47 protein-coding genes and 1 tRNA gene are annotated in these 47,817 nt (G+C 55.4%); 24 read left to right on the forward strand and 24 right to left on the reverse strand.

What is annotated here, in order from left to right; genetic code table 11:
- On the reverse strand, window positions 1–180 hold a 180-nt coding region (locus ACR0LH_RS20540), incomplete at its 3' end, for a hypothetical protein (RefSeq protein WP_480722279.1).
- A 281-nt stretch (window positions 181–461) separates the two neighbouring features.
- The gene (locus ACR0LH_RS20545) at window positions 462–1,103 is read right to left on the reverse strand and encodes a TetR family transcriptional regulator C-terminal domain-containing protein (RefSeq protein WP_480722280.1); all 642 of its coding nucleotides are present in this window, start codon (window positions 1,101–1,103) and stop codon (window positions 462–464) included.
- Window positions 1,104–1,294: 191 nt separating this feature from the next.
- Here ACR0LH_RS20545 and ACR0LH_RS20550 point away from each other — a divergent pair, with 191 nt between their 5' ends.
- The 7 genes from ACR0LH_RS20550 (at window position 1,295) to ACR0LH_RS20580 (ending at window position 10,100) form a co-directional block, all read left to right on the forward strand.
- A complete protein-coding gene (locus ACR0LH_RS20550) occupies window positions 1,295–2,158 on the forward strand; it encodes an ABC transporter permease (RefSeq protein ID WP_170797812.1) in 864 nt (287 codons plus the stop codon).
- Window positions 2,155–2,949: an ABC transporter permease gene (locus ACR0LH_RS20555; protein WP_170568088.1), complete on the forward strand. Its 795-nt coding sequence runs from the start codon at window positions 2,155–2,157 to the stop codon at window positions 2,947–2,949. The genes ACR0LH_RS20550 and ACR0LH_RS20555 overlap by 4 nt, the downstream gene beginning before the upstream one ends.
- Before the next feature lie 20 nt (window positions 2,950–2,969).
- Window positions 2,970–4,085, forward strand: a complete 1,116-nt coding sequence (locus ACR0LH_RS20560) for an ABC transporter ATP-binding protein (protein WP_480722281.1) — start codon at window positions 2,970–2,972, stop codon at window positions 4,083–4,085.
- Complete coding sequence (locus ACR0LH_RS20565) at window positions 4,082–5,137, forward strand: extracellular solute-binding protein (RefSeq protein ID WP_170699540.1); 1,056 nt, start codon at window positions 4,082–4,084, stop codon at window positions 5,135–5,137. The genes ACR0LH_RS20560 and ACR0LH_RS20565 overlap by 4 nt, the downstream gene beginning before the upstream one ends.
- A 94-nt stretch (window positions 5,138–5,231) precedes the next feature.
- Window positions 5,232–7,298 (forward strand): oxidoreductase, encoded by a 2,067-nt coding sequence (locus ACR0LH_RS20570; RefSeq protein ID WP_480722282.1) that lies wholly within the window; start codon window positions 5,232–5,234, stop codon window positions 7,296–7,298.
- A gap of 8 nt (window positions 7,299–7,306) precedes the next feature.
- Complete coding sequence (locus tag ACR0LH_RS20575) at window positions 7,307–8,506, forward strand: aromatic ring-hydroxylating oxygenase subunit alpha (RefSeq protein WP_480722283.1); 1,200 nt, start codon at window positions 7,307–7,309, stop codon at window positions 8,504–8,506.
- Between the two features lie 25 nt (window positions 8,507–8,531).
- Complete coding sequence (locus tag ACR0LH_RS20580; protein WP_170805134.1) at window positions 8,532–10,100, forward strand: trimethylamine methyltransferase family protein; 1,569 nt, start codon at window positions 8,532–8,534, stop codon at window positions 10,098–10,100.
- 64 nt (window positions 10,101–10,164) lie between these two features.
- On the opposite strand, the gene ACR0LH_RS20585 is transcribed toward ACR0LH_RS20580, so the two are convergent.
- Window positions 10,165–11,559 (reverse strand): aminotransferase, encoded by a 1,395-nt coding sequence (locus tag ACR0LH_RS20585; RefSeq protein WP_480722284.1) that lies wholly within the window; start codon window positions 11,557–11,559, stop codon window positions 10,165–10,167.
- 171 nt (window positions 11,560–11,730) lie between these two features.
- Here ACR0LH_RS20585 and ACR0LH_RS20590 point away from each other — a divergent pair, with 171 nt between their 5' ends.
- Window positions 11,731–12,351, forward strand: a complete 621-nt coding sequence (locus ACR0LH_RS20590) for a TetR/AcrR family transcriptional regulator (RefSeq protein ID WP_480722285.1) — start codon at window positions 11,731–11,733, stop codon at window positions 12,349–12,351.
- Window positions 12,352–12,610: 259 nt separating this feature from the next.
- On the opposite strand, the gene ACR0LH_RS20595 is transcribed toward ACR0LH_RS20590, so the two are convergent.
- Both ACR0LH_RS20595 and ACR0LH_RS20600 read right to left on the reverse strand, forming a co-directional pair.
- Window positions 12,611–13,462 (reverse strand): SDR family NAD(P)-dependent oxidoreductase, encoded by an 852-nt coding sequence (locus ACR0LH_RS20595; RefSeq protein ID WP_480722287.1) that lies wholly within the window; start codon window positions 13,460–13,462, stop codon window positions 12,611–12,613.
- Window positions 13,463–14,043: 581 nt separating this feature from the next.
- Entirely contained in the window at window positions 14,044–15,396 is a 1,353-nt protein-coding gene (locus ACR0LH_RS20600; protein WP_480722289.1) for a metal-dependent hydrolase family protein, read from the reverse strand.
- Window positions 15,397–15,660: 264 nt separating this feature from the next.
- Between ACR0LH_RS20600 and ACR0LH_RS20605 the strand changes: the two genes are divergently transcribed.
- Window positions 15,661–16,197, forward strand: coding sequence for a phosphate-starvation-inducible PsiE family protein (locus ACR0LH_RS20605; RefSeq protein WP_480722290.1), 537 nt, complete (start codon window positions 15,661–15,663; stop codon window positions 16,195–16,197).
- Window positions 16,198–16,402: 205 nt separating this feature from the next.
- Here ACR0LH_RS20605 and ACR0LH_RS20610 read toward each other — a convergent pair whose 3' ends face one another.
- Together ACR0LH_RS20610 and ACR0LH_RS20615 are read right to left on the reverse strand one after the other, a co-directional pair.
- Window positions 16,403–17,167 carry a hypothetical protein gene (locus ACR0LH_RS20610; RefSeq protein ID WP_480722291.1) on the reverse strand — a complete coding sequence of 255 codons (765 nt, stop codon included), beginning with the start codon at window positions 17,165–17,167 and terminating at the stop codon, window positions 16,403–16,405.
- 281 nt (window positions 17,168–17,448) lie between these two features.
- Window positions 17,449–18,777: a hypothetical protein gene (locus tag ACR0LH_RS20615; protein ID WP_480722292.1), complete on the reverse strand. Its 1,329-nt coding sequence runs from the start codon at window positions 18,775–18,777 to the stop codon at window positions 17,449–17,451.
- 99 nt (window positions 18,778–18,876) lie between these two features.
- Between ACR0LH_RS20615 and ACR0LH_RS20620 the strand changes: the two genes are divergently transcribed.
- The 4 genes from ACR0LH_RS20620 (at window position 18,877) to ACR0LH_RS20635 (ending at window position 22,536) form a co-directional block, all read left to right on the forward strand.
- The gene (locus tag ACR0LH_RS20620) at window positions 18,877–19,110 is read left to right on the forward strand and encodes a hypothetical protein (protein WP_480722294.1); all 234 of its coding nucleotides are present in this window, start codon (window positions 18,877–18,879) and stop codon (window positions 19,108–19,110) included.
- A 10-nt stretch (window positions 19,111–19,120) separates the two neighbouring features.
- Window positions 19,121–20,593 carry a guanitoxin biosynthesis MBL fold metallo-hydrolase GntH gene (gene gntH, locus ACR0LH_RS20625; RefSeq protein ID WP_480722295.1) on the forward strand — a complete coding sequence of 491 codons (1,473 nt, stop codon included), beginning with the start codon at window positions 19,121–19,123 and terminating at the stop codon, window positions 20,591–20,593.
- A gap of 4 nt (window positions 20,594–20,597) precedes the next feature.
- Entirely contained in the window at window positions 20,598–21,578 is a 981-nt protein-coding gene (locus ACR0LH_RS20630; protein WP_480722296.1) for a CobW family GTP-binding protein, read from the forward strand.
- 67 nt (window positions 21,579–21,645) lie between these two features.
- Window positions 21,646–22,536, forward strand: coding sequence for a hypothetical protein (locus ACR0LH_RS20635; RefSeq protein WP_480722297.1), 891 nt, complete (start codon window positions 21,646–21,648; stop codon window positions 22,534–22,536).
- An 87-nt stretch (window positions 22,537–22,623) separates the two neighbouring features.
- On the opposite strand, the gene ACR0LH_RS20640 is transcribed toward ACR0LH_RS20635, so the two are convergent.
- Genes ACR0LH_RS20640 through ACR0LH_RS20650 form a run of 3 tightly spaced genes read right to left on the reverse strand, consistent with a single transcriptional unit; the run spans window position 22,624 to window position 24,632 of the window.
- Complete coding sequence (locus ACR0LH_RS20640) at window positions 22,624–23,682, reverse strand: adenylate/guanylate cyclase domain-containing protein (protein ID WP_480722298.1); 1,059 nt, start codon at window positions 23,680–23,682, stop codon at window positions 22,624–22,626.
- Complete coding sequence (locus ACR0LH_RS20645; RefSeq protein ID WP_170486426.1) at window positions 23,679–24,068, reverse strand: DUF1987 domain-containing protein; 390 nt, start codon at window positions 24,066–24,068, stop codon at window positions 23,679–23,681. The genes ACR0LH_RS20640 and ACR0LH_RS20645 overlap by 4 nt, the downstream gene beginning before the upstream one ends.
- A gap of 9 nt (window positions 24,069–24,077) precedes the next feature.
- Window positions 24,078–24,632 (reverse strand): SiaB family protein kinase, encoded by a 555-nt coding sequence (locus ACR0LH_RS20650; protein ID WP_480722299.1) that lies wholly within the window; start codon window positions 24,630–24,632, stop codon window positions 24,078–24,080.
- A 117-nt stretch (window positions 24,633–24,749) separates the two neighbouring features.
- Between ACR0LH_RS20650 and ACR0LH_RS20655 the strand changes: the two genes are divergently transcribed.
- From ACR0LH_RS20655 to ACR0LH_RS20665, 3 genes are all read left to right on the forward strand, one after another.
- The gene (locus ACR0LH_RS20655) at window positions 24,750–25,127 is read left to right on the forward strand and encodes a hypothetical protein (RefSeq protein WP_170486424.1); all 378 of its coding nucleotides are present in this window, start codon (window positions 24,750–24,752) and stop codon (window positions 25,125–25,127) included.
- Between the two features lie 88 nt (window positions 25,128–25,215).
- Complete coding sequence (locus ACR0LH_RS20660) at window positions 25,216–26,607, forward strand: SpoIIE family protein phosphatase (RefSeq protein ID WP_480722300.1); 1,392 nt, start codon at window positions 25,216–25,218, stop codon at window positions 26,605–26,607.
- A gap of 44 nt (window positions 26,608–26,651) precedes the next feature.
- On the forward strand, window positions 26,652–27,638 hold the full coding sequence (locus ACR0LH_RS20665) for a DMT family transporter (protein ID WP_480722301.1): 987 nt from the start codon (window positions 26,652–26,654) through the stop codon (window positions 27,636–27,638).
- A 133-nt stretch (window positions 27,639–27,771) separates the two neighbouring features.
- Here ACR0LH_RS20665 and ACR0LH_RS20670 read toward each other — a convergent pair whose 3' ends face one another.
- Window positions 27,772–28,281 (reverse strand): winged helix-turn-helix transcriptional regulator, encoded by a 510-nt coding sequence (locus tag ACR0LH_RS20670; protein ID WP_480722302.1) that lies wholly within the window; start codon window positions 28,279–28,281, stop codon window positions 27,772–27,774.
- 122 nt (window positions 28,282–28,403) lie between these two features.
- Between ACR0LH_RS20670 and ACR0LH_RS20675 the strand changes: the two genes are divergently transcribed.
- Window positions 28,404–29,042 carry a cysteine hydrolase family protein gene (locus ACR0LH_RS20675; protein WP_480722303.1) on the forward strand — a complete coding sequence of 213 codons (639 nt, stop codon included), beginning with the start codon at window positions 28,404–28,406 and terminating at the stop codon, window positions 29,040–29,042.
- A 44-nt stretch (window positions 29,043–29,086) separates the two neighbouring features.
- Here the strand turns inward: ACR0LH_RS20675 and ACR0LH_RS20680 are convergent, their stop codons facing one another.
- The 7 genes from ACR0LH_RS20680 to ACR0LH_RS20710 all read right to left on the reverse strand — a co-directional run bounded on the left by ACR0LH_RS20680 (window position 29,087) and on the right by ACR0LH_RS20710 (window position 37,201).
- Complete coding sequence (locus ACR0LH_RS20680) at window positions 29,087–30,928, reverse strand: amidohydrolase (RefSeq protein WP_480722304.1); 1,842 nt, start codon at window positions 30,926–30,928, stop codon at window positions 29,087–29,089.
- A 135-nt stretch (window positions 30,929–31,063) separates the two neighbouring features.
- Entirely contained in the window at window positions 31,064–31,495 is a 432-nt protein-coding gene (locus tag ACR0LH_RS20685; protein ID WP_170486418.1) for a hypothetical protein, read from the reverse strand.
- Window positions 31,496–31,673: 178 nt separating this feature from the next.
- Complete coding sequence (locus tag ACR0LH_RS20690) at window positions 31,674–33,086, reverse strand: alpha/beta fold hydrolase (RefSeq protein ID WP_170568065.1); 1,413 nt, start codon at window positions 33,084–33,086, stop codon at window positions 31,674–31,676.
- Window positions 33,087–33,278: 192 nt separating this feature from the next.
- Window positions 33,279–34,811: a phospholipase D family protein gene (locus tag ACR0LH_RS20695; protein ID WP_480722306.1), complete on the reverse strand. Its 1,533-nt coding sequence runs from the start codon at window positions 34,809–34,811 to the stop codon at window positions 33,279–33,281.
- Between the two features lie 186 nt (window positions 34,812–34,997).
- A complete protein-coding gene (locus ACR0LH_RS20700) occupies window positions 34,998–35,516 on the reverse strand; it encodes an N-acetyltransferase family protein (RefSeq protein ID WP_480722307.1) in 519 nt (172 codons plus the stop codon).
- On the reverse strand, window positions 35,513–36,067 hold the full coding sequence (locus ACR0LH_RS20705) for a helix-turn-helix transcriptional regulator (RefSeq protein WP_170555100.1): 555 nt from the start codon (window positions 36,065–36,067) through the stop codon (window positions 35,513–35,515). Before ACR0LH_RS20705 ends, ACR0LH_RS20700 begins: the two co-directional genes overlap by 4 nt.
- 117 nt (window positions 36,068–36,184) lie before the next feature.
- A complete protein-coding gene (locus ACR0LH_RS20710) occupies window positions 36,185–37,201 on the reverse strand; it encodes an extracellular solute-binding protein (RefSeq protein WP_480722309.1) in 1,017 nt (338 codons plus the stop codon).
- A 247-nt stretch (window positions 37,202–37,448) separates the two neighbouring features.
- On the opposite strand from ACR0LH_RS20710, the gene ACR0LH_RS20715 reads away from it, so the two are divergent.
- Window positions 37,449–37,772 carry a SemiSWEET transporter gene (locus tag ACR0LH_RS20715; protein ID WP_170390074.1) on the forward strand — a complete coding sequence of 108 codons (324 nt, stop codon included), beginning with the start codon at window positions 37,449–37,451 and terminating at the stop codon, window positions 37,770–37,772.
- A 60-nt stretch (window positions 37,773–37,832) separates the two neighbouring features.
- On the opposite strand, the gene ykgO is transcribed toward ACR0LH_RS20715, so the two are convergent.
- Together ykgO and ACR0LH_RS20725 are read right to left on the reverse strand one after the other, a co-directional pair.
- On the reverse strand, window positions 37,833–37,958 hold the full coding sequence (ykgO, locus tag ACR0LH_RS20720) for a type B 50S ribosomal protein L36 (RefSeq protein WP_008755722.1): 126 nt from the start codon (window positions 37,956–37,958) through the stop codon (window positions 37,833–37,835).
- 90 nt (window positions 37,959–38,048) lie between these two features.
- A tRNA-Val gene (locus ACR0LH_RS20725) sits at window positions 38,049–38,123 on the reverse strand.
- A gap of 147 nt (window positions 38,124–38,270) precedes the next feature.
- On the opposite strand from ACR0LH_RS20725, the gene ACR0LH_RS20730 reads away from it, so the two are divergent.
- A complete protein-coding gene (locus ACR0LH_RS20730) occupies window positions 38,271–39,131 on the forward strand; it encodes an N-formylglutamate amidohydrolase (protein WP_170486412.1) in 861 nt (286 codons plus the stop codon).
- A gap of 2 nt (window positions 39,132–39,133) precedes the next feature.
- Here the strand turns inward: ACR0LH_RS20730 and ACR0LH_RS20735 are convergent, their stop codons facing one another.
- A complete protein-coding gene (locus ACR0LH_RS20735; protein ID WP_170617610.1) occupies window positions 39,134–40,387 on the reverse strand; it encodes a DNA polymerase IV in 1,254 nt (417 codons plus the stop codon).
- A 359-nt stretch (window positions 40,388–40,746) separates the two neighbouring features.
- Complete coding sequence (gene pyrF, locus ACR0LH_RS20740) at window positions 40,747–41,451, reverse strand: orotidine-5'-phosphate decarboxylase (RefSeq protein ID WP_170418640.1); 705 nt, start codon at window positions 41,449–41,451, stop codon at window positions 40,747–40,749.
- A gap of 129 nt (window positions 41,452–41,580) precedes the next feature.
- Between pyrF and ACR0LH_RS20745 the strand changes: the two genes are divergently transcribed.
- Together ACR0LH_RS20745 and clpB are read left to right on the forward strand one after the other, a co-directional pair.
- Window positions 41,581–41,925: a hypothetical protein gene (locus ACR0LH_RS20745; RefSeq protein WP_480722310.1), complete on the forward strand. Its 345-nt coding sequence runs from the start codon at window positions 41,581–41,583 to the stop codon at window positions 41,923–41,925.
- A 127-nt stretch (window positions 41,926–42,052) separates the two neighbouring features.
- Window positions 42,053–44,671 (forward strand): ATP-dependent chaperone ClpB, encoded by a 2,619-nt coding sequence (gene clpB, locus ACR0LH_RS20750; RefSeq protein ID WP_480722311.1) that lies wholly within the window; start codon window positions 42,053–42,055, stop codon window positions 44,669–44,671.
- A gap of 42 nt (window positions 44,672–44,713) precedes the next feature.
- On the opposite strand, the gene ACR0LH_RS20755 is transcribed toward clpB, so the two are convergent.
- Both ACR0LH_RS20755 and ACR0LH_RS20760 read right to left on the reverse strand, forming a co-directional pair.
- The gene (locus tag ACR0LH_RS20755) at window positions 44,714–45,247 is read right to left on the reverse strand and encodes a hypothetical protein (protein ID WP_480722312.1); all 534 of its coding nucleotides are present in this window, start codon (window positions 45,245–45,247) and stop codon (window positions 44,714–44,716) included.
- 288 nt (window positions 45,248–45,535) lie between these two features.
- Window positions 45,536–45,727 carry a hypothetical protein gene (locus ACR0LH_RS20760; RefSeq protein ID WP_170568054.1) on the reverse strand — a complete coding sequence of 64 codons (192 nt, stop codon included), beginning with the start codon at window positions 45,725–45,727 and terminating at the stop codon, window positions 45,536–45,538.
- Between the two features lie 305 nt (window positions 45,728–46,032).
- On the opposite strand from ACR0LH_RS20760, the gene msrP reads away from it, so the two are divergent.
- The 3 genes from msrP to ACR0LH_RS20775 all read left to right on the forward strand — a co-directional run.
- Window positions 46,033–46,935 carry a protein-methionine-sulfoxide reductase catalytic subunit MsrP gene (gene msrP / locus ACR0LH_RS20765; RefSeq protein WP_480722313.1) on the forward strand — a complete coding sequence of 301 codons (903 nt, stop codon included), beginning with the start codon at window positions 46,033–46,035 and terminating at the stop codon, window positions 46,933–46,935.
- Window positions 46,936–46,939: 4 nt separating this feature from the next.
- A complete protein-coding gene (msrQ, locus tag ACR0LH_RS20770; protein ID WP_480722314.1) occupies window positions 46,940–47,554 on the forward strand; it encodes a protein-methionine-sulfoxide reductase heme-binding subunit MsrQ in 615 nt (204 codons plus the stop codon).
- A 44-nt stretch (window positions 47,555–47,598) separates the two neighbouring features.
- Window positions 47,599–47,817 (forward strand): hypothetical protein (locus ACR0LH_RS20775; RefSeq protein WP_480722315.1); only part of this gene is annotated, 219 nt, incomplete at its 3' end.

Consider the following 47,817-nt stretch of genomic DNA (forward strand, 5'->3'; position numbering starts at 1 on the left):
AAGTTTGTATAGCTCGGCTAAGTCTAGCTGGTCACCGGCTAACGCTTCGCTCAACGCCGCTTCGGCCTCAATAAACCGTTCGCCTGCAACGATTGCCTGTTCGCGCATTTCTGAATAGATCGTCTCAATTTTTTCCACCTGATCCTGCGAAAGTCCAAGTTCATCTTGCAATTCGAGCAAGTGTGCTGGGCCTGGTTTGCCATTCAGCTCCGCAGGTAAGGCAAAACCCCAACCTCCGCCGCGCCGCCTTCCACATTGTATTTTAGCCCGGATACTGAACTTCGCACCGTCCCCTTATGAATTTATCGCAGATTTTTTAAGGCACCATTCATCAATTTTGATTTGCGGATAGCGCCTGTTTAATTGGTTTTTTTGCGTTCGTACCGTGCTTCCATCATGATGGCTGAAAGATGTGGATTCTCCGGTCCTTTGGTGACTAGATGGGAAACCTGTCTCAAGCTCTACTCAGACAACAAAGCGCCGCTCAGGTCAAAATGCTTCGGGAACATCGCCCGCAGAAAACGAAAAACAATTCTCATCGCTTCGTCGCGGTCAAATGAATCCGGGTGGAGTAGGTAATCGGTCCACATGCCTTCCAGCATCGCGAGTGTGCCGTGTGTAGCGTCCCTGGCAACTTGATTAGGGTGTTCGGTTCCGGCTTCTTTCGCAATTCGAGCGAAAGCGTTGAAAACCAGATTACGAAGCTTAGCGTCGCGGGTATCTGAAAACGCAGCGATTGCTGCTCTATTTCGGGCCTCGCCTCGAAACGCGTACCAAATGGAAACGTTTTTCTTATTGAGAATAGTTTCACTCAGGTCGCCCCGAACAATCATCTCAATATGTTCTTGTCCGGTTTGCCCGGTCGTTTCCAACAAGTCATAAATTCCATTGTAGTATTGTTCGGATGAGTAGCGGGCGGCTTCGTCAACCAAGTTGTCCTTGCCGCCGAAATGAAGGTGAATCATGCCACGGGACAGCTCGGCCCGTTGAATGATTTCGCTGACTGAGGTCTCGGAAATCCCTATTTCTGCGACCGAGTCGAGTACTGCCTCGATCAGGGAAAGGCGGTTTCGCTCGCGTATTTCTTGTCGTCTTCCAGTCATTGGTTCAGGCGGCTCTGTTTGTTTTCAGTCTCTTGCGGTGCCTTCTAGCGGCCAGTGTGAAATTGGCCATCCCCGGTTTCGAAATTATCAGTTGACACAACTAGTCCAAAAATTCCAGATTTAAATGGACGATTGTCCATTTTGTGATCGACATGGTCGCGCCACCAAAAAGCAAAGTTCAGCAGGGAAGAATGGCCGGAGTACTACGAAGTGAAACGGGCAAGGGCCTCGCACTGAGCGCACCTGCGACGCTCTACGTCGGTCTGCTTGTCGCCGTGCCGCTTTGCATTCTCGTCGCTTACAGTTTTTGGACCCAGACCTATGTTGAGATCGACCGGACCTTGACTTGGGCAAACTACCAAGAGGCGTTTACCGACCCATTGGTTCGACACCTAATGATCCGTTCGGTCGCAATTGCAGGCGCGGTGACATTGGCAACGGTTTGTCTTGCCTATCCGATTGCATACTTCATCGCGTTTCGGACACAGAAGAAGACCCTCTGGCTGTTGCTGATCACTATTCCCTTTTGGAGCAGCTACCTTCTGCGCGTGTTCAGCTGGAAACTAATTCTTGGCTTCAATGGGGTGTTGAACTCTGCGCTGATTTCACTTGGTTTGATACAAGAGCCGCTGACATTCTTGCTCTACAACGAATTCGCTGTTGTCCTTACGCTCGCCCACGCCTGGGCACCGTTTGCTATCCTGCCGATCTATGTATCGCTGCAAAAGATCGACCGCAGCCTATTGGAGGCTGCAACCGACCTTGGCTGCAATAAGCTTGAAAGGTTCGTTCGCGTGACACTGCCTCTGACGGTGCCGGGGGTCATTGCGGCCTGCCTGATCATTTTCATCCCAACGGTGGGCGATTACGTCACTCCGGCCTTAGTCGGTGGATCGCAGGGCAAAATGGTGGCGAACTTGATCCAAGTGCAGTTTGGTGCCGCCAATAACTGGCCGTTGGGTGCAACCCTGTCTCTTCTTGCCATGCTTTCAGTCGGCTGCGTTGCAATCCTGTTCGTGGTGGTCGTCACCGCATTGGGCCGGAGGATCAGATGACCAAGGCATTTCGTTTCTCATGGTTGCTGGTTTATGCGATTGCCTATCTGGTGTTTCTCTACCTGCCGGTTTTGCTATTGCCACTGTTTTCGTTCAACGACGGAACTATCGTAGCCTTCCCACTAAAGGGATTCACGTTGAAGTGGTACGCACAGTTGGGGCAGCAGGACACGCTGCTACAGGCTATGGTGAACTCGTTGATCGTCGGCAGTGTGACTGCGCTGATGGCAACATCTCTGGGTCTTTTCGCGGCTCGCGCCTACGTTCGGTATCGTTTCACGGGGCGTGAGTTGTCTGAGGGACTGGTCATGCTTCCACTGGTCATTCCCGGCATCATCGTGGCCAGTTCGATGCTGGTTCTGTTCATCAGCATCGGCTTGAAACCATCGCTGACCACCGTGATCCTTGGGCATGTGTTCGTAGCGTTGCCATTTTCCGTATCGATTATGAAATCTGCATTTGACGATTTCGACCAGTCCTTGGAGGAGGCCGCATTCGATCTTGGTGAAAGCGTCGTAGGAACGTTTCGGCGTGTTACCCTCCCAATCGTAGCGCCGGGTATTGTCGCCAGCCTTTTGGTCACGTTTACGGTGTCGTTTGACGAGTTCGTTCTGGCCTTTTTCTTATCCGGGAACAGCCCGACATTGCCGGTCTATATCTGGAGCCAGATCCGCTTCCCGGCAAAATTGCCCAACACGTTGGCCCTAGGATCGCTGCTTTTGCTGTCCTCGGTCCTGCTGTTGTTGATCGCCGAATATTTCCGCCGCCGTTCCATCCAATCGTCAGATTGAAGCCAAAGGAAACAAGCAAGATGAGCGAACAGAACATCATCGAAATCAAGGGCGTTGAGAAGCGCTTTGGAGGTTTTGTTGCTGTGTCCAATCTGAACCTGACCTTGAAAGAGGGTGAGTTCTTTTCGCTTCTTGGCCCTTCGGGATGCGGCAAGACGACGGCTTTGCGCATCATCGCGGGTTTCCAGGATCACGAAGAGGGCGAGATTCGGATCGATGGTCGAACGATGGGAGAGGTGCCTGCGAACAAGCGTCCCACCAATATGGTGTTCCAAAGTTATGCGATCTTTCCGCACCTGAATGTCGGCGACAATGTTGGCTTCGGATTACGCAAGACCAAGCTTTCGCGGAAGGAAATTAAAGAACGCGTTGCCGAGGCGCTTGAGATGGTTGAGCTTGGCGGCCTTCAGGACCGTAAGGCCAACGAGTTGTCGGGAGGTCAGCGGCAACGAGTAGCGCTCGCCCGCGCGCTCGTCATGCGACCCAAGGTTTTACTGCTAGATGAGCCATTATCTGCGTTGGACAAAAATCTGCGCGAAGCGATGCAATTGGAAATGCGCCGTCTTCAGCAGAAGCTTGGAATAACTTTTGTAATGGTCACGCATGATCAATACGAGGCGATGACCATGTCCGACCGTATAGGCGTCATGTTTGCGGGGCAGCTCAAGCAGGTGGATAAGCCAGAGGTCCTGTATTCCCAACCGTGTAACCGGGAAGTGGCTTCTTTCATCGGTGGAATGAACTTTCTGGATGCCGAAGTGACTGCAGAGAATGCTGAAACGCTTGAAGTCAACGTTAAGGGCTTTGGGAAGATGGAAATCGGGGTGAACCCCAACGTCCAGGTGCATGACAAGGAACTTCTTGTCGGCGTTCGTCCTGAGCAATTGGAAATCAGTGCGGAAAAGCCGGATGGGTACGATGCTCTTGTTCAGGGCGAGGTTTCGGACGTCGCCTTTTATGGAGAGAGTGTCCACTACTATGTGCGCGTCGATGGTCTGAAAGACAGTATCGCCGTCGCAGTACCGAACTACTTTCACACGGTCGATCACACGCGCGGCGATACCGTCTGGCTTGGCGTTCAAAGCGCCTCGGTAATTGACTTGGGTAAACGTGAATCTTTGGGAGGAGACAAATGAGTAAAACAGCATCACTTATGGCAGCAGTAGTTGCCACCTTTGCCGCCAGCCAAGCTCTGGCGAACGCCGCTGATCTGACCGTTTTTGACTGGTCCGGATATGAGGATCAGGGTTTCTACGGCGACTATGTCGAAAAGTACGGCGGCGCGCCCAGCTACACCTATTTTGGCAGCGTGGAAGAAGCGTTCACAAAGCTTCAGTCCGGTTTTGAAGCTGATTTGGCCCATCCCTGCACGGATGCCCTGAGAAAGTGGGTAGCGGCAGACATGATCAAGCCGATTGATACCAGCAAGCTGGAAAACTGGGACAAGCTGATGCCCAAGATCAAAGAGGTCGATGGCATCACCATTGATGGGCAGACCTACATGGTTCCGTTCGAATGGGGCAATACTGGTCTTATCTATCGAACCGATATGATTTCGGCAGATGACGTTTCGCTGCAATTGCTTGCCGATCCTGCATATCAGGGCAAAGTCGCCATTCCGGACGCCGCTTCCAGTGCCTTTGCAATGGCGGCATTGGCAACTGGCGCCTCCAGCTATACCGATATGAGTGACGAGGAATTCCAAAAAGCGGCGGACTACTTGCGCGCGATTCATCCAAACGTGCGCTTTTATTGGTCTGACGCTGGCCAACTGGATCAGGCAATTGCCAGCGGTGAGGTCACGCTGGGTTGGGGATGGAACCAATCGGAACTGAACCTGATCTGGAACGAAACGCCAGCGGTCATGATGCGTGATGTGGACAAAGGTATCGCAACTTGGGTCTGCGGTTATGTGCATCTGAAATCTGCCAAGCAGTCGGATGAGCAAGTCTATGACATGCTGAACGCGCTCAGCTCTGCGGCAAGCGGTAAATACATCATTGAAAGCTGGGGTTACGCCCACGCCAATGAAGACGCTTTTGCACAGGCAGACCCGGAGCTGATCGAAACCTACGGGTTTTCGGATGTGGACAGCTTCTTTGAAGGCAGCCTGTTCTTTGACGCTGTTAACCCCGAGCTGGAGGCCAAGATGTTGAAGGAATTCGAGCGCATCAAAGCTGGCTTCTAAGGGCACTCTTACAACACAGCCGGGAATGGTGGGGGCGTAGAAATCCTTCCATTCCCACGAACCAATTTCCAATTTCCTTGGAGGAAGCGCGGCAATGTCAGGCGCTGACGAATATTCTGTTCTCTTCGAACCGGTCAAGATCGGGCCAGTAACGGCTCGAAACCGGTTCTACCAGGTGCCCCACTGCAATGGTTTGGGTCATTTGCGACCTCAGGCCGAAGCTGCCATGCGGGCGATGAAAGCCGAGGGCGGTTGGGCGGTGGTGTCCACTCAGGAGGCCGAGATTCATCCGACTTCGGATTTGTCTCCTTATTCTGAAAACCGAATTTGGGACGCTCAGGATATTCCCGCACTGCGTCTGATAACCAACTCAATTCATGAGAAGGGCTCGCTCGCGGCAATCCAATTGGCGCATAACGGGCACCATGCCCAAAACCACCTGACCCGCGCGCCCCTTCTGGCCCCATCAGAACTTGTCTTGCAGACTCCATACCCGAAACAGGCAAGGGCAATGGACAAGGCTGACATTCGAGAATTTCGCAAGTGGCATCGCGCGGCGGCTCGTCGCTCGCGCGAAGCCGGGTTCGACATTGTGTATGTCTATGCGGGGCATCACATGACATTGCCTCATCATTTTCTGCTGCCACAGTTCAATGATCGGACGGATGAATATGGAGGTTCGTTGGAGAACCGGGTGCGACTGACCCGCGAGCTTCTGGAAGAAACCAAGGAAGAGGTCGGAGATGATTGCGCCATTGCCCTTCGGTTTGCGGTTGATGAAATGCTCGGGTCAGAGGGGATGCAAGCGCAGGAAGAAGGCCGTGCAGTAGTCGAATTGCTGGCCGAGCTTCCAGACCTTTGGGATGTTAATGTGGCGGATTGGAGCAACGACTCTGCGACGACCCGGTTCGAGCCCCGCGACGGCTTTCAAACCTCATATATCGAGTTCGTGAAACAGGTGACTTCTAAGCCTGTTGTGGGCGTCGGGCGTCTTACGTCGCCGGACTTGATGGCGTCACTGGTCAAGAAGGGCATCCTCGATTTTATCGGCGCGGCGAGACCATCCATCGCCGATCCGTTTCTGCCCAACAAAATCAGGGAAGATCGCATCGAAGAAATACGTGAGTGTATCGGTTGCAATATCTGTGTTTCATCCGACTCTCTCGGCGTCCCAATACGCTGCACCCAAAACCCGACTATGGGTGAAGAGTGGCGGAGGAAATGGCATCCTGAGATCATTGAGCGTCGGGTAAAAGAGGAAGCCGCGCTTGTTGTCGGCAGCGGACCAGCCGGACTTGAAAGCGCCATGCAATTGGCGCGGCGGGGCTACGAGGTAACTCTGGCGGAAGCAAAGCAAGAGTTCGGCGGTCGTGTGATGCAGGAAGCTGCCCTGACTGGGCTATCCGCTTGGAAGCGCGTGACAGATCACAGAATCTACGACCTGCAACAACGCGGGAACGTTCAACTGTTCACCGACAGCCGTTTGTCAGCCAGTGAGGTCATCGAGTTGGGTATACCGAACGTCTTTGTTGCAACCGGCGCAAAATGGCGGCGAGACGGACGCGGGAAATCTGCATTTCACGGTGCACCAATCGGTTTAGGTTCTCAGGTTTTCACTCCGGATGACATTGTGGCCGGAGTCATGCCGCAGGACGGCCCGATTGTGGTCTACGATGATGATCAAGCCTATCTCGGTGGAGTCTTGGCTGATCATTTGGCTCAGGTTGGGCGAGAGGTTGTCTTTGTAACGCCGGCCTCAATAGTTTCGCCGTTTACCGAATTGACGTTGGAGCAGACTAAAGTGCAACGCAGTCTGTTGGAAAAAGGCGTTCGTCTGAACCTGTCCCAGACCTTGGCCGGTGTCGCGCCCGGCCAGGCGACATTGCAGTGCGTCTACACGGGGCGAGAGAACTCCATTGAATGCAGCTCCGTGGTACTGGTGACGCAGCGAATGCGAGAAACCACTCTTTACGACGAGCTTTGCGGTTTGACAGCAAGTCCGCTGAAAACGTTGGAATTGATCGGAGATGCCGCAAACCCCGGCTTGATCGCGGATGCTGTATATTCGGGTCACATGGCTGCCCGAAATTTCGAACGTAACGCGGACGACATCGACCGTGAATTCTTCCGCCGGGAAGTCATTTCCCTTGAATCTGCATGAGGTGCGCAATGCCAAAAGATGACCTGCAAGTAATGCGCGATTTGATGGACGCGCAACAGGAAGGGTTCGCCCTGCCTCGTCACTTCTATACGTCTCAAGCAGTATACGAGAACGATATCGGCGCGTTCTGGAACCGTAACTGGATCTGGGTCGGCCATGTTAGTCAGGTCGCAGAACCGGGGGACTATTTCCTGTTCGACTATGGGCCCGAGTCCATCATCATCGTTCGGGATCGCGAAGGCGAGGTACGCGCGCATCTGAACGTTTGCCGCCACCGGGGATCGCGGGTTTGCATTGAACGGAAAGGCAAGGCACGCAATTTCATCTGCCCCTATCATGCGTGGACTTTTGATCTGAACGGTAAGCTACGAAACGGACGTTCAATGGGGTCGAATTTCGACCCGGGCCAATACGGATTGTTCCCGGTTCAGGTGAAGATATTCCAAGGTCTGATTTTTGTCTGCGTAGCTGAAGACGCCCCGCCGCTAGATTCTGCGTTGGAACGGTTGGCCCCACTGTCAAAACCGTTCGACTTTGAAAACCTGAAGGTCGCTCATGAAGCCTCATACCCGGTTCCAGCAAATTGGAAACTGGCATTGGAGAATTACCTGGAATGCTATCACTGCGCGCCGTCTCATCAGGACTATTCGCGCAGCCATTCGCTGAAAGACCCCGCTCAGGTTCTGGAGTTCAGCGGCGCACTTCATGAGCGGATGAAAGAAGCCGGAGTGCCCGTTGAGGAGCTGGACCTGACCGGAGATAACGCGCTCGCCCCGGGTGCAGATGTCTATTGGCGCCGCTACCCGCTGTTTCCAGGCTATTTGACCGGTAGTAAGGATGGCGCTTCGCTGGCGCCGCCTTTGGGTGAACTGAAAGGTCACGATGGCGGTGCCACCGATCTGGGGATCGGGACGCTGAACTACTTCCTTGTTTATGCGGATCACGTGGTTGGCTACCGGTTCGTCCCACGCGCGCTGCAGGAAACGGATATTCAGATCGTCTGGTATGTGCGCGGCGATGCTGAAGAAGGTCGGGACTATAACAAGGATGCCATTACATGGCTCTGGCACGTCACGTCGCTCGATGATGAGCGGATCATCCGTCACAATCAAGAGGGCGTGAACTCCCACCGCTTCGTGCCGGGGCCGCTGTCCGAGATGGAATGGAGCATTCCGGGTTTCTATCGCAATTACTTCAGCATGATCTGACACGCTCAGAATTCGGAGAAATACTATGACAGAATTAACGAAGCGCAGATCAAGACGGCGCGGGGGTGGGCGCGAAGCACGTGCAGCCGTGCGAACCAGCAACGTCGCTTCGCAAGCGATCTGGCCGGGCATTTCGGGTGGGCGCTACAAGCCCCTTTCAGATGCTGACATGTCAAATATTCACGAGGCCGCCCTTAGCATTCTGGAGCGTACGGGAGTCGGTGATCCAACGCAGGAAGTTCTCGATCTCGTGCTGCCTAAAGGGGCGACGGTGAACGAGCATGGTAGGCTGTGCTTTCCTCGCGCGTTGATGGAAGACATTCTGGCTAAGGCGGCCAGTGAGTTCTATGTCCATGCACGCGGATCGCGGGCCGGTAAGGATGACATGCACTGCACCAAAGACAAGGTGTACTATGCGAACTCCGGCACCGCAGTGACAACGTTTGATGCGGAAACTCGCAGTTACCGGCCGTCGACGCTCAAGGACATTTACGACTTTACCCGATTGGTTGACCGGCTCGACAACATCCACATGACCGGTGATACAGTTCTGGCAACGGATGTGCCGCAGGACTACGAGCACGACATGAGCATGCTCTACGCCATTCTGGCGGGTAGCGAAAAACCATCTTGTCTGACGTTCCGCACTCGAGAGCATATTCAGGACGCGATTCATCTGTTCGATCTGGCATCAGGCGGCGAGGGTAAATTCCTCGAAAAACCCTCGGTCATTTTTGGCGGTTGTCCCATAGTATCCCCGCTCCGGTTTGGGCGGGAAAACTTGGAGATCCTGATTGATACAGCGAAGATGGGGCTTGTCTGCGATTTGGCTGTTCCGCCACAAGCTGGGGCGACGTCGCCTGCGCCTCTGGCCGGGACTTTGGCGCAAGCCGTAGCCGAGACCCTATCTTGCGTCGCAATTGCCAATCTGATTAACCCGGGCACCCCCGTCGTCTTTGCAGCTTGGCCGTTTATTACTGATCTGCGAACTGGTTCATTCACGGGTGGCAGTGGTGAGCAGGCGTTGATATCCGCGGCAGCTATCCAAATGGGCAATTTCTACAACCTGCCGACCAGCGTCGGTTGCGGCATGACGGATTCTAAAATCCCTGACGCACAATATGGTCTCGAAAAGGCGTTAACTTTCGCATTGGCGGCCCATGCCGGGGCCAACAGGCTCTGCGAATTTGGCGGTATGCTTGGCAGCCTGATGGGTTGCAGCTTTGAGTCCATGGTCATCGACAACGAGGCAGCGGGCATGATCTCACGAACCCTGCGTGGTATCGAGGTGAGCGACGACACGCTGTCGGTCGACGTCATCCACGAATGTGCGATTGACCCCGGTCATTTCCTCGGCAACACGCAGACCTTGCAATACATGGAGACTGAGTATGTCTATCCAACCCTGATGGATCGGGAGCTAACCGATACTTGGGAAAAAGCCGGTCGTCAGGATATGTTTGAACGGAGCCGGTCGGTCGTGAACGATATTCTATCCAATCACTATCCAAACTATTTTGGCAGCAAGGCGGATGCGGAGGTTCGGTCCAAGTTCCCGATCAAATTGCCACCAGAGGTGATGCGGGCAGGGTAAACGCAGCGCACTTAAGCGAAGGCATCGCAGCCATGAAAATTGCGATGGCGCGCCGAGGTAGTTCCTAAGGTTTAAATGTACCCTGCTGCTTTAGGTCTTCGGTTGCCAGCCGGATACCTTTTTCAAGGATGTCGAACATCTGGCTCAACTCGCCTTCCGTAATAATCAGAGGTGGGGAAAACACGCACATGTTGATAATCGGCCGCAGGATCAACCCGTTCTCCTGACAATGATGGTCAATCAGGGCGCCGACAGATTTATCTAGGTCCAGTGCATTATCTGCTTGTGCGTCTGCAACACATTCGACGCAGCCAACCAGCCCCATGCCGCGCGTATCACCGACGAGCGGCAAATCTGCCAGAGCCTGGAGGCGCTCTTCGAAGAGCGGCGTGATTGCACGGACATGTTCCAGAACGCCGTCGCGCTCCATGATTTCAATCGTCTTCAGGCCTGCCGCCGCGCTTACTGGATGGCCTGAATAAGTGAAGCCGTTTGAAAACGTAGCGTTTTGCGCATTGTCTCCGCTTAGATCTGCAATCAGCCGGTCAGAGATGATACAAGCCCCCATGGGGACGTACCCAGACGTCATGCCTTTGGCGCAGGTTATGATGTCGGGCTTAATCCCAAAGACGTCTTCGGAAGCAAACCAATGCCCAAGTCGCCCGAACCCGGTGACGACCTCGTCTGAAATGTAAAGGACATCGTACTTCCGGCAGATTTCAAGACAGCGCTGATGATACCCCCGCGGCGGCACGATGACGCCTCCAGAGCACAGGATCGGTTCTGCGATGAAAGCGGCGACTTTGTCTGCTCCAGTCTGCAGGATCATGTTTTCCAGATCCGCTATTTTTTCGTCCAGAAAATCGTCGACCGTCTGATCGGAGCGACGTGTATACGGGTTCACATTCGGTAGGAAACGCGTCAGGTGACTTGCCTGGTCCAGCCAACCTTTGTCGCGCTCTTTTCCGGACACTGACGCCGCCAGATAAGTCGATCCGTGATAAGCTTTCTGTCGCGATATCACGATTTTCTTTTGAGGTTTTCCCAGCAGGTTATTGCGGAACTGTACAAACCGCAGCGCACTATCCACGGCCGTTGAACCACCGGTCGTGAAGAATACATGGTTCAAATCTCCCGGCGTTCTCTTGGCGATTTCATGTGCCAAACGGGCCGGAGTTGAGTTGGCGTTGTTGAAGGGCGAAAAATACGCCATCTCTTTCGCCTGCTGAGCCATCGCATCGGCAATCTCGGTGTTTCCATAGCCCAATTGAACGCACCACATGCCAGCAGGGCCGTCTATCAGGCGCTTTCCGTCCTCAGTGACGACATGAACGCCAAGTCCGCTTTCGGCAAAGGTTCGTTCATTTTGACCAAGGTGTGACATACCTTCCCACGGGTGCAGGAAGTGTTCGTCGTCCCATTCTCGTATGGACCGAAAGTCTGAGTTGAAAAGGGTCATGCAGCACCTTAATGTAATATAAATCACAAAATGAACAAGCATTCATTCAATGTCAATCCTTGAACTGTCGTATTGCTAAATGCGAGAAGACAAAGGCGACTACCCCAGCGAAGGAGAAATAAGATTACTCTCGAGCGTGATACCCCAACCAATGCCCGAGATCTGGGTAAATTGCAGAACCGAAAGCTGCTGATCCAATCGGCTGCGGACGCCATTTATAGATACGGAATACGCGGAACAACTTCGGCCAGAATCCAAGAGTTGTCGGGATTATCGCAAGGGATGGTCAACCTACACTTTGGTTCCAAGGAAAAGCTGCTTCTTGCGGTGGCTGAGGAGTTGTCAGTCCGCTACGCGGAGCAGTGGAAGGCCATTGCAGTCAATCCGGAGTTAGACCCGGCAGACAAGCTAGTCTCTATCATAAAGGCAGATTTCGACCCCTTGGTCCTTAATGCGCGGGACGTCGCGATCTGGTTTTCCTTTCGGGCTGAAGCGCTCTCAAACCCTCACATATTTCCTTTTATCGACTCGCGAGACAAAGGTTTCCGCGCGGTGATCCTAGAGTTGTTGGAACAAATAAAGCGCGAAGGCGAGTACGAGGATGTAAGCGCCAAACTTGCAACAGACGCGTTGGTTGCTTTGCTGGAAGGGCTTTGGACCGACTACCATTTGCACTCAGATATTTTCAAACCCTCGGAGGCTTTGAAGATCTGCCTGTTTGTGCTGCAGTCGATGTTTCCTAAACACTTTAAGCCGTCAGAGATTGACGAGAGGTGTCGTAACACTGGTTAGGGTCGCCGTTGCAAACAGGATCAGGACAACGGCCAACAATTCTACCGAAGTTAACCGCCGGAAAATAATTGACACGCCACGCTTCTCAGCGCTGAGAGCCGGAACAAGTCGCAGCTTATTCAGCGCCGCCAGGCCAAGACGCATTCTGAAAACCTTTTGTTTCGTCATATCGAACTTTTTGGCTGTTCAGAACTCAGGCTGCCGACAACCGGTAAAGCTGCCGGCAGTCTTCAATCGTCAACTTGCCATAATTGTTGGACTACAGCGTTGATTGGCCAGACTTCGCCATGAAATCCGCGAATGCTTCCTTATAGTCTGGATGCCATCGGCTGAGAGGTGGGCGATTTTCAATGATGTCTCCAGCGCTCCAAGCGATGCGTTTCTCATCAGTGTCGCGCGAAACGTCATTGTCGGGGCAGACGATGTAGAAATCCCCGCGGTTCACGCTTTCGACAAAGAAGTCGACAGTCTGCTCAGCGGTCCAGGCAGAGGCAGGCTTCTCGGGCACGGAGATCATGCCGGTATAGACGAATCCAGGGATCAGTAGATGCGCGGTAATCTGATGACCTGGACCCGTTCTGAGCTCGTGGGACAGTGCCTCGGTAAAGGCTTTGAGAGCCGCCTTTGAGACATTGTAAGCCGGGTTACCTGGCGGGGTCGTGATGCCTTGTTTGGACCCTGTATTGATAATTGCGCCTGGTCTGCCACGGGCGATCATGTTTGGCGCGAAGACCTGGGTGCCGTGGATCGGACCCCACAGGTTTACACCCAGCATATTGTCCCAAGCCGCGGTGTCCCCAATGGTCGATGAATTGCCTCCGACACCGGCATTGTTCATCAGAATATCTGTCCCTCCGTAGCGGTCTGCCACCATCCGCTCCAACGCCTCTAACTGCGAACGATCACTGACATCTGTCTCAGACGTCATAACATCGGCCGCGCCAGCGGCAGACACTATGTTTGCCGCGGCCGCCAGTTTCTCGGTGTCTCGATCAACAACAACAATGCGCATTCCCATTTGCGCGAACTTCACAGCGGCGGCGAGGCCAATGCCGGAAGCACCCCCGGTGATCACGGCCACAGAGTCTGAGGTAAATGCGGGGTGTGTCATCGGCCAAGCTCCTCCTAAGCCTGTCTTGGATCGAAAGGTCCGTAAAATCCAAACCTGCCTGATGGTATTAGGCAGCGTTGGCAACGTTAGTTTTCAGCTTCATCATACCTTCCATATAGTAGGCGGTGAATAGCACCTCGGTTGCCTTTTCCGTTTGCAAGCTTGTCGGAATGACAGGGTCTGCCATACCTCTCTTGACCACTTCATTTTGGAATTTTTACTACCTAGGTGTGGTATGGGTTGAGTCTAGCCAATTAGAATGCACTTTTGATTGAGATTTGGCGTGTTTAAGTTGATAGAGTCGCGCTACGACAGCCCCCGATTTAGTGTGTGTCGCGAAACGCGCAAACTTTTGGGTAAATCGTGCAAAGTTATGCGCAAATGCTGTGCAATATCATGGGCAAAGACACCCATATTTTCTGAACAAAATTAATGGTAGGTATGCAACGTTATGCGCGCACCTACATCTGATATAGGCGCGCCTTGCGCCTATATTCTTTCTGTTTGGGTTCAACGTCACCGGGTCATCTATTTCCCAGTGCCCTAGCGAATGTATGAGAGGCAGCCGCAGACCGAGTTATTTAGTTCTCAAGCGTGTTTTTATAGATAACGCCATCTTTCATAATGATCAGAAAGTTAGCGTCGGGGTCGACCAGCAGGTTGATGTCCTCAACCGGATCTCCGTCAACGAGTATCAAATCGGCATATGCCCCTGCCTCAATCACACCAAGCGGACCTTTCTGATAGGGATTTCGTGGGCCTGACATCTCGACAAGTTTTGCGGTGTTGTATGTGGCTTGTTGCAAGACTTCTGCCCCCGACCACCAACGACCACGACGCTCGAATTCAAGGTTCTGCATGGCCATAAGCTCGGGCGCGCCAAACAGGTCCACGCCGAAGGCAATCGGAAGGTCGTACTTTTTGATCAAAGCAACATAGTTTTCAACATTTTCGCGCAGCGGTGCGCCCTTTTCGATGGTAGCGGGATCACCCACGGCCAACATCTCTTCATCCGGCGTGAAAATAAGGAACTGCGGATTGAGGATGGCACCAGCATCGCGAATGGCGCGAATGGTTTCCTCCTCGAATATCATGTTGCCGTGATCGATACTCTTTACGCCACCCCTGAGCGCCCGAATGACTGATTCATCAGTGTAGGCATGAACAATGACGTAGGTGTTCCAATCCTCAGCAGCCTCCACCGCGGCGCGGATTTCTTCTGGGCTGTAGTGGGTCGTATCCAGTGGATCATACGGGGTCGAGTTGCCCCCGCCCAAGCTGATTTTTACCTGACTGGCCCCAAGGCGCAGCACCTCGCGCGTCGCCGCCCGCACTTCGGACACTCCGTCGGCGATGAACGACCATTCGCGCTCAAAGGCGGTGCGATCAGTGCGCTGCCGGTGATGTGTGTCATTGTAAAGACGAAAATCAAAGTGACCCGATGTCTGGCCGATCCAGTGACCCGAGGTAAAAATCCGGGGTCCGGGAACGATACCGTCGTCGATGGCCTTGGCGATACCATAGGATGGCCCGCCCGCATCCCGCAACGTGGTGAAGCCCCGCATCAACATTCGTTCGGCCTCACGCGTGACAAGGGCTCCGGTGTATGACCAGTGGAGGTTATACGCCAGAGCCAGCGGTGAGGTCGGCAGCATGATATGGTTGTGGCCGTCTATCAGCCCTGGGATCAAAGTCCGCCCTTGGCCGTCTATGACGGCAGCACCATTCGTTTCTATTGGGTCGGTCGAAACCCTGGAAATCAAATTTCCTTCGACAAGGACGTTGGCGTTTTCGATGACAGCAGCGTTTTTGCTGTCAAAGACGTCAACATTAACAAACAAAACCCGAGACAGGTTTTCTTGCGCGGTCGCTTCGACAACAAATAAGAACGTGAGTGCAGCAGAGAGAATTGCCCGTATTGAGGCAGCAGTCATTGATTGAATCCATCCGTATATGTTCGACCAAGATCAAGAATTGCTTTCGAGTGCCTTTAAGTCAATGTCGCCTCGGTCTTCGGGGTGCCCATCACGTCAGCGTATCCGGTTTGCTCAGCCCTAAATATCCATCAATCTTCGCAAGAAGTTCAGACCGCCGGTCGATGCAAACTGCTGAAAAGCCGACAGAAGGTTCATCAGGGGGTTAGTGCAGACAGCAGAACAGCCTAGAAAACCGCATCCAATTTATGTGAGAGTTCCCTCATGGCCGCAGCGGGTGATGCATCTGGACGAAATCTCTCAGGCTGGCGAATGAATTCGGAACTGGAGTTTATAGTGAGTGGCGAAGATAACAAACCGATCCCAGCACATGTGGAGCTAGACCCCGATCACGAAGACGCCATCGTTCGATGGTGCAACCGCATGATCCGCCACGGGGTTAGGGCGCTGTCCGTGCTCATGCTCGGCATCATCCTTTTGGCGATTATCGATGCGGGTTTCACAACCTATCAAAAGTTGCTGGAGCCGCCTGTTTACATTTTGGAGGTCAGCGACCTGCTTGCGGTTTTCAGCGCTGTTCTGGTTGTTCTTATCGCAATCGAGATCTACACAAATATCACTCTTTATCTGACCGCTGATGTCATCCACATCAAGCTGGTTGTCGCGACAGCATTGATGGCGGTTGCGCGAAAAATCATCACCCTCGACGACAAAAGTTTAGACCCGCAATACTTTCTGGGCTATGCAGCAATCGGTCTGGCGCTGGGCTTAACATATTGGCTTATAGCGAGAAAACCCTGAGGGCCTCGGCCAACACCACGAAAGAAAGTTCTGTCGCGCGCCTCGCGTATGGAACCTGCTTTAGGTTTCGCCCAAGCCGCGAAGGGCAACGGTTCGATCTGTGACCGCAACAATCGAGGTATTGGGTCGGGGTCAGCCGTGGACGGTCTGCGCGACGACAAATCTAGCCTCGTCGGGAATCTCAAAGAAACCCGAATGAACTGCGTCACTTGGTCAGGCGATCTTCCCCATAAATTTCAGGATCGATCAGGGCGATAATGTCCTGTCCGCTGTCGACTAGCCCCAGACCTTCGCAAAGCCGCGCTGAAGGGGCGTTTCCCGGCGCGATACCGGTCTTGAATCCGGTTGCGCCGAGAACTTCGTGGGAATGAATCAATGCCCTTGCTCCCAGCACTTTGGCAATCCCCTGACCCAGACGGTCCGGTCTGGTCGACAACTGTCCCCATTGTGCGCGGCGGTGGAGCGGGCTGCTTGGGGGATGGCAAAGGACCGACCCGGCGGTGGCGACCGGAGAACCTGAGCTGTCAAAGGCGACCATCGCAAAGCCCGGGCGGGAAATGCCGCGCATCACCGGGCCTATTGGAGGCAACACCCCGTGGATCAATGCAATTTCAGCAAAGGCTTCAAGCCATTCAGTCGGGGATTCGCGATCAATTATGCGAACCGTCAGATCGTCAGGCAGTGACCGAGTGGCCAAAATTTCACGCGCGCGGTCGACGCTGCCAAGGTCGCCCAGATAGCAAGAGATGACGTCTGATTTCAGGCCATGTCGCTCAATTTCGGTCCGGGTTTCATCCACCTTGGCGCGCTGTACGGACTCGATCGCTGTGATGCCGAGAACGCGGGCCATTGCGATCGCATCTGTCAGTGCGCCGTCGTATTCGTTGGCCACTTGAATACCGCGCCCGTGGCTGCAAAACCTTGGATCGTCACCGATCAGATTGATCAGGTGCTCGCCAGCGACGGCCATACGTTTTTGCGTGTCGGTTCCAAAGGCTTCCAATGTTACTTGTTCTCACTCTGTCGATCGCTGGATGATCATGACTTTAGCCGATCCGAAATACAACTGCAGTGCCCCGATCAAGCGGATTGCGAACGGCGGCTAGGTCCAAAAACCCAGAGTGGCCAAACTTGCCTGCCAATCAGTTGAAAGCGGTCCATCAGATCAAACCTCTCAGAATGGGCTGGTCTACTCTACAGACAGGCTAAGTTGGAACAGCGAATTTGCGGCTCAATCACGCGGCGGTTGCGTCAGTATTTCCCCAAGGTTTCACGGATCAGATCCCGTGTTGTGTTGTCGTTATGAAATATCCTGTCTACCAGAAATTCCGAGGGAAATTCGGGCCACGTTTTGCGCAATTCCGTCACGAGCGATTCCGCCTCGGCAGAGTTGCCTAACTTATCATGCGCGACCGCTTGGAATATGAGAGATGGCGCACTTACCGGCGCACCTGCGGCTGGTGCCCCTTGAAAGGCTTCGACAACATTTTCGTAGTTTCCCAGCATCAACTGTGAAACCCCCCAGATATTCCTCGCTCCAAATCGGCCGGATCCGGTTCTGGGTCTCTCAGGGTTGCTGGCTTCTGCGGCCAGGTCAGGGGCATTGGCAACAATGGCCGTAATGCCAACAAGGTCCAGAACATGACCATCCACAGGCGCAAGTTCGGCAGACATCTTAGCGAATTTCAGGGCTTCGCCTGGTTGATCCGAAATGGCCGATACCCAACCATTTGCGGCGTTTGCCCAGGCATCTGCCGGGGACAAATCAAGCGCCTTGCCGGACATTGCCAACGCTTGAGTCAGGAACTCATCTCTTTGTGTTTCATCCGGGGACAACATGGCCAGGGTCGCCAAGACTTGCGCAGACCCGGCATACCCATCTGGTAGGGCAGGGTCGAGCTCTGTCGCATGCTGAAACATTCCCAAAGCCATTTGCTGACGTTTGACATCGAAAACGGGGAAAAACATGCCGCGCGCCTGGTCCGCAAGGTTGGCTGCCTGCAATCTTGTCAACGACTGCTCGCCAAGTGCGGCCCGTTCTGCCTGCGCGCTGGAGTGAGGGGCTGGAAGGCGCTCGGCGCTTTCGCGGGTTATCAAGAAACCAAGGAAAGTGACGCTTACGAGGACCCCCAAACCAGCCAATAGCAAGCGCCGCGACGGTGTATAGGGCACGCTATGACCCGGTTTGCCCGAGATACCCTCTTTTTGCGAGGGGTCGTATGAAAAACGGGGCTTGTATCCGCCGGGATCGACAAAGATGCGAACACCAGTTCCGTCCCAGTGATCCTCGTAAAACTCGCGTAGCAATCTGCGCAGCCGCCGGGCTTCGACGCGAACGAGATTTTGACCGCCAGTCCCGTCAATGCGCCGGCCATAGACTTCGACGGCGATAGCTTTGCCTCGTATCTGCGCCCCTCGACCCGCCAGCGTTTCCTCAACGACGTAAGTGAGAAATTGCTGAAGCCGAGGCGATGCTTGAAACTCGTCGCTGGAAACCACGCGACCAAGCGCCTGTCGGACCAGATCCGGCGAAGGCTGTTCAACATCTTGATCTATCAACAAATCACTGGCTTGGTTCAAAGCAAACTCACCCCCAACTCACGGTGACTCACTTGGCCTTGGTGGTCAACCGAACTCAACTTAATGCGAGAATAGATAGTGGGAACCGGGAATTTTCCAGTGTCGGTAGAGCTGAGTGTAGAGATTCCAGAACTTTCTGATGCGCTGTCAGGGCGTATCAAAGCGGACGCATTTCTCAGCGAGGCCATTGAAGACTTCAGGAAAGTCTCAGCGCTGCTGGATGACGCATCAATCACGGCCGCTGAGCGGGCGGAATGGACCCACATCAGATCAGAACTCGTGAACGAACTTCGCCGGATGGCGAAGCGAAATCTCCGTAACACTTCCGATTGAGGGCATCCCAATGACAACAGAAGACAATGGCAAAGATCACGAAACTGAACAGGACCAGCAAGCTGAGGAAGTTCAAAACCCTTCGCGTCGAAAAGTGATACAGGGTCTGGCAGCGGGCGCGGTGGCAACAGGTGCGGTCAGCTATGGTTCAGGACCGGCGCAGGCGCATCCCGGCAACGGTCCGCTGGGGGGAAACCTGGCCAATCCATATGGTGGCCGACCGGCTGGCGGCATTACGCTGCCAGAGTATTTTCGACCTACAAAATACATGACCGGTTCAAACGCGAACTACTTCCCGCTGTCTGAGGAGATCGGGCCAGATGAAATGCGGATTTCGTTCTGCGGGTCAACGCCGTTTCCGCCGCGTGAAGATCAGGCCGGCACCTGCATCATGGTCGAGCTGGGGAACGGCAAGCGGTTCTTCTTTGATTTCGGGTCCGGATGCGTTCGCAATATCATCGGGATGCAGGTGCCCGGTCAGTTGATCAACGACATATTCATCACGCACCTGCATATCGATCACTACGCGGATATCCCGTACATTTATCCGTTCCGGGCGTGGTCCGGTGGCTATACTCCGTTGCGTATTCACGGCCCTTCGGGCCGGACGCCCGAGCTTGGAACAGCGGGAATGGTCAAGGGGATGCAGCAGATGCTCAAGTGGCATCTCGAGGCTTTCGACGTGTTCCCGATCGGAGACGGCTACGAGATCGACGTCAACGAATTCGATTTCCGGCAGGAGGGCGGCATTGTCTATGACGAAGATGGCGTCACGGTCAGGTCCTGGCCCCGCAGCCACGCCAAAGATGGCGCCGTCGGGTATCGGCTGGATTGGAACGGGCTGAGTTTCGTTTGGACCGGCGATGGTCGCCCGGACGAGCTAAGCCTTGAATACGGCAAAGGCGTCGACGTGTTCGTGACGGAAATGTCAGGTCAGGATATCGGTCAGCTCATGACGTACAAATACGGTCTGCCGCAAGAGCTGTTCAACTACACAATCGACACCCATCACACGTCGCACTACGCGGTCGGCAAGATGATGGCCGAGGCACGCCCGCGCCTGGCCATGGTGACCCATTATACGCAGGACGAAGATATCGACGCCGAGATGCTGGCAGGTATCCGGGCGCATTACGACGGGTTGTTCGCCTGGGGTCTGGACGTTGCCGTGGTCAACGTCACCAAGGATTCAATCTGGTATCGCAAGGCCACGCTTCCGGGGAAATCGGGATCGGTCGCGCCGTTCCGCGAATTGGGCAAGATGGAGGCCGAAGGCCGCATTTCGCTGCCGGATGAAATCAAACCGCCTGCGCCCCGGTCCTCGCGTGCCGAACAGCAGGATCAGAAATACCGGGACATGGAGATTGATCCCAAGGAATACTATCCGACCGATGTGTTCCGCGCACCCAATCCCGAATGGCCAAGCGACTTTGTCATCAAAACTGACGATGTCATCCCCAACCGCAAGAAAAAGGCGGAGTGATGGTATGATTGAATTCGGCTCGACTTCGGCTATCCCCGTCACGATCCTGACCGGCTTTCTTGGGGCCGGTAAGACCACCCTTCTGAACCGTATCCTGACCGGAAATCACGGTTTGCGGGTGGCGGTGCTGGTCAATGATTTTGGATCAATCAACGTGGATGCCGACCTTGTGGTCGGTCTTGAAGACGATGTGCTGAGTTTGGCGAATGGTTGCGTTTGCTGTTCCATCCGGGATGATCTGATCGAAACGGTCGAGGCGGTTCTCGCCCGGCCCGAGAAACCGGAATATATCGTTCTTGAGGCCAGCGGCGTCTCGGACCCGTCTTCAATCGCGATGACCTTCACCGATCAGAGGTTTCGGGACATGATCCGTCTGGACAGCCTCATGTGTCTGGTCGACGCCGAGCAACTGTTTGCTGCGCCAGAGCAGATGGAACTGAAGCTGCGCCAGATCGCGTTCTCAGACATGGTTATTCTGAACAAGGTCGATCTTGTGGACCGGGCCACCGTTCAAAAGGTGCATGACTGGCTGGGGTCTCGTTTTCGTCGGTATCGTCTGGTCGAGGCGGCCAATGCCGACGTTCCGCTGGACATATTGCTTTCCGTAGGTCGGTTCGCCGCCGAGCAGCTCGAAGCGGAAATACCCGACCATCACGAGCATGGGCCGGATTGCGGTTGTCACCATGCTGATCATTCTGACAGCTTTTCAACGACTATGATGAAGGCCGAACGCCCGATAAGCCTTTCATCGCTTCGCAGCGCAATTCGGAATCTGCCGGGCGAGGTTTATCGCCTCAAGGGTTTCGTCTTCAGTGAGGAAGATCCCGAACATCGCATACTCGTTCAGGTCGTGGGTAAACGTATTGACATCGCGCGGGACGGAGCTTGGGGGGATATAAAACCTGAAACAAGACTTGTCGCAATCGGCGCACCGGGGGCCCTTTCAGAACACGCACTTTCCGATACGCTGTTGGCAACAGCATAGCGGCCAGAGCGACAACACTTTGGCCCAAGTGAGGAGGGGTGTCTGATTGCCTGAACGTACTATGAGAATGGATAAAGCGCGTGCATTATTCTTGTCCGTCACTGTGTTTCTATTGTCTGGCACGGTGGCTTCGGCTCAGCAGGTCTCTAGCCGGGAACTGACGGATACGACGCCAGACGCGAACCTGCCAAGCTCGGCAGGAGGGCAAACCGCCGAGTTATTGTCGGCTTTCCACGGGTTAGAGGCGCTTCCCCTAGTATCCAACCTTATTTGCAGGGGGTCGAGAGGCAAGCACGGGATGCCGGTGATATTCTCGACCGAGGTAGACTTGGAAACCGTGCAGGCCGGAGACTTCCAGGTTGTAACAGAGTCAGGCCAGATCGGTACTATGCACTGCGTATCAGTGTTGCCCGCTACCGATCCGGGCGAATTGCGTACCGTGCTTCTTATCGGTGATTTTGGAGACGCGGCCAAAGACCCGCCTGCTGAGGTCAGGGTTGTGGGGCACTTGTATTCCATTGACCGGGCACTCGACTTCAAGGGGGCCAATGTAGAAGTAACTCCGCTTGAGGACGGGCCGTCGATTGTTCTTGCTCAAGAGGTTGAGGATTGGACGTTGGTCGGAAACCTGGGGCCCCGCCGCACAAGAGGTAGCCTCTGTCCGAGCAAGGACATCGTTCAAGCTGTCAGGGTAACTTGGGCGGGTGGTGTCACGCTGGCCAACGGCAAGGAGCCTGGCGCAAAGGAACGTGACTTGTACAGGGTCACCGTAGAGGCCAAAGAAGGATCTCGCCGGAACATTGCGCCCGCGGCGCTTGCTGATCTAGGCGACAGAGACAACAACCATATGCTCTGTCTTGATACAGAGGATCGGCCAGTCTCGGTGTCCTTTCCATCCGGCGTTCTGACGGACCCGAACGGCGATCTGAACCCTGAAACCAGTAAGAATGTCGATTAAGTTCCGTGACTGGCGAATGGCCAGGGCAGCCTTTTCTTGTGTGCAAATTGAAGGAAAGTCCGCACGCCAGCGCGGTATTTTCTATGCCTATGGGTCAAACTTGCGAAGTGACGAGAGGGCTGATTTCAGTATCTCAAAACTTTCGGCGCGTTCTTCGGGCGTCATGGATGTCGCGTCAAACGACAAATGAAAGTTCGGCGTGTCGCATGTCACGCGTCCTGTGTGGGTCCTTGATCCCTTTGCGCCCAGAACGCGATAAGTGATCACGGGCTGGTTTACGCCCTTGACTTGAATGGGGCCAACTTCTTCGGTCTCTATTTCGTCGTTTACGTGCGCCCAGGTTTCATACGAGATGAAAATCTCACCTTCATCGGCCTGATGCTCGAGCCGAGAGGCGATGTTCACGGCCCCGCCAATAATGGTGTAGTCCATGCGATCGTCACTGCCAAAGTTCCCGACTGTGCAGAAACCCGTGTTGATTCCTATCCGGCATTGCAGTTGTTGTCTAAGTCCCTGACGCCGCCAATCGGCCTGCAAATCTGCCAGCTTGTCCCGCATCGCAATCGCCATGCGCACGCAGGCCAACGCATCTTCCCTTACGCCGTTCGTTTCGGGATCGCCAAAAAAGACGAGTATCGCGTCACCTATGAACTTATCTATGGTCGCACCGTGTTGCAGGGCGACCTGCGCCATCTCGGTCAGATAGCTGTTCAGAAGTTGCGTCAGGTCTTCCGACTCCATCTGATCGGTAAGCTCTGTGAACCCTGCCACATCCGAAAAAAACACGGTCAGCTTCTTTCTCTGACTGGCGAGCTTCACTTCCTGGCGGCCGGAAAAGATTGAGCTGTAGACCTGTGGCGAGAGGTATTTCGCGAGCTTGCCCGACAATGCCTCAAGCTCTTGGTTCTTTCGGGTAACTTCCTCGGCCGCGACCCTCTGTTGTTCGGCCAACGCGTTCAGTTCGCGCTCGTTACGGTCGCTCAACCGCATCATGCGACGCGTGGTTTTCAGCAACTTTCTGTATTCCCGGATCAGGTTTCTTATTGAACTGCGCGTTGCGTCATCTGGCAATTTTTCACTGTCCAACGTCGCTTCGGCGGTCTCGAGCACCTCTTTCTCACGAGAAAAAAGATCGTCGATTGTCATCGGTCCGACAACTTTTCCAGCGAGAATTTTGCGTGTTCCAGGTCTTCCCCGAATTCTTCGCCAAGCTCCTCCATGGTTTCGTCTTCGGGGTCGTGGAACCAGTAAACTTCGATGCTTTTGCCCATCTCAGCAGCGGAATCCAGAAGCTCCATGATCATCATGATGGCCTTGGCGCTGGAGGAGTTGAAATAGATGAGCTTGAAATCAAACCGGCAGTATGAATTCGCGTCGTTTGACAGCCATTCTTTCAGAGCATCAAACAACGGATTGTAGAAGGTGGTCACATCTTCTGGATAGGACTCGCCCATCAGCCTTAGGTGCCCGGTATCGAATTCAAACTCTACGGTTGGGGTGCGATTTGTCGGAGGGATTTCAATATTCTGCATGCGTCCCTCTCAGACCGTGGCTTTGAGCGCAAAGAACGCGTGTTGATCGTCAACTCGCATGAAATCGAACTCGATTGGCTTTGAGGCTCGGCGTGCGATCTCGATCAACCCGATACCGGCACTGTTGCCAACGCTTTGAGCGTCGGACCGAAGCTGGTCCTTGTAGGCAGCCTTGAGTTCTTCGCGGTTCATATTCCGCAAGGCCGACAGGCGGCCTTGCATAGTGTCGACATCATTCAGAAGAACCAGATTTCCAGCGTGTACGACGTACCTGTCCGCTTCGTTTCCGATCGTCAGGATGCCATAGCTGATATCCAGAACTTCTGCTTCGCCATCCGTGGGCAGCCGTTCGGCCGAATACCGGATGATATTTTGCATTTGCTCAACAAAGACCGCAAAGACGCTGCGAAGGGTCTTGGTGTCTGCATCTTCGGAAACCAGTTTTTGCTTGAGCGCGTCACCGACGCCGCTGAGGATGCCTTCGGTTACATACCCGCTATAGGCAAAAACGACGCCTTGCTTACGCAGGTTTGCGCGCAGTTCATAGACTTCGCTGGCAAGCATCTGTTCCCCTTGTCTGGACTGGAACGGGCCAAGTTTGTCTATGCTTAATATCATAATATACACATTTGTGCAGGTTTAGTGTATCACTTGAGCAGGGTTTTCAGATGGGAGGTCAGTATGAAAAAGCTACTATGCGTCGTTGCTTTGCTGCTATTTTCCGGCCCGGTGATGGCGTCCGATATACCGACGGAAGTGAAGGCAAAGCTACAGTCTGCCATGATATCGCATGTCGATGGGGTCATGGTTGACGGGGCTTACACATATCTGGACACAACCACCAACGCGTTCGAGACCGTATACCCTGCAAACGTTCATCCGATGGTCATTCCGGCAGGACGTGACTACTTCGTCTGTTCTGAAATGATTACCGAGGACGGCGATACCGTGACGGCGGACTTTCTGGTCCGAGAAGTCTCGGGGGACTACAAGGTGGTCCAAATGATCGTCAACAACCGCGGTGCGCTGCAGGCTGCGATGAAGAAAATCGGAAACTAGATATCTATTGGGTTTGGGGCGTTTATTGCTTGGAATTGGGACATTTCTAAAACGCCGAATTTTCCTAAAGCACATTCTGGCCACCCTTATGATTGGGGGTGTTTTGAATGCGGTTGTCCTGCTGTTTTACTATGAATTCAAAAAGCAGGCCCAGACAGATCAGGTTGCGGCTGAAATGGCCACGATCGCCAATCGCATCGCGCGGCCACTTGCCGAGCTTGTTGAAACGGAGAACCTCTCTCAGGCCACAAGTCTGTTGGCGGTGTATTCCGGGTTCCCCTATGTGATCTGCGCAGAACAAAAGCTCGAGCAAGGCTCGGAGGTTCTGGTCGCCTGGCCTGCCATAGGGTGCGACAAGATCAAAAAGACGGGCTTGGACATCGTCGTTTCCGTACCAACCAGCGCTGGCCCGACGACGATGCTGGCGCGGATTGATCAAGAGATCCTCAACCGAGAGCTGCGGACAGAAGTTGGGGTCGTCGTGCTGCTGGGCTTTATCGGTGGGCTTGCCCTGATTTTGGCTGGTGCTGCCGCGTTTCTATGGTTGATCAACCGGCCCCTTGGTCAATTGTTGAACGCCATTGAGCGGTTTGAACTGCACGACGATCCCAAGAAGGTGGCATATCGGTCAGAAGATGAGATCGGCAAAGTCGTGCAAAGCTATAACTCGATGCTCGATCGTGAGGTCGAGCGCGTGACTGCGATCCGCGAAGCCCACCAGCAGATTGTGGAAAGCGTCAACTATGCCACGCGTATTCAACGCGGGCTATTGCCACCCGCAAGGCAATGTGAAGCCGCCTTTGCCGAGTTCGCGGTCAAGTGGGAGCCACGCGATCTGGTCGGCGGAGATATCTATTGGCTTAGAACGGCAGGGCCGGTTTCGACGCTTGCGGTCATTGATTGTACTGGGCACGGCGTTCCCGGAGGGTTCATGACAATGCTGGCCATCGCGACCCTTGAGCGACTTTACTTTGAAAACGAGAGCCTGAACCCTTCGTCAGCTTTGTCCAAGTTGAGCGACCTGACCCGCGCCCTGCTGAATCAGGATGCATCCAACGCAAGCTCTAATGACGGTATGGATACCGCAATTTGCCAGATTGATTCAGAGAAAAGAACAGCGACATTTGCAGGCGCGCGCATGTCCTTGTTGGTCAAGACGGGCGAGGGGGTCAAACGGATCAAGGGTGACAAATTAAGCCTTGGCTATGCGGATACTCCAAGCTCTCCAGAATTTTCTGAACACGTAATCGCTGTGGACGACGATGTGACCATGTTGATTTCAACGGATGGTCTGATCGATCAACTGGGCGGGGCAAAACGTTTGGCGTTTGGCTATCAAAGAGTAATTTCCATACTCGAGCGGGGCAACTGGTCGAATTTGACAGAGCTTTTGCAGACCATCGACAGCGCCTTTCAAGCCCATAGGAACACGGAAGACCGGCTGGATGATGTGACGGTGATCGCCTTCCGTCCGGCGTGACCGGTTGAACGGCCCATGATATTGGCCGGATGAAAGGTCGCCAAATGGAAACGCACCAAAAACTGCAGAACCCAACCGCCGGCATCACGTTTATCCTGATCGGAATATTGGCGATTTCCGTCAATGATATGCTGATCAAATTCCTGTCGGGCGGGTATCCATTGCATCAGATGGTATTTGCAAGGTCTCTGATTGGAATCGGGTTTGGCCTTGCATTGGTGCAGATCGAAGGCGGCTGGCGCATCCTGAAGACGGATCGGCCGGGGCTGCATCTATTGCGCGGGGTGCTCATAGTTGCGGCCAACCTGACTTTCTTTACCGCTTTGGCCGTAATGCCTCTGGCCGAAGCCACAGCCGTCTTTTTCGTTGCTCCTTTGATGATCACCTTGCTGAGTATCCCGCTTCTTGGCGAAAAGGTCGGCCCGATGAGGTTGGGCGCTGTTGTCGTCGGCTTTTTCGGCGTGATCGTGATGACTCGGCCCTGGCAGACCGGGGTCGAACGAGACGTTGGGCTGCTGATGTATGTTCTGCCCGTCGTCGCGGCCTTTACCTATGCTCTCAACAGCGTGCTGACTCGGTTTCTGGGCGCAAAGTCCAAGGCGTCGGCGATGGCGGTCTATATTCAGACGTGTTTCATCATTGTCAGTTTGCTGTTTTGGCTGGTTGCCGGGGATGGTCGATATGCCAGCGCTTTTGAAAACGAAAGCGTGATTTTCTTGTTGCGTGCGTGGGTTTGGCCCGATGATGGCGACCGCTGGTTGTTCGTTGGCCTTGGGTTGAATTCTGCAATCGTCGGGTATTGTCTGGGGCAGGCGTATCGGCTGGCAGATGCGGCAACAGTGGCGCCGTTTGAGTATGTTGGTCTGCCTCTGGCGATTTTTTGGGGGTGGGTGATCTGGGGTGATCTGCCAGACCTGCCTGTCGCAATCGGGATCACACTGATCCTGGGGTCAGGTCTGTTTGTCTTTCTGCGCGAACGCCAGAAGGACGGGCAGGCCATCAGCCGAAAGAGGGTGCATCGTCGCTACTAGATCCAAATCTGGCGATTGCGTCCAGACAGTTCGCCGAGGTCGTTTCGGCGTAACAATTTGACCCGCTTGCCTTACGCGCACAGCAGGGTGACGAAAACCCGGCGCGCGCGAGGAACACACGCCAAGCCTTATTCTATTCGACTTTTCCAGGCTTCCGACTTCCCTTGAAACGTGCCATGTGGCGGTGCTCGCGCAGCGCCTTCCATTCCGGACTCAGGGTAACTTCGAGGTCTTCGCGTTTCAGCGGCTCGCGGCAAGTCGGACAGATTGGCGAGACCCCGGGATCGGTCCCGCAGGGCTTGTGAACATGACGCACGGCCAGAGGCTCATCAGCCTCTTTCTGCCAGGTTTCCCCCCATTCCCGCAGCGCCATCAGAACCGGATACAAAGCCCGGCCACGTTCGGTCAGAACATATTCGTACCGCGTTTTTGTGCCTTCAAGCGAGCGTCGTTCCACCAGATTTGTCTCGACCATTTTCTTCAGCCGGGTCGATGCCATTTGCGGGGTTATGTCCGCTTGGGCCTGAATTTCCTCAAATCTGCTGTTTCCGGAAAACAACTCGCGCAGAATTCGCATGATGTATCGGTCTCCGATGATCGGGTCAGACCGCTCGATCGGGCAAGGAGAGGGATTTTGGCTCATTTGACCTCCGGTGCAGCAGGTGAATTTCACCCTACTTGACTTTAGGTATGAAAACCATAGTGTATCGTTGGATATGAAAATCATACTGAACTTTCGACCCCAAACACCACTGGAGGCCTACCATGACCAGCCCAAACTATTCCCCTGCCGATACCGGTTACTTGCTGGTGGATCCCTATAACGACTTCATCTCTGAGGGTGGCAAGCTGTGGGGGCTGATCAAGGAAACAGCAGAAGAAGCAAACCTGCTGCCAAATCTCAGGGCGCTGGATACTGCAGTGCGGAGCGCCGGAGTTCAGGTCTTCTATGTCCCCCATCACCGCTCTGAACCCGGGGACGTTGAAAAGTGGCAAAACCCCAGCCCGTCCCAGGCGCGGGTTGCTGAGCACCAGATGTTTGCCCGTGGTGAGTGGGGCGGTGAATGGCACCCTGATTTTGTCCCAAAGCCCGGCGATATCATCGCGCAGGAGCATTGGGGGCAGAGTGGATTTGCGAATACCGACCTCGATTTCCTGCTCAAGCAGTGTGGAATCAAGAAAGTGATTGTTGTTGGTCTGGTCGCGAACACCTGCATTGAGTCCACGACACGCTACGCGATGGAATTGGGCTATCACGTTACATTGGTCAAAGACGCAACCGCGGCGTTTTCAAAGGAAGGTATGCACACGGCGCACGAGGTGAACGGACCTGCCTATGCCCATGAAATTCTAACCACGGCTGAGCTGATTCAGGCGCTGCCGGTTCTGGAAGCCGCTGAATAGGTAGGCTCTGGCAAGGATCGCCCAACTGTTCCCTGCGACAACTTTTATCGAAGACCGGGAAGCGCCTTTTGTAGCCAAGGCGCTTCCACTCCGGTCCCTTGATACATGGCATGAAGAAAACGATGGGCCGTAACCGGGTCGCTCATGAAAGGAGAAACCCGCAGGTTGCCTTCCTTGGTCTCAGCCGTGGCTTCAAAGATTATCGTGTCTTCCTTGATGGTCGCCACGACGCGGTTCTCATCCAGCTTTTCGGGGTCAATAGCGGTCGGGTCCTGCGCCAGCAGTACAAAGTCAGCAAGTTTTCCGATTTCGATTGATCCCTTTTGATCTTCTTCAAAATGTTGCCACGCGGGCCAGATGGTCAACGCCTTCAGCGCGGTCATCACATCGACGCGTTGGTGCGGACCGAGGATGTCGCCAGAGCGGGTCCGGCGAGTAACCGTTGCGTCGAGTATGCGCATACTGTCCGGGAAGGCGACGGGTGCATCATGATGCGACCCGAACATCATCCCTCGTTCAACCAGCCAGCCAGTGGGTGAAATGTTCTCGGCATTTATTGGGCCAACCGTGTGGTCGCGATGCCAGTCGCCCCAATAGAATGTGTGCATTGGAAAGACCGAAGGAAACACGCCGAGACGCTTGTACGCTGCAACCTGATCTTCGCGCAGGAACTGACCGTGGACCAGCACTGGGCGGTTTCCGGGGTCTCCGTAAGTCATCCGAGCGACTTCCAAGGCAGCGATCAACATATCCGAAGCGCCTTCCCCGTTGGCGTGGGTGATGATTTGCAGACCTTTTTCAAAACACCAGTTCACGGCGTCCTGTACCTGTTCCATCGAAACCGCGGAATAACCGGCATACCCTGCCGGGTATTCGCCAACGGGATCGTAGTATGGGCGATCTCTGAGTGCGGTGAAGCCCTGAGGCGAGCCGTCTATTGTCAGTTTGCAGCCGCCAACGCGGATTCCGTCCACGTAGTTGGACGAGGCATTTTCAGCAATATAATCCCTTGCTTCCAGAACATCGGGAAAGGATACCACATCAACCGGTATCTTGCCGTCGGCGGCCGCCGACTTGAGCGCCTCGACAACTTCTGCGGATGATCGCCCGTCCTGCGCGGTTGTATAGCCGAATCTGGCCCACAGGTTTGAACCTGCCTCGGCAAAGGCCAGCAAGGCCTCGGGACCAAGCTGTGCAAGGACCGGAACCAGGGCCGCAAAGAACGCATATTCCTCCAATACGCCGTTTGGCTCTCCGTTTGCGTCCCTTTGAATGACGCCGCCTGCGGGGTTTTCCGTTGACGCGTCAAACCCGATGACCTCCAGCGCTTTCGAGTTTGCAACGCCCAGATGCCCGGATTGGTGAACGATGATGACGGGCAGGTCGGTCGACACCGCGTCGAGGTCTTCGCGGGTCGGGTGACGCAGTTCGGCAAGTTGGGCATTGTCGTAGCCAAAGCCTATGATCACTCCGGTTCTTTGAACCGCATCTGCGTTGTCCTTGACCCACGCGCGCAATGTGTTCTGCAGGCTTGCGATATCCGTCACCGCGCCGTCCGGTGGTGCCAGCAGATTGGCGGACAGCGCCTGTAGTCCGCCAAACACAACGTGGCCGTGACTGTCCACAAAGCCCGGCAGCATGGTACGGCCGTCAAGGTCGAAAAGTTCAGTCGTGTCACCCTTGCTTGCCATGACCTCGTCAAGGTCGCCAACGGCCAGAATTCGCCCGTCCTTGACGGCTACAGCCCCGGCGGTCGGCTGATCATCGTCGATGGTTAGGATCGGCCCTCCGCTGTAGATCGTGTCGGCAACCTCCTGCGCCGAGGCGTGCCCTGCAACGATCACAAAACTGGAAAGAAGTATCGCTTTGAAAGACTTAAAATACATTCCGGGAACCTCTCGGTTTAAACAACGACCCTTTTCCAGAACATAGTGCGTCTATGAACCCCGTCAGCCGAAAATGCGTCGGCTGAGTGGTGCAGTGCTGGCGCTAGGTCTGATTGAAGGAAGAAACCGGATACTTCAGGAATGTGGTGGTAAATCCCGAACAACTCCCGCCCGGCCTGCCGCATCGACCACGCGCTCGTCACCGGCCTGGATGCAATCAACCGGGAACTCGCCGCCCAATTCCTTGCGTGGGGTCGTTATCCAGAAGGCGCGCTGCCAAGGGGTCATTTCGCATGGCAACGCCCTGAGCACTTTTTCCATCAGGGGCAAAGGGGTGCCGTCCTCGGCAAACTGGAAGGACGGAAAAGCATTGGCGCCTTCGTGCGGAACCGACAGGACTTTGCCAGTTCTTTTCCAGATGTCCCCTATACGCGTGATCTGCCAAGAGCCGTTTTTCCATTGTGCATGAACCGAGGCGTCATCCAGCAAAGGGTACTTTCGGGCAAATTCGTTTCTTTTAATGTCATTTGCGGCGCTGCAATGCGCGCCGATATTCGATGCATACATCTATCCACTCACAAAAACTCGTCAAACATTGGACGAGCATATTGCCTGAAAACGATTCTGGGCAAAATGAAACGCTTCACACATCCACGTCGTCGCCGCAGCGTGGCCAATATGCCCCTGCAGGAGACAGCGTTTCCAAAGAATGTAAGTCAGGCTGTTCGCTTTTGTTCGGTTTGCCCTAGGTTGCCCCAAGCGGATCACGATCTGCGTGTTGCTTCAGGAACGGTTCGATTTCCTGAAAAAACTCATCAAAGCCTGCATGCCCTCGTATCATGCAATGATTGGCCCCCGGCAGTTCAACAAACTCCGCCGTTGGAATTTCGCGCGCGGTGTCCCGGCCCTCGCTGATCGGGGCGGCCATGTCGCCCTGTGCATGTAGAACCAGCGTCGGAACTCTCAGGCTCTGCGCGTCGGCGCGGGCGTCGACATGGGCGTTCATCTCCATGATACGAAGCGCTGTTTTTGGGCTGACGGAAATCCGTTGCATTTCATCAAAGCTGGCACCCTCTTCCGGGGTTGCATCCGGCATGTAGCAAGACGTGAAAAAATGGCGATAGACAGGATTGGGTGAACCCCATCCGGCGGACACCATCGCCCGGGCCGCCTGATAGAACTGCTCGGCTTCGGGATCCCCTCGCACCATGCGCCCCCTGACATAACCCCCGAGAAGAATAAGAAACTTTACACGCTCTGGGTGCCTCGCGGCAAATCGAACGGAAAAGGCAGAGCCCTGACTGATGCCGAACAGCCCGAAACGGTCCAGCCCCGCCGCGTCAGCCACGGCGATCATGTCGTCGATCATCCTTTCTTCCGAAATATCCTCGACATCCCAATCGGATAGCCCATTACCGCGCTGATCAAATCGGACCAGTTTGCACAGTTTGGACATCTCGGACAGGAAATCCCCCCAGACCGGGCTGGTCCATTCGTATTCAATATGATTGAGCCAATTGGGACTCTTTAGCACGGGTGTCCCCTGGCCGGTGCTCGCCCAGGCAAGGTTGACGCCATCGGCTGACCGGCAAAACCGCACGCGCTGCTGATGAGAGATGTCGGGCGCTTTTCGTTCCGGTGCAGCCTGTGGCGACCAATGCCAGACGCGGATCGGGCGACTTATGTTCTTGACGCGCTGTCCACCCATGTCGCGAAACGCTGCTTCGACCCTGTCCTGAACGGCCTGATGCACAACATCCGAAACGCAGACTCCGCCCGGTTCTGCCAGACCCTCCAGCCGCGCGGCCACGTTCACCCCATCGCCGAATATGTCCCCGTCGTCGAAAATGACATCGCCAAGGTTGATGCCGACGCGGAACCGGATTCTCTGATCGTCATCCAGTTCGGTTTCGTTCCGGTTCATGGCTGTCTGGATGTTGACAGCACATTTGACCGCGTCCTGCACGGATTCAAACGTGGCCAGCATGCCGTCGCCGGTGGTTTTCACGATACTACCACGGCTGCGTGCGATCTCGGGGTCGATCAGTTCGCGGCGGTATTTCTTTTGGCGGGTCAAGACGCCCAACTCGTCGATTTCCATCAGGCGCGAATAGCCCACCATGTCGGCTGCAAGAATGGCCGATAGCCGCTGTTCCATAACCGTTTCCTCCACCCGGCCTGTTGTCCCTGGCTTGAATGACGGTCGCCGCGTGACCGCGCACAGGCGCAACATTTCGGTGGAGTATACCCGAAAATCGGCCTGGATGCGGCGCTGAATGAATATCGCCGCCATACGAGGTGAATGCCGGCGATCTGGGGTTCATCGTGGCTTTAGGCTGAAGGCTCCTGCCTATAGCTGCGATCCGATGGGCAGCAGGGCAAGAAAACCGGCGAGGATATGGTCCCATGCCGATCCTGTCGGTTCCGCGTCGTATTCTAAAACAGTGCCGTCCTCGTTCCGGGTCTTCCACTTTAACTGGCCCGCTCTTTCAAGCGTGACGCTATATGTGTAGGCGGGCAGCGCATTGTCCAAAGCGGCCATTGTCTGAACTGTAAGTGCGGGTGAATCGATCAGGATGCCCATTTCGGTGTTGATGTTCACGGATCTCGGATCCCAGTTGAACGATCCTACGAACAAGTAGCGATCGTCGATCGCAAACGCCTTGGAATGCAGCCCCGAGCGGGACTGTGCCCAGTTTATTCCGCGCCTTTGAACCTGATACGCGTCGGGGCGCAATTCATACAGCTCGACCCCTCCGCGCAGCAAAGCACGGCGTTTCTTGGCATAGTGCGCATAAACCGGCGCGACATCGTTGGATGCAAGCGAATTGGTTACGACCTTCACTTCGACACCACGGTTTTCCAGTTCGGTCATCCACCTGACGCCATTGGTGCGCGGGACAAAGTAGGCCGAGACGATATTCACCTCGCGCGATGCATTTTCAAAATAAGGTAGCAACTGCGACGCAAGAATGGGGTCAGAGCTTTCGGCTCCGGCGGCTTTCGACGGTGGATCGGCGTACAGTCGCGCTGGGACCCAATCCAGTTTCAGCGCGCCGTCCGCGAAATTTTCTTCGGCCGACCGGCGCAGTGCCGACCCATAGCGCGTTTGTTTTGCGTCTTCGACAAACTCGGTCAACCGAAGTCGGGCCTCTGTAAGAGAGATGGCTTGTGGCTCGTCGATGACAACGCGGGCAGGGACGGCAAACGCGCTGTTCCAATAGGCATCAAAACTGTCCGAGACCTGACGAACGACCGGGCCAGCGGCCAAGACATCCAGATCCGCATAGTTCATTTCCTTCCGCGCCAGGAAGTACTCGGCCCCGATATTGCGGCCGCCAACAATGGTGAACGCGTTATCTGCGGTCATTGACTTGTTGTGCATGCGGCGGTTGATGCGTTTGAAGTCGGTCAGACCGGCGACCAGCAGGCTTTGATCGCGCCAGAATGGGTTGAACAGTCGGATTTCGATATTCTCGTGCTTGTCCAATGCGGCCGTCATCGCATCATAGCTGGACGTATCCATGTCATCCAGCAACAGGCGAACGCGGACACCTCGGTCGGCCGCCTGCAATAGGCTGGCGGCAAACAGGTGGCCTGTGGGATCGTTGTGCAAAAGATAGTACTGCGCATCGATTGTTTGCTGGGCGGCGGCGGCCAGCACTAGACGCGAAACCAGCGCCTCTTCTCCGTCGCTTATGAGTTTGACGCCCGATCGTCCGTCTTTCGGGTCTCCTAATCTGTTCGCGGCCTGAGACAGGGCGGTGTTCGGTCCGGTCGCGACAGAGGTTGTTACGGTCTTATCATAGGTTCGTGTTTTCGGCGCACAGGCGGCCAGAACCGCGGCGCAAATGACCAGACCCACTCTTGACCACGCCTTCATGCCTCTCCTCCAACCGATATCCTCATAGTGGCATGGCAAACGGGTGGTGATGCAAGGTTCTTCTTGGGGCGCTGCGGCGTTTCAAGCTGCACTGTCGCTTGTTCGCTATGCGGTGGGCGGGCAATTAGAGGATTGGGAAACGCAGGACCAATCCAGCTAGGCGATCGGCACGCGCGGAACCTTAGTTCAGGACAAGTGTTTGAACATGTAGGTGGTAGGCTCTAGCCGGTCTTCAAAGGGATTCCGGCAATAGTTCGGAATTTCCCCCGCGATCTGAAACCCGAGAGTTTGGTAGAGGATACGCGACGGGTCCGAGCTGCGTGTGTCCAGCACCAGCATTGTTCGGCCCACAGCTTTTGCCCGTTGCTCGAGTGCTGCCATCAGCGCACGCGCCAGACCCTTGCGCCGTGCGTTTGGGTGAACCAGCAATTTGGCTACGTCCGCACGATGAGGTTGATTTGGCATGGATGCAGGGACTAGCTGCACCGTTCCGGCAACACGCCCAGCGTCATAGGCGGCAAACAGGTCCAAAGCACCCGATTCCGCATCGGGCCAAACCCGGTTCTGCCAATACCCTCGGGCCTGACTGGGCGAGAAGGGCAGAATAAACCCGACGCTGGCCCCGTCATGAACGCAAGCGTGCAGGATGTCGGTTAGATCATCCAGCGCATCGTTGAGCTGGGTTTTGGTTAGTCGTGAGATCATATCAGAACCAACATGTAACGCGCGCCTCGGGTCGGGGGCGTTTCAAACCGGGTGGGGCCAGAGAGGTGATAGCGCAGGCAGTCGCCTCCGGTCAGATCATGGGCAACGCCGTCGACTGTCAGGGTCATTGCGCCGTCCAGAAGGATCACGTGGTGTTCCTGACCCGGTTTCGGAGGCGCATCGTAAGAGATCACCGTATCCGGCGGCAGGTGACCTTCAAGAACCTCACCGCTAAGACCGGTGGCAGGGGGCGAGACGGATCGGCGTGTAAAACCGGTTTCGGGATCGCGCCATTCGGGTTGACGTTCAAATGGCACGCGCGGGTCAAAGCTGTCTTCAACCATCATCAGCAATCGGGACATCGGCAGGCCATAGGCGGCGCATAGCCGCCCCAGCGTTTCTGCGGTCGGGCTGACATCGCCTTTCTCCATACGAGACAGAGTTGCCCGGCTGATCCCGCTTTGATCTGCCAACTGATCCAGCGACAATCCGCGTGATCGGCGAAGCTCGTTCAGGCGGCTGGCAAGGCGGTTCGAGAGATCATCAAGCATGAGTCTGAAATAAGAAAAATTCTCGCATATGAGAATAGTAATTCAAAAATATAGAAATACAAACGAAAACGGGCGCGGAATCACCCGCGCCCGATCTCTGTTCATGAGTTGGAGGAATTACTTCCAACCAACCTCGTTAAAGATTTTCTGAGCTTCCGGGATGTTCTTGGCGACCTCTGAAAGGTTTACCTCATCCGCCTTGAACTCACCCAAAGTTGCGACGTTGTCCGCCAAGGCTACGCCTTCCACAGCCGGGAATTCGTCATTGCCGTTCGAGAAATAGACCTGCGCCTGATCGCTCGCCAAGTATTCCAGGAACTTGATTGCGTTGTCCTTGTTCGGTGCATGCACAGCAACCCCGGCGCCCGACAGGTTCATATGCGCGCCCTCGGCGTCTTGTGCGGGGAACTGCACGCCAATCATGTCGATATCGGCGCTCAGACCTTTCACATCCTTACGCAGCGCGCGGGCGAAGTAGTACGAGTTTGAAACGGCGATCTCACATTCACCCGAGACGATCCCGCGCAATTGGTCCGTGTCACCGCCCTGCGGGTCACGTGCCATGTTTGCGACAACGCCTTCGGCCCAGGTTTTGGCTGCTTCACGACCATGGTTTGTGATGATCGAGGCCAGAAGGGTCTGGTTGTAGGTGTTGCTGGACGACCGGATGCAGACCAGACCTTTGTATTCCGGTTTGGCGAGATCAAGATAGCTTGCGGGCGGGGTGGCGACGTCGGCCTTGTCAAAAAAGATGATGCGCGCGCGCTGTGAGAAACCGTACCACTGGTTGTCTTCGTCCTGCAGGTTGGCGGGAATGCGGTCTTCCAGAACTGCGCTGTCAATCGCCTGTAGGATGCCGGCGTTCTTGGCGCGGGCCAGGCGTGAGGTATCCACGGTCAGCAGCACATCAGCGGGCGAGTTTGCACCTTCGGCTTCCATGCGGGCGATCAGTTCGTCAGCTTTGCCTTCGATACGGTTGATGGTGATTCCGGTTGCCTCTTCAAAATCGGAATACAGGCGCTCGTCGGTGTCATAGTGGCGCGAGGAGTAAAGGTTCAGCTCGCCTTCAGCAGCGGCAGAATTTGCGATCAGGGCCGTCAGAGCGGCGGCAACGCAGGTAGAGGATTTCAGCATCATATGTCCCAAAATTGAAAAATCGCGGCGGGGATAACCCGACTGATTTGGTCAATTAAACGATTCTGAGGGGGATGCAAGGAAATCTGACAAAATTACTTGGGAAAATGGTGGCGGGTTAAGATCTGTGCCATCCTGATTTGCGTTTTTCTTGGTGGACGAGGCCGAAACGGTTAAATTGTCAGATAGCTTCCGGGCAATGACTGCGGATTATTTGTATTGATCGCCACGCGAAAGGACACATTCGATGACGGAAACGCTGGCTGAAAAGCTTGAGAAGTCCAACCTCGGTCATTGGATGGCGCGGTTCGAGGGGTTCATGGTTTTCATCGGAGTGGTCGGTCCGTTTGCAACGCTGCCGCAGCTCATGAAGCTGTATTTCACACATTCCCAACACGCGAGCGGCCAGTCCCTTTTGTCATGGTCACTTTATGCGGGGCTTTCGATGCTGTGGTTTATCTACGGGTTGGTCGTCGGAAAGTTGCCGATTTATGTGGGCAACGGAATCTCGATGATTCTGAATATCTTGATGGTCATCGGTATTTTGATCCATGCCGGGATCACGTTCTGACCTGCAAACAAAAAAACCGCGCTCAGAGGCGCGGTTCTTTCTATTCGTATTGAGCGGTTCTTAGCCCTGGCGAGCTTTGAACTTGCGCTGCGTCTTGTTGATCACGTAGACGCGGCCTTTGCGACGCACAATCCGGCAATCACGGTGCCGGTTCTTGAGCGAGCGGAGCGAGTTCTTGACCTTCATGGGTCTGTCTCCAATCTGCGGCGCCTTCATCAAAGACGTGGCCAGCGCCTGGGTTAGCGGGTGCCCCGGTTGCCCGGAACAGTGAAACGATGGTGGGCGGTACAAGGATCGAACTTGTGACCCCTTCGATGTCAACGAAGTGCTCTACCGCTGAGCTAACCGCCCACTTACCTTTGCGTGCCCTGCCCCATAACGAAATGGGGCGCGGAACCCCGCGCCGGTAGCGGGGTCTATAAAAGGAGTCGCAAAGGGGTTCAAGGGGTTTGGAAGAACTATTTTCCGGTCTATGTTGGACGCGAACAAGGAGTCGTTATGCAGAACACCGCCTATGTATTGGATTTGCCCGCCAAGCGCACGTCTTGTGTTGTGTATTCCTCTCCTCATAGCGGTCGGAATTACCCGCAATCGTTGCTGCAACGAACTGTTCTGAGCCGCGATGTGATTCGATCCTCGGAAGATGCCTTTGTGGATCAGTTGTTTTCGCCTGCTGCCGAATATGGCGCGCCGCTGATTTCAGCGACGAAACCCCGCGCCTATCTGGACCTCAACCGCAGTGCCGAGGAACTGGACCCGGCTTTGATCGAAGGCGCGCGCCGTCAGGGTCACAACCCTCGGGTGGCGTCGGGGTTGGGAGTGATTCCGCGGGTCGTTGCCAACGGCCGTGCGATCTATCGCGGTAAGCTGACAATGGACGAAGCGCGTCTGCGTATCGACACCTGCTGGCGGCCTTATCACGCGCGTCTGAAGTCCTTGTTAAAGGAATCGTTGGATTCGTTCGGGCAGGCGATTCTGGTTGATTGTCATTCGATGCCGCATGAGGCGGTTGCAATGGCCGGATCAAGTGGTACCCGGCGACCACAGATTGTGTTGGGCGACCGGTTTGGAGCCTCAGCCTCGCCCGAGATCGTAGATCGGATCGAGGCGGCGTTTGTCGCTGCCGGGTTGACGGTCGCTCGGAACGCGCCATTTGCGGGGGCTTATGTGACGCAGACATATGGACGGCCCGGACGCAATCAGCATGCAGTCCAGATTGAGATCGACAGGTCGCTTTATATGGACGAAACCCGGATCGCGCCAAATGCCAATTTCGCCCCGTTCCGGGACACGCTGCGGCAGGTCATCATGGATATCTCACAGATCGGCGATGAGTCTTTGCGGCTGGCCGCAGAGTAACGTCACCGCAAGGCACGGCCCTTGACGATGGCGTCGGTTCCGAAACGGCGTCGGATTTCATCCGTGGCGCGTTCCGCCTGCGACCGCTGGGTGGCGTTGGGGTCCAGCAAGTCCCCCGAAATGTCGGCCTGATCTTCAGAACAAAGATCGGAGATGCCACAACCCAACAGGCGGTATGGGCCCTGATCCCCTACCTGATCGAACAACCCACGAGCCGTGCGGTAAATACGATCCGCGATCTGGGTTGCATCTCGCAGAGATACACGCCGGGTTAGTACTTTGTGGTCGGCTTTTTTCAGCTTCAGGGTCACGACCCGCCCCGCCAAACCTTTGGCCTTGGCCCGGTCAGCCACTTTTTCCGCCATGCGCCACAGATGGCCATCGAGAATGTCTAAATTGGCCGTATCCTCAAAAAACGTGGTTTCGTTGCTGATGGATTTCATCGGCTCGTGCGCGGAAACGCGGCGCTTGTCCTGTCCGCGCGCCAGATGCCAAAGCCGATAGCCCATTGATCCGAACCGCGCGGTCAGAGCCTCTTGATCCCAGCGCAACAGGTCGGAAAATGTGCGGATGCCGGCACGATCCAGCGACTCCTGCGCGGCAGGGCCGATGCCCCAGATCAGGCGGACGGGCTTGTCATGCAGAAAGGATGCCGTTTCTGCCTGTCCGATCACCGAAAACCCGCGTGGTTTATCCAAGTCCGATGCAACCTTCGCCAGGAACTTGTTATGCGACAGCCCGATCGAGCCTGTGACGCCCAACTCGTCCTTCATGCGCTTTACAAGTCCGGCCAGCATGACAGCGGGCGGCGCACCGTGCAGGCGTTCGGTGCCAGACAGATCCATGAACGCCTCGTCCAGAGACAGGGGTTCGATCACGGGGGTCAGTTCATCCATCATGGCGCGTATCTCGCGCGAGACCTCGGCATAAACTGACATGCGTGGTTTGATCACGACGGCGTCCGGGCAGAGTTGCAGCGCTTTGAACATCGGCATCGCTGACCGCACCCCTCGGATGCGGGCAACATAGCACGCGGTTGAGACGACGCCACGTTTGCCTCCGCCAATGATCACCGGCTTATCCGCGAGTTCCGGGTTGTCCCTTTTTTCGACGGAGGCATAAAACGCGTCACAGTCCATATGCGCGATCGACAGGTCAAACAGTTCGGGATGCGACTTGATCCGGGGGCTGCCGCAGGCACCGCATCGGCGTGCATCCGAGGATATGGACAGGCAATCTCGGCAAAAGCCGGGCATCAGAACGGTTCCGTACTGGGGGTGTTTGTTTCGGGAAGCCCCTTATACCACGCTGCCAAGCCGGGCAAAGTACCGACGATTGCGTTCGGGCCATTCAGTCCAAAAGAAGACCCCCCGCAAGTGGGCGGGGGGAGGTGACGGACCTCAGGAAGATACGGTCCGCGGGGAGTATCACGACCTTAGAATCGCTCAAAACCCCGCATTTCGATAGGACCTAGGTCACATAGCCAAATCTCGTATTTTTCATGTGTGTTTTCGGGCACAGGGACGATTTGGCGCGGATTTTGGAAAAAGCGACGTGAGGTCAACCGGTTGGCCTGTGTTTCGTGGTGATTTCCAACCGATTCCCGATACCTCGACTAATGCTGAGCCAAAGAATTTAACTCAGCAAGAACTGCCTCGGCGGCCGCTTTGGGATCCTCTGCTTGATAGATTGGGCGTCCGACCACGATGTGATCGGCACCGTCCCCGATTGCGCTGGCAGGGGTCGCGACACGCTTTTGATCGCCCAAAGCCGCCCCGGCCGGGCGAACGCCGGGGGTTACGATCAAGCGACCTTCGGCCTGTGGCAAAGCACGGATCAGCGCGGCCTCTTGCGGGCTGGCAATGACGCCATCTGCCCCGGCCTCAAGTGCGCGGGCGGCACGCTCAACAACCAGTTCCTGCACGTCGCCCTCTTTCAGCAGGCTTGCATCCAGATCATCGCGGTTCAGCGACGTTAGGATCGTGACCGCAAGGATTTTCAAGTCTTTGCCCGAAGCACCTTCTTTCGCGGCGCGCACCACATGTGGATCGCCATGCACTGTCAGGAAATCCAGATCGAACTGCGCCAGCCCTCGCACAGCGTTTTCGACCGTATTGCCGATGTCGAACAGTTTCATGTCCAGAAAGATGCGTTTGCCGTGATCTTGTTTGAGTTCATTGGCCAAAGCCAGCCCGCCACCGGTCAGCATACCCAGACCGATCTTGTAGAAGGACACGCTGTCGCCAAGCCGCTCGGCCATGGCCAACCCCTGCAGGGCATTGGGGACATCTAGGGCTACGATCAGGCGGTCGTCGGACATTGGGCGCTCCTTTTTGGCAAACGTCTGCGTGGTAACGGGTTTGGGTGTCTGTGTCCATGCAGGACTGCCGTGTGATTCAGATCACAGCGCTGGGCGCTCATCGTGTTATCATGCGCGTGGATTGCACGGATGGAATTTGAAATGGGACAGATGGTAAGGACTGTATTTGTGTGTGGTCTGGCGCTGGCGGCGGCAGGGTGTCAGGATATGCCGCTGGAAACCGAAGCCGCCGACACGGTCGTCAGATCACCGACCAACGACAACCTGCGGCTTGTGCGGGGGTATCGCTCGACCGACGACGATTGTCAGGTCACCGGCGAAACGGCCTTTACAGTCAATTTTCTGGACGATTCAGCAGACCTTGTATCTTGCCCGACAGGGAGCGACGCGGCGCAATCTCTGGTCGAGATGTATGGCGCACGAGAGGTGGCGAAAACCGGAGGATATACGGTTTACACGGTGCCGCGCAGATAGGGCCGAAATCTGCGGCTCAGCCTCTTGAACCGGGTAAGATATTTCCCAGATTGAATGTGAGGCTCTGACCGACGCGTGCCGCAAAGCGGGCGCATCAAAACAGGGCGCTTGAGAAAAGGAGAATAACATGGACTTGAACAAGTTCACCGAGCGGGCACGGGGTTTCGTGCAGGCAGCGCAGACGATCGCAATGCGCGAAGAGCATCAAAGACTGACGCCCGAGCATTTACTCAAAGCATTAATGGATGACGATCAGGGGCTGGCCAGCAACCTGATTTCACGCGCAGGCGGGGCGCCCAGCCGCGTTGTCAACGCGCTGGATGCTTCAATGGCCAAGATTCCGAAAGTTAGCGGGGATGCGGGTCAGGTCTATCTGGACGGGCAAACCGCCAAGGTTCTGGATGAGGCTGAGAAGATCGCGACCAAAGCTGGCGACAGCTTTGTGCCGGTTGAACGCATTCTAATGGCGTTGTGCATGGTAAAATCCAAAGCCAAGGACGCTTTGGAAGATGGCGCTGTGACTGCGCAGAAGCTGAACGAGGCGATAAATGATATCCGCAAGGGGCGCACGGCTGATACTGCGTCGGCGGAAGAAGGTTACGACGCGCTCAAGAAATACGCGCGTGATCTGACCGAAGCCGCGGCTGAAGGCAAGATTGACCCGATTATCGGACGCGACGAGGAAATCCGCCGCTCGATGCAGGTTCTGTCGCGCCGGACCAAGAATAACCCGGTTCTGATCGGTGAACCCGGCGTCGGTAAAACCGCGATTGCCGAGGGCATGGCCCTGCGCATCGTGAACGGAGACGTGCCGGAATCGTTGAAGGACAAGAAGCTGCTTGCGCTGGACATGGGTGCGCTGATTGCAGGTGCGAAATACCGTGGTGAGTTCGAGGAACGCCTTAAGGCGGTTCTGACCGAAGTGACCGAAGCCGCCGGTGAGATCATCCTGTTCATCGACGAGATGCACACGCTGGTCGGCGCCGGTAAGTCCGATGGCGCGATGGATGCGGCCAACCTGATCAAGCCTGCGCTTGCCAGAGGTGAGTTGCATTGTATCGGTGCGACCACGCTGGACGAGTACCGCAAGTATGTCGAAAAAGACGCGGCCCTTGCGCGTCGGTTCCAGCCCGTGATGGTCACTGAACCGACGGTCGAGGACACGATCAGCATCCTGCGCGGCATCAAGGAAAAGTACGAGCTGCACCACGGCGTGCGCATCTCGGATTCGGCGCTGGTCTCGGCGGCGACCCTGTCGCATCGCTATATCACTGACCGTTTCCTGCCTGACAAAGCCATCGACCTTGTTGATGAGGCCGCATCGCGGTTGCGGATGGAGGTGGACAGCAAGCCCGAGGAACTCGATCAGTTGGATCGCCAGATCCTGCAGATGCAGATCGAGGAAGAGGCGCTGAAGCTGGAAGATGACGCGGCATCCAAGGATCGACTGGAGACCTTGCAAAAGGATCTGGCCGATCTGCAGGAGAAATCCGCCGAGATGACCGCTCAGTGGCAGGCTGAACGCGACAAGCTGGCCGGCGCGCGTGATCTGAAAGAACAGCTCGACAAGGCGCGGGCTGATCTTGAGATCGCCAAGCGCGAAGGCAATTTGGCAAAGGCGGGTGAGCTGTCCTATGGCGTCATCCCCGAGCTGGAGAAAAAGCTGACCGAGGCCGAAAACGCCGAAAGCAACGCCATGATGGCCGAGGAAACGGTGCGCCCGGAACAGATCGCCAGCGTTGTCGAGCGTTGGACGGGAATCCCGACCTCGAAAATGCTGGAAGGTGAGCGTGAGAAGCTGCTGCGGATGGAAGACGATCTGCATTCCCGCGTGATTGGTCAGGACGCGGCAGTGACCGCCGTCGCCAACGCCGTGCGCCGTGCGCGTGCCGGGTTGAATGACGAGGGTCGGCCGTTGGGCTCGTTCTTGTTCCTTGGGCCGACTGGCGTGGGTAAGACCGAACTGACCAAGGCCGTGGCGAACTTCCTGTTCGACGACGACAACGCGATGGTCCGCATCGACATGTCTGAGTTCATGGAGAAGCACGCGGTCGCCCGTCTGATCGGTGCCCCTCCGGGCTATGTCGGGTATGACGAAGGCGGTGTGCTGACCGAAGCCGTGCGCCGCAGACCCTATCAGGTCGTGCTGTTTGACGAGGTCGAAAAAGCGCACCCGGATGTGTTCAACGTGCTGTTGCAGGTTCTGGACGATGGTGTGCTGACCGATGGTCAGGGCCGCACCGTGGACTTCAAGCAGACGCTGATCATCCTGACGTCGAACCTTGGGTCACAGGCGTTGAGCCAACTGCCCGAAGGCGCCGACAGTGCGCAGGCGCGGCGGGATGTGATGGACGCAGTCCGGGCACATTTCCGGCCCGAATTCCTGAACCGTCTGGACGAGACCATCATCTTTGATCGGCTCAAGCGGGGCGACATGGATGGCATCGTCGATATCCAGATGGCACGTCTGCAAAAACGTCTGGCCGCCCGCAAGATCGAGCTGGCCTTGGACGATGGTGCCAAGGAATGGCTGGCCAACGAAGGCTATGACCCGGTCTTTGGTGCGCGCCCGTTGAAGCGTGTGATCCAACGCGCGTTGCAGAACCCGTTGGCCGAAGCTCTGTTGGCCGGGGAGATCAAGGATGGTGAGACGGTGCCTGTATCTGCCGGCGCCGAAGGATTGATCATCGGTGACAGATTGGGCACGTCCGATCGCCCGCGCCCGGATGATGCCGTAGTGCATTGATCCAAGTATAGTGAACGGGAAACCCGCCAATTGGCGGGTTTCTCATGCAGGGCTGACGAAGCCTTCGTTCAAATAGCCGGTGACAACGTCCATCAGACCCTTGGCTTTTTCTATTTCAAATTCGGTCGTGAACCTCAGCTTTACAATGCAGTTGTCCACGACCCCGATTGCCAGAAGTTCAGAAAACCCGTCAGATGTCCGCGCTTCGGCCCGCAGCGGTAATTGCTGCGCAGTGTCTTGTATCTGATAGGCACTGATCTCGCCAAGTTCGACCCCTCGGTTATTGGTAGACGCGGTGATGTCCCCAAGGGATTGATGAAAACTGTCCAGCGCCATTTCCGGCGGGATGACCTGTTGCTCATGGTCATAGAGGAAGATGGTCAGCTGGGATGTCGTGTCCGCAAATGTTATCGAGTATCCGAGGCCGGGAAAATCGTCTTCGTAACTGTAGGAATCGACCAGATTCAGATTGCTCAGGATCAGAGGCGTTTGAGCAAAAAGGTTCTGGCAGGACTGGAGGTCCGCCAGCGCAGGGTTACCCAGCAGCGTGCTGCAAAGGGCGAGAATTCTAAGCATAGGGTGATGACTCTTATCTAGTGTGCAAATCTTCGCGTTCTTACCTGCCGACTGTGTGAGGCAGAAATTTGACGAAAGACGGAGTGTGCCCGTTCAGTCCTGCTGGCCAAGCGTGTTTTCGGCTGAGGACTGACTTGCGCAACCAGCCTGAAGCCCTGCCAGATGTCCAAAGGCGAATGCGCCGTGCTTTTTTAAAAGGAGCGAACGGAAAACCCGCCAGACTCTGGCGGGTTCGTTCTTGAATGACGCCGGAGCCCTCGCAGCCCCAGCGCATTTGATCACAAGACGTTAAGCGCCGGTCGGCAATGCGTTCAGGTCTTGCGCGTTGTTTTGATCCAGATTGGTGTCTTCACCGATTTCTTCGCAGGTCACCGGAAAGGTCTCGTCCGCGTCACAACCCGTGATTGGGTAGGTTTCTTTCTCGGCGCACGCCGCGATAAACAGAACCAACGACAGGCCCGCAGCCAGTTTCGATTTCATAATTCGTCCTTTCCGATCATATTGTCGTCTTTTTCCTCGGCGCTATCCACGCGGCCAAAAACCATTGGCCGTATTCTCCGTCCCTTGCGCCTTTGAAAACTTAACCTCGGGAACTGTGCGCTGCCTAGCGCCAATATCAAGGGTGACGCCGGGTCCACTTCGTTAGGAGACGTCGATTACAGGGAAATATCGTCGGGTGCGTGGTTCGTTACAGTCTCTTCTCCCAATCGTGACGCAAGTTGCTTTGGTCCTGTGGTAAGAGCGAACTATCTGAACCCCAACGCTGACCAAGTACGGAGACATTGATGGCGCACCGGTGGACCAACACATTGACACAGGCTGATGTCACGCCGCGGACCGCGTTCTTGAACCGCCGTCAGGTTATGGCGGGGTTGGCAGGGGTCGGGCTGGCAGGAATGTCGCGCGCGGCTGCAGCCGAAGGTGCGCTTGACCCGAACACGTGGGAAGAGATCACCTCGTACAACAACTACTATGAGTTTGGGACGCGAAAGGACGACCCGGCCAAATACGCTCATATGCTGGTGACCGAACCCTGGAGCATCAAAATCGACGGTTTGGTGGACAGGCCGGGTGAGTATGATTTCAAGGACGTGATGTCCGAGATGACCGTGGAGGAGCGCATCTACCGGTTTCGCTGTGTCGAGGCCTGGTCGATGGTCATACCGTGGAACGGGTTCGAGTTGGCAGATTTGTTGAACATGGCCGGTGTTCAGAAAGGCGCCAAGTACGTCGCGTTTGAAACGGCCTATCGGCCCGACGAAATGCCGGGTGTTCAATACCCGGTTCTGGAGTGGCCGTATCGCGAAGGTCTGCGGTTGGACGAAGCCATGCACCCGCTGACAATAATGGCGACCGGGATTTACGATCGCCCGATCCCGAACCAGAACGGGGCTCCGCTGCGTTTGGTTGTTCCGTGGAAATACGGTTTCAAGTCCATCAAGTCGATCGTCCGCATCACTCTGACGGATGTGGAACCCCCGACCAGCTGGAATATGGCCAGCCCGCGAGAATACGGCTTTTACAGCAATGTGAATCCAACCGTCGATCATCCACGTTGGTCGCAGGCTTCGGAACGTCAGATCGGTGGGGGGCTATTCGCCAAGCGCGTCCCCACATTGATGTTCAATGGTTATGAGTCCGAAGTCGCGAGCCTTTACGACGGCATGGACCTGTCGTCATACTATTGAGCGCATGCAAACCCTGAACTCGATACTTCGCCGGATCCCAGTATGGGCCATCTACCTTTTGGGCGGGCTTCCTGCGCCCTGGCTGTTCTATCAGGGTTTGACCGGCGGCTTGGGCGTTGACCCCATTGAGGCGTTAGAGCACAAATACGGAGAGTTGGCGCTGCAGCTATTGATTGTTGTGCTGACGATCTCTCCTGCTCGACGACTTCTTGGGTTGAACCTGCTGAAATTCCGGCGCGCCCTTGGTGTGCTGACGTTTGCCTATGTCAGTATGCACCTGTTGGTTTGGCTGGTTCTGGATGTTCAGGTGCCCAGCCAGATCTGGGCCGATATTGTAAAGCGTCCTTATATAACGGTGGGTATGGCGGCCTTCGTCTTGATGCTTCCTCTGGCGGTGACGTCGAACAATCTGTCTGTGCGGCGACTAGGTGCACGTTGGCGAAGTCTCCAACGTCTGGTTTATCCGGCGGCGATCTTAGGGGGGCTGCATTATGTCATGCTGGCGAAGGGCTTTCAGATCGAGCCGGTGATATACCTGTCCCTGATTGTAGGTCTGCTCGTGTTGCGCCTGCCCGTTTCAAACCCCCTGAATCGATTCCGAGGTGCCGATTCCGCCTGACTCGCGCCTGAGTCTGTGGGGAACCCTGTGCGAAAGCCGATTCCTTGGCCCTGCTGCCGTGGCGATCTAGGGGAATTGACTTTGAGCTTTCAGGTAAGATGTTGTTATTATTCTATAAAGTGGAATTTTTCAGTTTTTTATCGGTTTCTCGAATTTTCCACTTGCGGTGCAATGTTGTTATCCTTAGAACCCCCTTCACCGGCGCTGGTGAGGCGCTGGGACGCGGCGGAAGCGGCGGAGACGCTCAGGAGAGACTGGGGGCA

It is taken from the genome of Ruegeria sp. CL6, assembly GCF_056536465.1.

Bases quoted from the DNA above. Each gene is read 5' to 3' on its own strand.
- ACR0LH_RS20695 (WP_480722306.1), bottom strand. From the start codon at position 34,811: ATGAAGGCGTGGTCAAGAGTGGGTCTGGTCATTTGCGCCGCGGTTCTG.
- ACR0LH_RS20640 (WP_480722298.1), bottom strand. From the start codon at position 23,682: ATGACAATCGACGATCTTTTTTCTCGTGAGAAAGAGGTGCTCGAGACC.
- ACR0LH_RS20670 (WP_480722302.1), bottom strand. From the start codon at position 28,281: ATGAGCCAAAATCCCTCTCCTTGCCCGATCGAGCGGTCTGACCCGATC.
- ACR0LH_RS20675 (WP_480722303.1), top strand. From the start codon at position 28,404: ATGACCAGCCCAAACTATTCCCCTGCCGATACCGGTTACTTGCTGGTG.
- ACR0LH_RS20710 (WP_480722309.1), bottom strand. From the start codon at position 37,201: ATGCTGAAATCCTCTACCTGCGTTGCCGCCGCTCTGACGGCCCTGATC.
- ACR0LH_RS20690 (WP_170568065.1), bottom strand. From the start codon at position 33,086: ATGGAACAGCGGCTATCGGCCATTCTTGCAGCCGACATGGTGGGCTAT.
- msrQ (WP_480722314.1), top strand. From the start codon at position 46,940: ATGCAAACCCTGAACTCGATACTTCGCCGGATCCCAGTATGGGCCATC.
- ACR0LH_RS20575 (WP_480722283.1), top strand. From the start codon at position 7,307: ATGCCAAAAGATGACCTGCAAGTAATGCGCGATTTGATGGACGCGCAA.
- ACR0LH_RS20600 (WP_480722289.1), bottom strand. From the start codon at position 15,396: ATGACTGCTGCCTCAATACGGGCAATTCTCTCTGCTGCACTCACGTTC.
- ACR0LH_RS20585 (WP_480722284.1), bottom strand. From the start codon at position 11,559: ATGACCCTTTTCAACTCAGACTTTCGGTCCATACGAGAATGGGACGAC.
- ACR0LH_RS20660 (WP_480722300.1), top strand. From the start codon at position 25,216: ATGATTGGGGGTGTTTTGAATGCGGTTGTCCTGCTGTTTTACTATGAA.
- ACR0LH_RS20570 (WP_480722282.1), top strand. From the start codon at position 5,232: ATGTCAGGCGCTGACGAATATTCTGTTCTCTTCGAACCGGTCAAGATC.
- ACR0LH_RS20635 (WP_480722297.1), top strand. From the start codon at position 21,646: ATGGATAAAGCGCGTGCATTATTCTTGTCCGTCACTGTGTTTCTATTG.
- ACR0LH_RS20715 (WP_170390074.1), top strand. From the start codon at position 37,449: ATGACGGAAACGCTGGCTGAAAAGCTTGAGAAGTCCAACCTCGGTCAT.
- ACR0LH_RS20655 (WP_170486424.1), top strand. From the start codon at position 24,750: ATGAAAAAGCTACTATGCGTCGTTGCTTTGCTGCTATTTTCCGGCCCG.
- ACR0LH_RS20760 (WP_170568054.1), bottom strand. From the start codon at position 45,727: ATGAAATCGAAACTGGCTGCGGGCCTGTCGTTGGTTCTGTTTATCGCG.
- ACR0LH_RS20755 (WP_480722312.1), bottom strand. From the start codon at position 45,247: ATGCTTAGAATTCTCGCCCTTTGCAGCACGCTGCTGGGTAACCCTGCG.
- msrP (WP_480722313.1), top strand. From the start codon at position 46,033: ATGGCGCACCGGTGGACCAACACATTGACACAGGCTGATGTCACGCCG.
- ACR0LH_RS20605 (WP_480722290.1), top strand. From the start codon at position 15,661: ATGGCCGCAGCGGGTGATGCATCTGGACGAAATCTCTCAGGCTGGCGA.
- gntH (WP_480722295.1), top strand. From the start codon at position 19,121: ATGACAACAGAAGACAATGGCAAAGATCACGAAACTGAACAGGACCAG.
- pyrF (WP_170418640.1), bottom strand. From the start codon at position 41,451: ATGTCCGACGACCGCCTGATCGTAGCCCTAGATGTCCCCAATGCCCTG.
- ACR0LH_RS20555 (WP_170568088.1), top strand. From the start codon at position 2,155: ATGACCAAGGCATTTCGTTTCTCATGGTTGCTGGTTTATGCGATTGCC.
- ACR0LH_RS20560 (WP_480722281.1), top strand. From the start codon at position 2,970: ATGAGCGAACAGAACATCATCGAAATCAAGGGCGTTGAGAAGCGCTTT.
- ykgO (WP_008755722.1), bottom strand. From the start codon at position 37,958: ATGAAGGTCAAGAACTCGCTCCGCTCGCTCAAGAACCGGCACCGTGAT.
- ACR0LH_RS20745 (WP_480722310.1), top strand. From the start codon at position 41,581: ATGGAATTTGAAATGGGACAGATGGTAAGGACTGTATTTGTGTGTGGT.
- ACR0LH_RS20705 (WP_170555100.1), bottom strand. From the start codon at position 36,067: ATGCTTGATGATCTCTCGAACCGCCTTGCCAGCCGCCTGAACGAGCTT.
- clpB (WP_480722311.1), top strand. From the start codon at position 42,053: ATGGACTTGAACAAGTTCACCGAGCGGGCACGGGGTTTCGTGCAGGCA.
- ACR0LH_RS20610 (WP_480722291.1), bottom strand. From the start codon at position 17,167: ATGGCCGTCGCTGGCGAGCACCTGATCAATCTGATCGGTGACGATCCA.
- ACR0LH_RS20665 (WP_480722301.1), top strand. From the start codon at position 26,652: ATGGAAACGCACCAAAAACTGCAGAACCCAACCGCCGGCATCACGTTT.
- ACR0LH_RS20595 (WP_480722287.1), bottom strand. From the start codon at position 13,462: ATGACACACCCCGCATTTACCTCAGACTCTGTGGCCGTGATCACCGGG.
- ACR0LH_RS20700 (WP_480722307.1), bottom strand. From the start codon at position 35,516: ATGATCTCACGACTAACCAAAACCCAGCTCAACGATGCGCTGGATGAT.
- ACR0LH_RS20650 (WP_480722299.1), bottom strand. From the start codon at position 24,632: ATGCTTGCCAGCGAAGTCTATGAACTGCGCGCAAACCTGCGTAAGCAA.
- ACR0LH_RS20645 (WP_170486426.1), bottom strand. From the start codon at position 24,068: ATGCAGAATATTGAAATCCCTCCGACAAATCGCACCCCAACCGTAGAG.
- ACR0LH_RS20545 (WP_480722280.1), bottom strand. From the start codon at position 1,103: ATGACTGGAAGACGACAAGAAATACGCGAGCGAAACCGCCTTTCCCTG.
- ACR0LH_RS20565 (WP_170699540.1), top strand. From the start codon at position 4,082: ATGAGTAAAACAGCATCACTTATGGCAGCAGTAGTTGCCACCTTTGCC.
- ACR0LH_RS20680 (WP_480722304.1), bottom strand. From the start codon at position 30,928: ATGTATTTTAAGTCTTTCAAAGCGATACTTCTTTCCAGTTTTGTGATC.
- ACR0LH_RS20550 (WP_170797812.1), top strand. From the start codon at position 1,295: ATGGCCGGAGTACTACGAAGTGAAACGGGCAAGGGCCTCGCACTGAGC.
- ACR0LH_RS20630 (WP_480722296.1), top strand. From the start codon at position 20,598: ATGATTGAATTCGGCTCGACTTCGGCTATCCCCGTCACGATCCTGACC.
- ACR0LH_RS20580 (WP_170805134.1), top strand. From the start codon at position 8,532: ATGACAGAATTAACGAAGCGCAGATCAAGACGGCGCGGGGGTGGGCGC.
- ACR0LH_RS20735 (WP_170617610.1), bottom strand. From the start codon at position 40,387: ATGCCCGGCTTTTGCCGAGATTGCCTGTCCATATCCTCGGATGCACGC.
- ACR0LH_RS20685 (WP_170486418.1), bottom strand. From the start codon at position 31,495: ATGTATGCATCGAATATCGGCGCGCATTGCAGCGCCGCAAATGACATT.
- ACR0LH_RS20730 (WP_170486412.1), top strand. From the start codon at position 38,271: ATGCAGAACACCGCCTATGTATTGGATTTGCCCGCCAAGCGCACGTCT.